The organism is Mesorhizobium sp. M7A.F.Ca.MR.148.00.0.0 (genome assembly GCF_003997735.1).
Classification (GTDB): Bacteria; Pseudomonadota; Alphaproteobacteria; order Rhizobiales; family Rhizobiaceae; genus Mesorhizobium.
On record NZ_RZTB01000053.1, the window covers coordinates 1 to 41,137 of the forward strand.

At 63.3% G+C, this 41,137-nt stretch carries 28 protein-coding genes and 1 riboswitch; of the genes, 14 read left to right on the plus strand and 14 right to left on the minus strand.

Translation table 11 applies throughout. The features are described from left to right. The 4 genes from EOB49_RS19495 to EOB49_RS19510 form a co-directional block, all read left to right on the plus strand. The coding region (locus tag EOB49_RS19495) for a glycine cleavage T C-terminal barrel domain-containing protein (RefSeq protein ID WP_127381935.1) at positions 1–2,165 on the plus strand (2,165 nt) is incomplete at its 5' end. Further along, positions 2,158–2,784, plus strand: a complete 627-nt coding sequence (locus EOB49_RS19500; RefSeq protein ID WP_127381936.1) for a sarcosine oxidase subunit gamma family protein — start codon at positions 2,158–2,160, stop codon at positions 2,782–2,784. The genes EOB49_RS19495 and EOB49_RS19500, both read left to right, overlap by 8 nt. A 347-nt stretch (positions 2,785–3,131) precedes the next feature. After that, positions 3,132–5,501: an aminomethyltransferase family protein gene (locus EOB49_RS19505; protein ID WP_127381937.1), complete on the plus strand. Its 2,370-nt coding sequence runs from the start codon at positions 3,132–3,134 to the stop codon at positions 5,499–5,501. A gap of 386 nt (positions 5,502–5,887) precedes the next feature. Then, a complete protein-coding gene (locus tag EOB49_RS19510; protein ID WP_127381938.1) occupies positions 5,888–7,597 on the plus strand; it encodes an APC family permease in 1,710 nt (569 codons plus the stop codon). A 66-nt stretch (positions 7,598–7,663) separates the two neighbouring features. Here EOB49_RS19510 and EOB49_RS19515 read toward each other — a convergent pair whose 3' ends face one another. The 4 genes from EOB49_RS19515 to EOB49_RS19530 form a co-directional block, all read right to left on the minus strand. Next, a complete protein-coding gene (locus EOB49_RS19515) occupies positions 7,664–10,810 on the minus strand; it encodes an efflux RND transporter permease subunit (RefSeq protein ID WP_127381939.1) in 3,147 nt (1,048 codons plus the stop codon). Positions 10,811–11,009: 199 nt separating this feature from the next. Next, positions 11,010–12,152, minus strand: a complete 1,143-nt coding sequence (locus EOB49_RS19520) for an efflux RND transporter periplasmic adaptor subunit (RefSeq protein WP_127381940.1) — start codon at positions 12,150–12,152, stop codon at positions 11,010–11,012. Positions 12,153–12,203: 51 nt separating this feature from the next. Beyond that, complete coding sequence (locus EOB49_RS19525; protein WP_027036073.1) at positions 12,204–12,809, minus strand: TetR family transcriptional regulator; 606 nt, start codon at positions 12,807–12,809, stop codon at positions 12,204–12,206. A 187-nt stretch (positions 12,810–12,996) separates the two neighbouring features. Then, the gene (locus EOB49_RS19530) at positions 12,997–14,637 is read right to left on the minus strand and encodes an acyl-CoA synthetase (RefSeq protein ID WP_127381941.1); all 1,641 of its coding nucleotides are present in this window, start codon (positions 14,635–14,637) and stop codon (positions 12,997–12,999) included. Between the two features lie 187 nt (positions 14,638–14,824). Here EOB49_RS19530 and EOB49_RS19535 point away from each other — a divergent pair, with 187 nt between their 5' ends. Continuing rightward, positions 14,825–15,790, plus strand: a complete 966-nt coding sequence (locus EOB49_RS19535; protein ID WP_127381942.1) for a sugar-binding transcriptional regulator — start codon at positions 14,825–14,827, stop codon at positions 15,788–15,790. Positions 15,791–15,881: 91 nt separating this feature from the next. Beyond that, the gene (locus tag EOB49_RS19540) at positions 15,882–17,936 is read left to right on the plus strand and encodes a bifunctional aldolase/short-chain dehydrogenase (RefSeq protein WP_127381943.1); all 2,055 of its coding nucleotides are present in this window, start codon (positions 15,882–15,884) and stop codon (positions 17,934–17,936) included. Between the two features lie 469 nt (positions 17,937–18,405). Here the strand turns inward: EOB49_RS19540 and EOB49_RS19555 are convergent, their stop codons facing one another. The 3 genes from EOB49_RS19555 to EOB49_RS19565 form a co-directional block, all read right to left on the minus strand. Next, complete coding sequence (locus EOB49_RS19555) at positions 18,406–19,458, minus strand: substrate-binding domain-containing protein (RefSeq protein ID WP_023808755.1); 1,053 nt, start codon at positions 19,456–19,458, stop codon at positions 18,406–18,408. A 50-nt stretch (positions 19,459–19,508) separates the two neighbouring features. After that, positions 19,509–20,504 carry an ABC transporter permease gene (locus EOB49_RS19560; RefSeq protein WP_127270087.1) on the minus strand — a complete coding sequence of 332 codons (996 nt, stop codon included), beginning with the start codon at positions 20,502–20,504 and terminating at the stop codon, positions 19,509–19,511. 79 nt (positions 20,505–20,583) lie between these two features. Further along, positions 20,584–22,095, minus strand: coding sequence for a sugar ABC transporter ATP-binding protein (locus tag EOB49_RS19565; RefSeq protein ID WP_127381944.1), 1,512 nt, complete (start codon positions 22,093–22,095; stop codon positions 20,584–20,586). Between the two features lie 135 nt (positions 22,096–22,230). Here EOB49_RS19565 and mtnK point away from each other — a divergent pair, with 135 nt between their 5' ends. Both mtnK and mtnA read left to right on the plus strand, forming a co-directional pair. Further along, positions 22,231–23,505, plus strand: a complete 1,275-nt coding sequence (gene mtnK / locus EOB49_RS19570) for an S-methyl-5-thioribose kinase (RefSeq protein WP_127381945.1) — start codon at positions 22,231–22,233, stop codon at positions 23,503–23,505. After that, positions 23,502–24,596 (plus strand): S-methyl-5-thioribose-1-phosphate isomerase, encoded by a 1,095-nt coding sequence (gene mtnA / locus EOB49_RS19575; RefSeq protein WP_127381946.1) that lies wholly within the window; start codon positions 23,502–23,504, stop codon positions 24,594–24,596. Before mtnK ends, mtnA begins: the two co-directional genes overlap by 4 nt. 9 nt (positions 24,597–24,605) lie before the next feature. Here the strand turns inward: mtnA and EOB49_RS19580 are convergent, their stop codons facing one another. Then, positions 24,606–25,145, minus strand: a complete 540-nt coding sequence (locus EOB49_RS19580; protein ID WP_127320961.1) for an Lrp/AsnC family transcriptional regulator — start codon at positions 25,143–25,145, stop codon at positions 24,606–24,608. 49 nt (positions 25,146–25,194) lie between these two features. Here EOB49_RS19580 and EOB49_RS19585 point away from each other — a divergent pair, with 49 nt between their 5' ends. The 3 genes from EOB49_RS19585 (at position 25,195) to fba (ending at position 28,660) form a co-directional block, all read left to right on the plus strand. After that, positions 25,195–26,358, plus strand: coding sequence for an MFS transporter (locus EOB49_RS19585; RefSeq protein ID WP_127381947.1), 1,164 nt, complete (start codon positions 25,195–25,197; stop codon positions 26,356–26,358). A gap of 379 nt (positions 26,359–26,737) precedes the next feature. Then, positions 26,738–26,882, plus strand: a riboswitch (FMN riboswitch). A 77-nt stretch (positions 26,883–26,959) separates the two neighbouring features. Further along, positions 26,960–27,433: a 6,7-dimethyl-8-ribityllumazine synthase gene (locus tag EOB49_RS19595; RefSeq protein WP_127381948.1), complete on the plus strand. Its 474-nt coding sequence runs from the start codon at positions 26,960–26,962 to the stop codon at positions 27,431–27,433. A 162-nt stretch (positions 27,434–27,595) separates the two neighbouring features. Next, positions 27,596–28,660, plus strand: a complete 1,065-nt coding sequence (gene fba, locus EOB49_RS19600; protein ID WP_127381949.1) for a class II fructose-bisphosphate aldolase — start codon at positions 27,596–27,598, stop codon at positions 28,658–28,660. Positions 28,661–28,720: 60 nt separating this feature from the next. On the opposite strand, the gene EOB49_RS19605 is transcribed toward fba, so the two are convergent. The 6 genes from EOB49_RS19605 to ftsZ all read right to left on the minus strand — a co-directional run bounded on the left by EOB49_RS19605 (position 28,721) and on the right by ftsZ (position 37,367). Continuing rightward, on the minus strand, positions 28,721–29,947 hold the full coding sequence (locus tag EOB49_RS19605; protein ID WP_127381950.1) for a VWA domain-containing protein: 1,227 nt from the start codon (positions 29,945–29,947) through the stop codon (positions 28,721–28,723). Beyond that, the gene (locus tag EOB49_RS19610) at positions 29,940–32,189 is read right to left on the minus strand and encodes a DUF5682 family protein (protein WP_127381951.1); all 2,250 of its coding nucleotides are present in this window, start codon (positions 32,187–32,189) and stop codon (positions 29,940–29,942) included. Before EOB49_RS19610 ends, EOB49_RS19605 begins: the two co-directional genes overlap by 8 nt. A 4-nt stretch (positions 32,190–32,193) precedes the next feature. After that, entirely contained in the window at positions 32,194–33,273 is a 1,080-nt protein-coding gene (locus tag EOB49_RS19615) for an AAA family ATPase (RefSeq protein WP_027036087.1), read from the minus strand. A 31-nt stretch (positions 33,274–33,304) separates the two neighbouring features. Continuing rightward, positions 33,305–34,732, minus strand: a complete 1,428-nt coding sequence (locus tag EOB49_RS19620) for a DUF5691 domain-containing protein (RefSeq protein WP_127381952.1) — start codon at positions 34,730–34,732, stop codon at positions 33,305–33,307. Continuing rightward, the gene (locus EOB49_RS19625) at positions 34,729–36,114 is read right to left on the minus strand and encodes an SWIM zinc finger family protein (protein WP_245472760.1); all 1,386 of its coding nucleotides are present in this window, start codon (positions 36,112–36,114) and stop codon (positions 34,729–34,731) included. The genes EOB49_RS19620 and EOB49_RS19625 overlap by 4 nt, the downstream gene beginning before the upstream one ends. Before the next feature lie 218 nt (positions 36,115–36,332). Further along, entirely contained in the window at positions 36,333–37,367 is a 1,035-nt protein-coding gene (ftsZ, locus tag EOB49_RS19630) for a cell division protein FtsZ (protein WP_127270104.1), read from the minus strand. A gap of 385 nt (positions 37,368–37,752) precedes the next feature. On the opposite strand from ftsZ, the gene EOB49_RS19635 reads away from it, so the two are divergent. The 3 genes from EOB49_RS19635 (at position 37,753) to EOB49_RS19645 (ending at position 41,060) form a co-directional block, all read left to right on the plus strand. Next, on the plus strand, positions 37,753–38,451 hold the full coding sequence (locus EOB49_RS19635; protein WP_127381954.1) for a GntR family transcriptional regulator: 699 nt from the start codon (positions 37,753–37,755) through the stop codon (positions 38,449–38,451). 245 nt (positions 38,452–38,696) lie between these two features. Continuing rightward, positions 38,697–40,052: a glutamine synthetase family protein gene (locus EOB49_RS19640; RefSeq protein WP_127381955.1), complete on the plus strand. Its 1,356-nt coding sequence runs from the start codon at positions 38,697–38,699 to the stop codon at positions 40,050–40,052. A gap of 123 nt (positions 40,053–40,175) precedes the next feature. Then, complete coding sequence (locus tag EOB49_RS19645; RefSeq protein WP_164781741.1) at positions 40,176–41,060, plus strand: AraC family transcriptional regulator; 885 nt, start codon at positions 40,176–40,178, stop codon at positions 41,058–41,060. Positions 41,061–41,137: the final 77 nt, after the last annotated feature.

Sequence of the window (41,137 nt, forward strand, 5' to 3'; positions counted from 1 at the left end):
TCGTCTTTGCCGGCAACGACACGCCCGGTGTTATGATGGCGTCCGCCATGCGCACCTATGTCGCGCGCTATGCGGCGACACCGGCAAAGCGCCTTGCGCTGTTCACCAACAATGAGGATGGCTGGCGTACGGTCGAGACTGCACTCGGGGCCGGCCTGCAGATCGCGGCGGTCATCGATGCACGGTCCGAAGTGTCGCCGGCGCATCGTTCGCTGGCCTCCAAGGGTGGCTTCCCGGTGCTGCATGGTTCCGTCAGTGGCGTCGATGGCGGCAAGGATGGCGTCAGGAAAATCGCGGTCTCGCTGACCGGTGGCGCGCGCGCCGAGGTCGAAGCGGACGGCCTCGCGGTCTCCGGCGGCTGGAACCCGGCTGTCGGGCTGACTTCCTACCATCGTGGCCGGCCGAAATGGCAGAACGACATATCTGCCTTCGTGCCGGACGGCGCGCCTCCAGGCATGGTCGCCGCGGGTGCCGCCAATGGCGATTTCGGCCTCGGCGCCTGCCTGAGCCAGGGATTTGCCGCCGGCGCGGCAGCGGCGCGTGACACGGGACATAGCGGCACAGTGGGTATCGCGCCTGCCGCCGACGACGAGGCATTCTCGCTGACGCCGCTATGGCACGTCGCCGGCAAGGGCAAGGCTTTTGTCGATTACCAGCACGACGTCACCGCCTCCGACATCGAGCTGGCGCAGCGCGAAGGCTTTGAATCGGTCGAGCACCTGAAGCGCTACACGACCCTCGGCATGGCGACCGACCAGGGCAAGACCTCGAATGTCGCCGGCCTTGCCATCATGGCCGCGGTCAGCGGCCGTTCGATCCCCGAGACCGGCACGACAATCTACCGGCCGCCTTACGTGCCGGTCGCCATCGGCGCCTTCGCCGGCCATCACCGCGAAGAGACGTTCCATGCGACACGGCTGACGCCGTCGCATCACTGGGCGGCCGAACAGGGCGCCGTCTTCGTCGACACCGGCCTGTGGAAGCGTGCGCAATGGTACCCTCGCGCCGGCGAGAAGGACTGGCTGGAATCGGTGACCCGCGAGGTCAAGGCGGTGCGCGGCGGCGTCGGCTTCTGCGATGTCTCGACGCTCGGCAAGATCGACGTGCACGGCCCCGATGCCGGCGCTTTCCTGGATCGCGTCTACATCAACACCTTCTCCAATCTTGCGGTGGGAAAAGCGCGTTACGGGCTCATGCTGCGCGAGGACGGCATCGTCTATGACGATGTCTCCAGCCTCGCCGTTGGCAAGGCGCGCTATGGGCTGATGCTGCGCGAGGACGGCATCGTCTATGACGATGGCACGACATCGCGGCTGGCCGAGGACCACTATTTTCTGACCACCACCACGGCCAAGGCCGGGCTGGTGATGCAGCATCTCGAATTCTGCCGCCAGGTGCTGTTCCCGGAGCTCGACGTGCAGCTCACTTCCGTCTCGGACCAGTGGGCGCAATTCTCGATCGCCGGGCCGAAGACACGCGACCTGCTCAGGGAAATCGTCGACCCGGCCGAAGACCTTTCCAACGAAGGCTTTCCATTCATGGGCGCGCGCGAAGTCGCACTTCGCGGGGGCCTGAGGGCACGGCTGTTCCGTATCTCGTTCTCAGGCGAGATGGCTTTCGAGATTTCAGTGCCGGCGCGCTTCGGCGATGCCATGGCGCGCAATTTGATGCTGGCCGGCGCGCCATTCGGCGTGACGCCCTACGGCACCGAGGCGCTCGGCGTCATGCGCGTCGAAAAGGGCCACATCGCCGGACCGGAACTGAGCGGCACGACGACGGCGGCCGATCTTGGCCTGGGCAAGATGATGTCGACCAAGAAAGACTATATCGGCCGCGTCATGGCCGGACGCGAGGCGCTGGTAGCCCCGGACCGGCAGGTCGTCGTCGGCATCAAGCCGACGGACAAGGCACGCCGGCTGCGCTCCGGTGCGCACATCATCCCGAAGGGACAGACACCCGGCCCCGGCAACGACCAGGGCTATGTCACCTCGGTCTGCTTCTCGCCGACGTCGGATCAGTGGATCGGGCTCGCGCTTGTCGAACGCGGCCGCGAACGCATCGGCGAGATCGTGCATGGGCATGACCCGTTGCGCGGCGAAGACTACGATGTCGAACTCTGCAATCCCGTCTTCTACGATCCGGATGGAGGGCGCCAGCGTGGTTGATTTTTCCTGGGCTCCCCGCAGTCCCCTTGAAAAGGCGCTTGTTGCCGGCGTGCATGGTGCACGCGGTATCGAGGCCGGCGTCTCGCTGACCGAGATCCGCAATTTTGATCTGATCCAGATCATGGCGAGGCGCGGCCAAGGGGCTGATCTGGCGAAAGCGGCCAAGGCCCGTTTCGGCGCGGTGCCACCGGATGCGCCGAAGGCGGTACAGACTCCGGATGCCACGCTGATCTGGTCGGGGCCGGATCAGTTCTTCGTTCTGTCAAACGGCGGCAAGCACACGACGCAGACGTTGACGCCGGCATTCTCCGGCTCCGCCTCGCTGTCGGATCAGTCGCATGCACGGGTCTTGATCAGCATTTCGGGCGTCAAGGCACGCACCATGCTGGCGAAACTGTCTTCGATCGACTTGCACCCAACGACGTTCCCGGTCGGCGCCGCCGCCGCGACATCGATGGATCACACCAGCGTCACGCTCTGGCGCGGCGGCGATCGGCCGGATGGCCTGGCGGTGTTCAACCTCCTGGTGTTCGCGACTTTTGCCGAGAGCCTGTGGCACACGATGCTGGACTCGGCCGCGGAGTATGGTGTGGTTATCGGCCATTCCGAGGAATTCTAGCCCGCCAATTGTGGACCTCGGCGCCGCCCCTCATTGCCCTGCCGGGCATTTCTCCCCGTGAACGGGGAGAAAGAAGCTGTTCGGAGTGCCGCGCTATTTCTGCAATGTTGGCGATTGGCGAAACCGGCGACGACAGCGTCCTTCGCCCCGTTTACGGGGAGAAGATGGCAGCAGCCAGATGAGGGGCAGCACCGACGTTTGGAAGATAGACTGGGAGGCCAATTCAATCTCAATTGACTGGGTTCGAAGCATCACCTTCACCTTGCCAAACGCACGCGCACTGCTATTCTTACCGCTAAAATAATTTCACACACAGGCAAACTTGTTTCTCGAACCGCAAGGCTGAAATGAGCCAGTCGCCCTACCCCGCAATTGCTGCCGGACCGCCGCGGCCGAGCCTCATCCTGAGGCCCGGCCAGATCGCGCTGCCGCCGGGCATGGAGCGTTATACGATCCATGGCAATGGCGCGGTGCTCATCGACATCGAGGCCGGCGACACGATCACCGTGCGCAATGTCGAGGGTGCCCAGGCCTGCGAGTTGCTGGCCTGGGACAGGACCGGCGCGACCGATCCCGGCATTTTTGGTGAAGCATCGAACAGCAACGCTGCCGGCATCAAGGCGCTATTGGCCGAGGACGACGACAGCCTCGCATCGCTACGGAGCGGGCTCGCGCGCCGGCAGGTGCAGCTTGACCATGCCAAGGCGGTTCGCGTGTTCGGCGGCGCGACACCCGCCGGCACCGAGCAGGCTTTCACGGTCGCGCGCGACGGCGCGATGCTGATTGCGGCCCCCGGCGGGCCGATGCTGGTCGATGGCCACGACACGGCGACGCCGCTGACTGCCATCGTTCGCCGCGCCACGATCCGCCCGGCGGCGAAATCGCTACTGGCCGATCCGCTGGCCGACCCGGTTCTCGATTTGCGCGTCCATTCGGCGACGGCGGAATCCTATTTCGTCAAGGCTGGCGACTATCTCCAGATCATCGATGTCGACGGGCGCCAGTGCACCGATTTCCAGTGCTTTTCGGCGCGCAAGCTGGACAGGGGATTGGATCATCCGCTCGACGTGACGACGACTCGCACGCTGATGGGTGCGAGCTACCCGATGCCCGGCCTGCATTCCAAATACTTTGACCAGGACATGGAGCCACTGGTCGAGGTGGTGCAGGACACATGCGGCCGGCACGACGCCTTCGCGCTCGCCTGCGCCGCCAAATATTACGACGACATCGGCTATCCCGGCCACACCAACTGCTCGGAGAATTTCAACGGCGCTCTGGCCGGCAAGGGCGTCAATCCCCGCGCGGGCTGGATGGCGATCAACTTCTTCTTCAACACGGCGATCGACGCGCATGGCGTCATGGTGTCCGACGAGCCGTGGTCGCGGGCGGGTGACTATGTGCTGCTCAGGGCGCTCACCGACATCGTCTGCGTGTCCTCCGCCTGCCCCGACGACACGACGCCGGCCAATGGCTGGAACCCGACCGACATCCATGTGCGGACCTATTCCGGCCAGCACAAATTCTCGCGAGCGATCGCCAGACGCATGACGCCCGATTCGGAACAGAAAATGACCCGCGAGACAGCTTTTCATTCGAGCTTTGCCAAGCACACCCGCAACTTCGGCGAGTACAGGGGCTATTGGCTCGCCAATTCCTTCGCCAAGGACGGGCCGATCGCGGAATACTGGGCGTGCCGCCAGGACGCGGTGATCATGGACCTGTCGCCGCTGCGCAAGTTCGAGGTCACCGGCCCGGATTCCGAGGCGCTGCTGCAATACACGCTGACCCGCGACGTCAAGAAGCTCGGTGTCGGCCAGGTGGTCTATTCGGCCATGTGCTACGAGCATGGCGGCATGATCGACGACGGCACCCTGCTGCGGCTCGGCAAGGACAATTTCCGCTGGGTCGGCGGTGACGATCTGTCCGGCGAATGGCTGCGCGAGACGGCGACGAAGCTCGGCCTCAACGTGCTGGTGCGCTCGTCGACCGACCAGATGCACAACGTCGCCGTCCAGGGTCCGAAGAGCCGCGACATCCTGCGAGAAGTGATCTGGACTTCGCCATTGCAGCCGTCGATCGACGAGCTCGAATGGTTCCGCTTCGCCGTCGCCCGCATTGGTGGCGGCAACGGCATTCCGGTCGTCGTCTCGCGCACCGGCTATACCGGCGAACTCGGCTACGAGATCTGGTGCCATCCGCGCGACGCCGAAAAGGTGTTCGACGCCATCTGGGAAGCCGGCCAGCCGCATGGGCTGAAGCCGATGGGGCTGCAGGCGCTGGACATGGTGCGCATCGAAGCCGGGCTGATCTTCGCCGGCTACGAATTCTCCGACCAGACCGATCCGTTCGAGGCCGGCATCGGCTTCACCGTGCCGCTGAAGAGCAAGACCGACGATTTCATCGGCCGCGAGGCGCTGATCCGCCGCAAGGAGCACCCGCAGACGAAGCTGGTCGGCCTCGACATCGACGCCAATGTCGACGTCGGCCATGGCGATTGCGTGCATGTCGGCCGCGCCCAGATCGGCGTGGTCACGTCGGGTATGCGCTCGCCGGTGTTGAACAAGATCATCGCGCTGGCCAGGCTCGACGTCACCCATTCGGCTGTCGGTACCGAGGTCGAGATCGGCAAGCTCGACGGCCATGCCAAACGGCTGCCGGCGCGCGTCGTCGCCTTCGCCCACTACGATCCGCAAAAGACCAAACCACGCTCCTGACGGCCTTCCTCCCAAGGCAGTGAGGCCGTGCTGGCAGCCTGATAGGAATTTTTTCTTGACCTGCTGAGGGCAGCTATGCTACATATTCGTCCATGGTGCTGATTTGCGCCGCGACCCGCCTGCGGCGGGTTTTTCGTTTCCAGACCCCTGGTCCTTTTCCGAACAATCCTGCCCGCCAGTGTGAAGCTGACATGTTTCGCAAGCGTGATGTGCACGGCGCGACAATTCGCTTGACGTGAAAGCGCGCCGGATCAATCTTCACTCCTAAGAAAAAAATACGACTGAGTGGAAACACCGGCAGTCGATCAATGCATGCGTCGATGGTGAAGCCTCGCGCAGCCGCGGCGGTCACGAACGGGGAACATCAAAATGGGGAACAAAGACATATGAGCACCATAACGACTGTCCTGGAGCCGCTTGCCGAAGGCAAGTTGCACCGAAATATCGACTGGCGCGGCGCCTTCTGGGTGGCGAGCGGCGTGCCTGCCCTCGTCCTGTTCTCGATCGGCGGCATTGCCGGCACGACCGGCACGCTGGCCTTCGCGATCTGGATCTTCTCCATGATCATGGGCTTCCTGCAATCCTTCACCTATGCCGAAATCGCCGGCCTGTTTCCAAACAAGTCGGGCGGCGCGTCGATCTACGGCGCCACCGCTTGGCTGCGCTATTCCAAGTTCATCGCGCCGCTGTCGGTCTGGTGCAACTGGTTCGCCTGGTCGCCGGTGCTGTCGCTCGGCTGCTCGATCGCCGCAGCTTATATCCTCAACGCGTTGGCGCCGGTGCCGCTGTTCACCGATGCCTCGCCCGAAGTCGTCGCCTATATCGCCGCGCATGCCGGGACGAGTGCCGCCGACGCCATCACGGCGGTGACCACCGCCGCAACGCCGGTGATCCGCAACTGGACGCTCTACAGCCACACGCTGGGGCCGGTCTCGTTCACCTTCAACGCGACCTTCTTCATCGGCGCGGTGCTGATGCTGATCATCTTCGCCATCCAGCATCGCGGCATCCTCGGCACTGCCAACGTGCAGAAATATATCGGCCTGCTGGTCATCATCCCGATGCTGATCGTCGGCGTCGTGCCGATCGTCACCGGCCAGATCAACTGGGCGAATTTTTCGCCGCTGGTGCCGCTGGCGGCAGCCTACGCGCCCGAACCCGGCGCCTGGAACATCGCCGGCTGGACGCTGGTGCTTGGCGGCATGTTCATCGCCGCCTGGTCGACCTACGGTTTCGAGACCGCCGTCTGCTACACCTCGGAGTTCAAGAACCCGGGCACCGACACGTTCAAGGCGATCTTCTATTCCGGCCTTTTGTGCATGCTGCTGTTCATCCTGGTGCCGTTCACCTTCCAGGGCGTGCTTGGCCTCAACGGCATGCTGGCGACACCGATCGTCGACGGCTCCGGTGTCGCCGACGCGCTGGCCGGCATGGTCGGCGGCGGCGCACTGATCCACAGCCTTTTGGTGATGCTGATGATCCTGGCTCTGGTTCTGTGCATCATGACGGCCATGGCCGGCTCTTCACGCACGCTCTACCAGGGCTCGGTCGATGGCTGGCTGCCGCGCTATCTCAGCCATGTCAACGAACATGGCGCGCCGACGCGGGCAATGTGGACCGATCTCGTCTTCAACCTGATCGTGCTGGCCATCGCCTCTGCCGACGCGACGAGCTTCTTCTTCATTCTCGCCGTGTCGAACTGCGGCTATATCATCTTCAACTTCCTCAACCTCAATGCCGGCTGGATCCACCGCATCGACAACGGCCATATCGCCCGGCCTTGGAAAGCACCGAGCTGGTTGCTCGGCGTCGGCGCGATCTTCGCCTATGTCAACATGATCTTCATGGGCGCGGGCGCCAAAGTTTGGAATCCGATGGCGCTGTGGGCCGGCCTGATCACTGCGGCTCTGATCATCCCGGTGTTCTGCTTCCGCCATTACATCCAGGACAAGGGCAAGTTCCCCGACCACATGCTGGCCGATCTCGGCATGACGGGGGCCGACCTCTCGGTCAAAAAGGCGGGCATACTGCCTTATCTGACGCTGGTCGCCGGCGTGGTGGTGATGCTGCTCGCCAACTGGTTCTTCGTCATCTGACCTCGTAAAAGTGAAAAGGATCGGGCGCGCTTCGGCGCCCGATCCTTTTCGACTGGCGTGATCGATCTATTCGGCAGCCAGTGCCAGTTGCGGCTTTTCGGTTTCCTGGCTCAGTTCCAGATCGTCGGTCCGCCCCTCCGCCCCGCGCTTCTTCGGTTCCCGGCCGAAGAACAGGGCGTACCCGGCAGGCAGGACCAGGATGGTCAGCACCGTGGCAACGAGGATGCCGCCCATCATGGCGTAGGCGAGCGGACCCCAGAAGACGCCGCGCGAGATCGGGATCAGCGCCAGCACCGCCGTCAGCGCCGTCAGCGTGATCGGCCGGAAACGACGAACGGCCGAACCGATGATCGCCTCGTAGCGGTCCATGCCCGCGGCGATGTCCTGGTCGATCTGGTCGACCAGGATGATCGAGTTGCGCATGATGATGCCGAGCAGCGCGATGACGCCGAGAATGGCGACAAAGCCGAACGGCGCGCCGCTGATCAAGAGTGCCGCGGCAGCACCGATAATGCCAAGCGGACCGGTCGCCAGCACCAGCATCGCCTTGCCGAAGTTCTGCAGCTGGATCATCAAAAGCACGACGATGACGGCCAACATGATCGGCGCCTTGGCGGCGATCGAAGCCTGGCTTTCCGCCGAATCCTCCGCACCGCCCTGGATCTCGACCTTGTAACCTGGCGCCAATCCGTCACGCAGGCCCTGCATATCCTTGTACAGTTTGGTGACGACGTCATTGGACTGCACGCCGTCGGGCAGCGTTGCCCGCACACTGATCGTCGGCAGACGGTCGCGGCGCCACTCGATGCCTTGCTCCAGCACCGGCACCACCTTGGCAACCTGCGACAGCGGCACGAAGCCACCGAAGTCGGTCGGGATATAGACCGAGTCGACCGAGGACAGGAGGCTGCGGCTGGCATCCGGCTCGCGGGCAACGATGGACACCGTCTCCTCGCCGTCGCGGAAGTCGTCGAGCGGCGCGCCGGACATTGCCGCCTGCAGCATCTGGCGGATGCGCTGCGAGGTGACGCCGAGTGCGCGGGCACGATCCTGGTCGATGACCAGCTTCATCGCCGGAACCGGCTCCAGCCAGTCATCATGCACGGCGCCAAGCAGCGGATCCTCACGGAACTTCGCCTTCACCTGGTCGGCGATGCGGCGCACCTCCTGGCGATCCGGCCCCATGACGCGCATCTGCACCGGCCAGCCGGTCGGCGGGCCGAGGAACAGACGATCGACCTTGGCACGGATGGATGGGAAGTCTTCAGCCAGAACAGTGCGCAACTTGACGATCAACCGTTCGCGGGCCGGTTCGTCATTGGCCATGACGAGCAGCTGGGCGAAGTTGGGGTTGCTCAGCTGCTGGTCGAGCGGCAGGAAGAAGCGCGGCGCGCCTTCGCCGATATAGGTGGCGATGAAACGCTTGTCCTTGTCGTCCATCATCTTGGTTTCGAGCGCCTTGGCCTGCGCCTCGACTTCCTTGATGCTGGTGCCTTCCGGCAGCCAAAGGTCGACGAGGATTTCCGGCCGCGACGATTGCGGGAAGAAGTTCTGCGGAATGAACTGGAAAGCCCACAGGCTGGTGCCGAAGGTGACCAGCGTCATCACCAGGACGATGATGCGATGGCGCACGGCCCAGCTGACGGTAGCACGAAGCCGGCGATAGAAACGCGTGTCGAAGACATCGTGATGGCTGCCGGCATGCTTGCGCTGCTTGAGGATCATATTGCCGAGCCATGGCGTGAAATAGACCGCGACGAACCAGGAGACGATCAGCGCGATGCCGACGACATAGAACAGGGTCCGGACATATTCGCCGGCTGTCGAGGCCGCGAAGCCGACCGGAATGAAGCCGGCCGTGGTGATCAGCGTGCCGGTCAGCATTGGGAAGGCGGTCGAGGAATAGGCGAAACTCGCCGCCTCGACTTTGACCATCCCCTCCTCCAGCTTGCGCTCCATCATCTCGACGACGATCATAGCGTCGTCGACCAGAAGACCGAGCGCGATGATCAGCGCGCCGAGCGAGATGCGCTGCAGGTCGATGCCGAGTTCGTACATGATGGCGAAGGTCGCAGCCAGCACCAGCGGGATGGCGATGGCGATGACCAGGCCGGAACGCCAGCCTATCGACAGGAACGAGACGACGAGCACGATCAGCAGCGCTTCGCCAAGCGCATGCATGAACTCGGCCACCGCATCGGTGACGACGCCCGGCTGGTCGGAGATCTGGTCGACCGCAACCCCGTAGGGCAGCGCCTCTTCGAAGCGCTTGTAGGTGGCCTCGACATCCTTGCCGACGTCGGTAACCTTGAAGCCCTTGGCCATGACGACGCCCAACTGCACGCTGTCGTGACCGTTGAAGCGGTATTTGCGCTGGAACGGATCTTCCAGCCCCGAGGTCACCGTGGCGATGTCGCCCAGCCTTGTGACCTGGCCGCCGGCGCGCAGGCGCAGGTTCCGGATATCCTCGACCTTGCCGACATCGCCCTCGACGGAGATGCGCACCGAGTTGGTGCCGGTATCGACGGAGCCGGCCGGGTCGACATTGTTCTGTCCCTTGATCGCATTCTGCAGATCGGTCAGCGTCAGGCCGCGTTCGGCCAAGGCCTTGGACGAGACGTCGATATAGAGCTTTTCCGGCTGGTCGCCGATGATGACGGCCTTCTCGACGCCGGGCGTCGTCAAAAGCATGTCGCGCGCCTGGATGGCGAACTTCTTCAGTTCGGGATAGCTAAAGCCGTCGCCGCTGATCGAATGCAAGGTGATGAAGGTGTCGCCGAACTCGTCGTTGAAATACGGGCCGAGCAGGCCCTGCGGCAGGTCGCCCTGGATATCGCCCACCTTCTTGCGCACCTGGTAGAATGCGTCCGTCACCTCGGCGGTGTTGGTGTCGCCCTTGATCTGCACGGTGATGATGGCGCTGCCGGCGCGGGTAAAGGAGCGCACGAAATCGAGATGCGGCGTTTCCTGCAGCTTGCGTTCGATCTTGTTGACGACCTGGTCTTCCATCTCCTTGATCGAGGAGCCGGGCCAGATCGCCTGGACGACCATGATCCGGAAGGTGAAATCGGGATCTTCCTTCTGGCCCATACGCATCAGGCCGAGCGCGCCGGAAATGATGATCAGGCCGAACAGGAACCGCGCAATGGCGGGATGGCCGATTGCCCAGCGCGACAGGTTGAAGGGCCGCTTCTCTTCCGTGGAATTGGTCATCGACGCTGGTCCATCTATCTAGCGCAACAAAATCGAGGTTTCATAGTGGCTTCCGGGCGGCAAGGCTCTCCGAGCGGAGAAGCACTCATCGCGGTGGGACGCGAGATCGATGTGGGGGTTACATCAATCGAGCGTCTCGGTCGGGCGCCTGCCGCCCGGAAACCAACGACTGCGGGAACGCGCAGCCGGTTGTCTGTCGTCAGCGCACCTGCTTGGCGTCGCCGTCTGCCGCGGATGCCGATTGCAGCGCCGCATCACCGGCGAGCTTCACCTTCAGGTTTTCGGTCATGAATTGCGTGCCGGCGGCGACCACGACATCGCCGGGTTTCAAACCCTCTGCGACACGCACGCCATCGGCGGCGAACTCGGCAACCTTGATCGGACGGGCATGAACGGTGTCGGCGCCACGATCGACGGTCCAGACGATCGATTGGGTGCCTTGCTCGGCCAATGCGCTCAGCGGGATCGAGACCAGCTGCCGCTCATTGGCCGCCGAGGCTTCGATGCTGGCGGTCATGCCGAGCAGCACACGCGGATCGTTTGGCAGGCTGACGCGGACGGCAAAGGTGCGTGACTGCGGATCGGCGCTGCCGGCGACTTCGCGGACCTTGCCATCGAGCGCCAGCGCATCGTCGGACCAGAAGCCCGCCTTGACTGCCTTGCCCGGCCTGAATTCGGCGATTTCCATTTCGGGGACGGCGATCAGCACTTCCTTCTCGCCGTCGACGGCGACAGTGACAACCGGCGTACCGGAACCGACGACCTGACCAACGTCGGCACTGACCGTGGTTACGATGCCATCCCTGTCGGCCTTGAGATCGGTATAGCCGGCCTGGTTCTTCGCCTGTGCAAGTGTCGAAAGGGCGGAATCGCGCGTGGCGACCGCTTGGTCATAGGTCAAGGTCGCCTGTTCGAGCTGTGATTTCGGGGCAAAATTCTTGGCAAAAAGCTGCTCGGCTCGCTTGCGGGCAAGCTCCACGGTCTCGACCTGCCGCTCGGCGGCATCGAGCGCTGCCTGCGCGCTCTTGACCGAGAGGTCGTAGTCAATGGGATCGATGCGGGCGAGCACATCGCCCGCGGCCACATGCTGGCCGATATCGACGAGGCGCTCGGTGATCTTGCCATTGACGCGGAACGCCAAAGCGCTCTCGGTGCGGGCTCGTACCGAGCCGGAATAGGAGAGCGTGCGGGTGTCGTGCACCTTCGCGATCTCGACAACCTTGACGGGACGGATGATATCCTTGACTTCGGCTTTTTCCTGGCTGCAGCCGGCAAGCCCGAGAGTGGCGACGATCACGCCGGCAACTGGCAGCTTGCGAAGGATGAAATTGGACAAAGACATCTTGGTACTCCGACTGGAGATGAATGGTCGACAACCGGCTGGCGGGGGCTATTACTTCAGAGCTCTGATCGCATAGTCGATCAGATCGTCGGGCATCGCCCGGTTGGTCTTGGCAAGGCACTGCGCAACCATTTGCGGATGGCACAGGATGACCGTTGCGGCACCGAAGCAGCGCGACGCGGTCACCGGGTCCTGTTGTCTGAACTCACCGGCCTCGATGCCGTCGCGGATCACCTCCGCAAACAGGTCGTGGATGCTGTCGACATGCTTGTCGATCACACCCCAGTCCCGTTCGAGGGCGACGATGACCATCTCGTGGACCTTCTGGTCGTCGAGCATGACCTCCATCGTCATCTTGTATTGCGCATGCACGTAACGCCTAAGCCGCTCCTCGGCGCTGATCGGCAGGCGCGAAATCTCGTAGGCCATCTTGTAGCTGGCGCCGAGCATACGGCCGCAGACGGCCTGGTGGATTTCGACCTTGGAGGCGAAGAAACGGTAGATGTTGGCGGGCGACATGCCGAGCTCACGCGCGATGTCGGCGACATTGGTCTTGCCGTAGCCATAGTGCCGGAACAGGCGCTCGGCGCAATCGAGAATGCGCGTTACATTTTCCTGTCGGGCGGCTTCGGCGACTATGGTGGCGGCTTCGGACATGATCCTCTATCGATTTACGAGTGATGAATTTCGATTTTCGTCACTCGTAAATCGAAAAGAGCGACCTGTCAATGCGGATTCGGTGTACACGTACGAATGGTGACAGATGGTGACAGGGAACCGACGAAAGTCGCGGAGGCTTTGCCCAATCGCAAAGGTCGTAACTGCAGGAGAGCAGCGACGAGGCTTAGGTCCCCCTCGCCATCTCGCGCAACCGGAATTTCTGGATCTTGCCGGTCGAGGTCTTCGGGATTTCGGCGAAGATGACCGCCTTCGGCATCTTGAACCGGGCAAGCAGCGCGCGGCAGTGATCGATGATCTCGGCTTCGGTCGCGGCCTTGCCGGGCTTCAGCTCGACATAGGCAACAGGCACCTCGCCCCATTTATCGTCGGGCCTGGCGACGACGCCGCAAGAGGCAACCGACGGGTGCTTGTAGAGCGCGTCCTCGACCTCGATAGAGGAAATGTTCTCGCCACCGGAGATGATGATGTCCTTGGAGCGGTCCTTCAATTGGATGTAGCCATCGGGGTGCATGACGCCAAGATCGCCGGAATGGAACCAGCCCCCAGCGAAGGCCTCGTCGCTCGCCTTGCGGTTCTTCAAATAGCCTTTCATGACGATGTTGCCGCGGAACATGACCTCGCCGATGGTCTCACCATCGGCCGGTGTGGTCCGCATCGTCTCGGGGTCCATGACGGTCAGGCCTTCGAGCGCCGCATAGCGCACGCCCTGCCGCGCCTTCCTGGCACTGCGCTCGCCCTTTTCGAGATCGTCCCAGGCGCCATGCCATTCGTTGACGACCGCCGGACCATAGGTCTCGGTCAGGCCGTAGAGATGGGTGACGGCAAAGCCGGCATCGGCCATCCCCGACAGCACCGCTTCCGGTGGCGGAGCTGCCGCGGTGTTGAAGGTGACAGTCTGCGGGAATTCGCGCTTGTCCTCCTCCCTGGCATTGATCAGCACCGACATGACGACCGGGGCGCCGCACAGATGGGTGACGCCGTGATCGGCGATCGCATCGTAGATCGGCTTCGGCCGCACCCAGCGCAGGCAGACATGGGTGCCGGCCTGGACGGCAAGCGTCCAGGGAAAGCACCAGCCATTGCAGTGGAACATCGGCAGCGTCCAGAGATAGACGGCGTGCTTGGCCATGCCCGCATGAATGGTGTTGGTGTAGGCCATCAGCGCGGCACCGCGATGGTGGTAGACGACGCCCTTCGGATTGCCTGTCGTTCCGGAAGTGTAGTTGAGCGAGATGGCGTCCCACTCGTCGTCGGGCATCGACCAGGCGAAATCCTCGGCGCCGCCTGCGACAAACGCCTCATAGTCCAGCGTGCCAACCCGCTCGCCCTTCGGATACGGCGCGTCGTCGGCGTATTCGGGATCATCATAGTCGATGACCAGCGGCTTGACCCTGGCCAGTTCCAGGGCCTGCCTGACAACGCCGGAGAATTCGCGGTCGACGATCAGCACCTTGGTCTCGGCATGATCAAGCTGAAAGGCGACGACCGCCGCGTCAAGGCGGGTGTTGAGCGAATGCAGCACCGCCTTGGTCATCGGCACACCGAAATGCGCCTCCAGCATCGGCGGCGTGTTTGACAGCATGACGGTGACGGTGTCGCCCTTCCCGATGCCGCGCCTGTCGAGCGCCGAGGCAAGCTTCAGCGACCGCTGCCAGAAAGTGCGATAGTCGATGCGCTGGCGGCCATAAATGATGGCGATCTGGTCGGGATAGGTCTTGGCCGCGCGCTCAAGATAGGTGAGCGGTGTCAGCGGTTGATGGTTGGCCGCGTTCTTGTCGAGATCCTGTTCGTAAGGACTGCCCATCCCATGCTCCCCGATTTCTTTCAGACGTTCTAGTCACAGGCTCGGTCCGCGTCACCACAAACGATGCCACGACAGAGCGCATTCGGCGCAATGATGAACCAGATTCAGCGTAAGCGGGAGTATCGCATACCTCTGCCCAGTTTGACTTTTGTCGAAAGCCGTGAATAATGTCAGCCGAGGAGACGGCATGGCGATCCGACCGGCAGAACAACTCATCCACAAGGCCGCCTGGCTCTACTATGCCCATGGCCTGCGGCAGGACCAGGTGGCGAGCCAGCTTAACATTTCCCGTGCCTCGGTCGCCATGTATCTGCGCAAGGCGCGCGAGACCGGCATCGTCAACATCTCGACTTCGACCCAGCTTTTCACCGACGACGTGCTGGCGCGCAAGCTCGAGGATGCGTTGAGCCTCGACGCCGTCTGGATCGCACCGGAGAATGATCATATTGCCGACCCGTCGACGGAAATCGCCGTGCTGGCGGCAAGCGTCTTTCTCGAACTGGTCAAGAAGGGCGACCGCATCGGCGTCGCCTGGGGCCGCACCGTCTATATGATCGCCGACGTGATGTCCTATGCCGATCTACAGGATGTCACGGTGGTGCAGCTCTGCGGCAATCTCGGCGCACCCTATTCCTATCGGCCCGACCAATGCACCATGGAGATCGCGCGGCGGCTCAACGCCAAGGGGCTCAATTTCTACGCGCCGCTGGTGCTGTCGACGGAAGAACTCGCGCGGGCGCTGCGTGCCGAGCCGGTGATCCGGGAACAATTGTCGGGTGTCAGCGAATGCGACCTGGCGTTATACTCGGTCGGCGCGGTCGACGCCGACAGCCATCTGGTCAAATGCGGCGCGCTGACGCCAAGCGAAATGGCGGATCTGCGCAGCCAAGGCGCTGCCGGCGTGATTGCCGGGCAGATCATAGACGCCGAAGGCAAGGTGCTCGGCTGCAGTTATAACCGCCGGGTGATCTCCGCCGAGCTTGCCTCGCTGCGCGCCATCGCCAGGCGTTTGGTGGTGGTGCAGGAGGACAGCAAGTTCGAACCGCTGCTCGCGGCGATCGCCGGCGGCCTTTGCACGCATCTGGTGGTCGGCGCGCACATGGCGCAGCGGCTCCTGGACCATGCGGCTGCCACGACAGAAAAGGCCTCCTAGAAATCCTCCTCTCCGCCGCCGGCGCATTGTCATCAAAGCGTCGCGGCAATCCTGTTTCACCAACAAAGACAAACAACCGGACGAAGCGAACATGAAGAATTTGTGGAATGACGAAGCAGCCGAAAATCTCGTCGCAGACTACGCGAAAAAGGGTGTCGGCCGCGACCTGGCGCTGCGCGTCTACACGACCCGGCTGCTCGGCGGCGAACCACGGCTGGTCCTGCATGGCGGCGGCAACACCTCTTGCAAGACGACGGCAACCGACCTCGTCGGCGATCAGTGGGACGTGCTGTGCGTCAAGGGCAGCGGCTGGGATATGGGCGTCATCGAGCCGCAGGGCCTGCCGGCGGTCAAGCTCAAGCCGTTGCTCAAGGCGCGCGCGCTGAACAGGCTGGCCGACGAGGACATGGTTGCCCTGCAACGCATCAACCTCATCGATCCGTCCTCGCCCAACCCGTCGGTCGAGACGCTGCTGCATGCCTTCTTGCCGCACAAATTCGTCGACCACACGCACTCGACTGCCATTCTCGCCATCGTCGACCAGGAGGACTCCAAGCCGCTGGTGAAGACGGTTTTCGGCAGCAGGATGGGTTATGTGCCTTACATCATGCCCGGTTTCGACCTCGCCAAGGCGGCCGCCGACATCTTCGACGCCGACCCTGATGTCGAAGGCCTGATCCTCGACAAGCACGGCATTTTCACCTTCGGCGACGACGCCAAACAGGCCTACGACCGGATGATCCACTATGTGAATGTCGCCGAGGACTTCATTGCCGCAAGCGGCAAGCCGAAGGCGGCAAAGGCGGCCTTGCCGGCAAGCCTCGCGACACCGGCGTCCATCGCGCCGATGCTGCGTGGTGCGGTGGCGGTGGCGCGCGGCGAAGGCCGCTTCGACCGCATGATCAGCGATTTCCGCACTTCGCCGGCAATTGTCGATTTCATCAATTCGGCTGAGATCGCCGACTATGCCGGACGCGGTGTGTCGACACCGGATCTGTCGATCCGCATCAAGACCGGCCCAATGGCGCTGCCGGCGCCCGATGCTGACAAGGCCGGTGACTACAAGGCGGTGATCAAGAGCCATGTCGACGCGTTCGCCAAGGATTATCGCGCCTATTTCGAAACCAATGATGCGCTCGACAACGTCAAGCGCACCATGCTCGACCAGATGCCGCGGCTGACGCTGGTGCCGGGCCTCGGCATGTTCGGCCATGGCCGCACGCTGAAGGACGCGAAGATCGCCTCGGATGTCGGCGAGATGTGGATCGAGGCGGTGCGCGGCGCCGAGGCGGTCGGCCGTTTCCACCCGCTCTCCAAGGCCGATCTGTTCCCGCTGGAATACTGGTCGCTGGAACAGGCCAAGCTCGCCTCCAACAAGCCGAAGCCGCTGACGGGCCAGGTGGTGCTGATTACCGGCGGCGCCGGCGCGATCGGTGCAGCGACAGCCAAATTGTTCGCCGACAATGGCGCCCATGCCGTCGTCGTCGATCTCGACGCCGAAAAGGCTGCCGATGCGGCGAAGAAAGCCGTCAACAATTCGATCGGCGTCGCCGCAGACATCACCGACCCGGCACAGGTGCGTGCCGCCTTCGACAAAGCGGTTGCCGTGTTCGGCGGTGTCGACATCCTGGTTTCCAATGCCGGCGCCGCCTGGGAAGGCCGCATCGGCGAGCTCGACGACGCGCTCCTGCGCAAGAGTTTCGAGCTCAATTTCTTCGCCCACCAATCGGTGGCGCAGAATGCCGTGCGCATCATGCTCGAGCAGGGCACAGGCGGCGTGCTTTTGTTCAACACCTCCAAACAGGCGGTCAACCCCGGCCCGAAGTTCGGCGCCTATGGCGTGCCGAAGGCGGCGACACTGTTCCTGTCCAGGCAATACGCGCTCGACTATGGCGCGCATGGCATCCGCTCCAACGCCGTCAACGCCGACCGCATCCGCTCGGGGCTTCTGACCGACGCCATGATTGCCAGCCGTTCGGGCGCGCGGGGCGTGTCGGAGAAGGACTACATGTCCGGCAATCTGCTCGGCCAGGAAGTGACGGCGCAGGACGTGGCGCAGGCCTTCCTGCATCACGCGCTGGCCGACCGCACCACCGCCGATGTGACGACGGTCGACGGCGGGAATATCGCGGCAGCGCTGCGCTGACGTAGAGATCCGTCCAGACGAAAAGGTGCGGTGCAACTCCGAAGCTTGCTCGAGAAGGGGCGGTTGGGAACTTTCGACCCGACCGGCCATTGAGATCGAGCAAGATCAAGCAGCTAATTGTTGCCGGCGACGGCCCGCCGGCGGTCTTGCTTCGCGGCGCTCTACGCTCACTGGGAGCTGGAGTGGCCCGACATCGTGGCGCATGACTTCGGCGGCTCCGTCGCGTTGCGCGGCCGTGCGCGCCCGACATCGATGCGGCCACTCGACCCACCCAACACCACGACACCGGTGGTGGCCTGCGGGCATCGAAACAAGGTTCCGGCGACGGCGCCGGACAGGTCTTCCTCGATTACCGCCTGGGCTTCCATATACGCACCGTACCTTGGGCCGGAGCCTGGCGCCGGCTGCAGATATTCGGCAAAAAGGCCGCCTGCAGCAAGCGGCTGCAGGCGGCCTTCGATAGCGAAAGTTACTTGGCGTTCGGGTTCGGCATCCAGGCCGGCATCGCGACATCGGCATGGGCGAACTGCGGCAGCTTGGCCGACAGGTCTTCCATGTTCTTGATGTCCTTGTCGATGAGGTCCTTCTGGGTGATCAGCGTCGGCGGCACGACGACGTTGTGGCCGGGATCTTCGCCGGCCAGCAGCTGCGCCAGCGCACGCACCGAGACCTGGCCGACGACGGCCGGATTGGTCGCGGCGGTCGCGGCCCAGGCGCTGTCGGGCTCACGCATCGCAGCGATATCGGACGTCGAGATATCGGCCGAATAGATCTTGATGCCCTTGTTCAAGCCCGCTTCGTCGACGGCGATCTTCACGCCCTTGGCGAATTCGTCATAGGGAGCGAACATCACCTTGATGTCGGGATGCGCCGTCAGCACCGAACGCGCCTGGTTGGCGACGGAGTTGGCAATCGGATTGTCGAGCGTGCCGAACATCGCGACTTCCTTGATGCCGGCATATTTCTTCTTGACGTCGACCCAGGTCTCGTTGCGGCGGTCGAGCGGCGCGATGCCGGCGACATAGACATAGCCGGCATTCCAGCTCTCGCCATTGTCCTTGACAGCCTGCTCGAGCGCGAGGCGCGCCAGGTCGCGGTCGGACTGTTCGATCTGCGGGATTTTGGGATTTTCGACATTGACGTCGAAGGCCACCACCTTGATGCCGGCGTCGACCGCACGCTGTGCGGCGTCCTTCATCGATTCCGTCAGGCCGTGCTGGATGATGATGCCCTGCACGCCAAGCGCGATGGCCTGATCGACCATGTCGGACTGAAGGGCGGCATCCTGGCGGCTGTCGAGGACACGCAAGTCGATGCCGAGCGCCTTCGACTGTGCCTCGACGCCCGAGAGATAGGCCTGGAAGAAGTCGCCGGTCGAGAGATAACGCACCAGCGCGATCTTGACGCCGGGCTTGTCGAAAGGCGCCGGCTTGTCCGCGGCAAAAGCCGGGACCTGCATCAGCATGGTTGCGCCGGCCAATCCGAGCGCCACCTTCCCCAGAAGTCTTCTTGTAATGCTCACTTTGTTTTCCTCCACTCTTGTTGAACCCAAAATCCTGTTCCGGTCGAAAGCTACCTCCGGCCTCTGCCAGAAAGCGCAAAGGTGAAGACAAGGGCGACGACCAGAACCACGCCCTTGACGAAATCCTGCGTATAGTAAGGCGCGTTCATCATCGTCAGGCCTTGCAGCAAGATGCCGACGAACAGCGCACCGATGGCAGTGCCGAAGGCGTTCGGCTTGGCGGCACCTAGCACCGCGTAGCCGATCAGTGCCGCGGCGACCGCATCGAGCAGCAGATTATTACCCGAGGCGATGTCGCCGCGTCCAAGCCGGGCAGCGAGCAAAATACCGCCGATCGAGGCAAAAACTCCTGAAATAACGTAGGCCCAGATCTTGTATGCCTTGACAGGCGCACCGGCGAGTTCGGCGGCGCGCTCATTGCTGCCGACGGCATACATCATGCGGCCGAAACGTGTGTATTCGAGGAAGAACCAGATCAGCACGGCGAGCACGAGCAGCACGACCACCGACACCGGAATCAGGTTCGGGATGAAGAAGTCGAAGCGGTGGCGGCCGAGCGCCAGGAAGGCGTCGGAGAATTTGCCGCTGGCGACCGAACCGTCGGGCATGGTCATGCCGGTGGCGATCGAGCGGCCTTCTGTCGGAATGCGCTGCAGGCCGACGAGCAGGAACATCATGCCGAGCGTCGCCAGCAGATCGGGCACACGCATGTAGACGATCAACCAGCCATTGATCAGGCCGACAATGGCGCCGATGAGCAGGCAGACGACGACCGCGACAAGGGCGTTCTGCTCCAGCACCACCATCACATAGGCGGCCGCCATCATGGCTGATGTAGCGACCGAGCCGATCGAGAGATCGAAGCCGCCGACGACGAGCGTGGCGGTGACGCCGAGCGCCAGCACGCCGGTGATGGCGACTGACTGGAAGATGAAAACGGCACTTTGCGGCGAAACGAAACCGTCGGCAGCGATCGAGAAATAGGCGACGAGCCCGAACAAGAGCACGATGAACCCGTAGCGGATGGCGTGGTCGCGCAATGTCATCCGGCGCTCCCGCGCGCTGCTGCCGTCTTTACCCAACCCGAACCCATGCTCTCTCCATTCCAATTCCTATAGCCCGCGCTCAGGCCGCACTGTGCAGCGGCCCGCCGGCGACCTCGGCCAGCAGGCGGTCGAGATCGACATCGGCATTGCGGTGTTCGCCGACGATGGTCTGTTCCGACATGACCAGGATGCGATCGGCGGTTTCCAAGGCCTCGTCGAGTTCGGTGACGAACAGCAGCGTGGCGCGTCCGTTTGCACTCGCCCTGAGCTTGGCGGCAATGTCGCGCCGGGCCGAGATATCGACGCCCTGAAACGGCTCATCCAGAATGAACAATCTCGCATCCTGCGCCATCCAGCGCGCGACCATCACCTTCTGCTGATTGCCGCCGGACAGCTCCGACATGTCGTCCTTCTCGGACCGACAGACGATGCCCAGTTCTTCGATCTGCCGGCGCGCGGTGGCGCGTTCCAGACGGCGCCTGAGAACAGCGAAGCGCGACATGCGCTTGTGAAACGGCAGGCTGATGTTTTCCTGGATGTTGAAGCCTTGGACGATGCCATTCTCGCCGCGGTCCTTGGCGACCAGGAACACGCCGGCAGCGATCGCTTCGCCAGCTGTTTCAGGTGCATAAGGCCTGCCGTTCAGCGTCATTGTACCGGCGAGCGGCCGGCGCACGCCAAACAGCGTCTCGGCAAGCGCCGTCTTGCCGACGCCGACAAGGCCGGTGATGGCAACAACCTCGCCGTCGCCGAGTGTCAGCGAGATCGGCCGGGCGCCCGGCGCAATGCGTAGACCCTCGATCGTCAGGACTGCCTTGGCCGAATTCCTGACGACGATCTGGTCGAGATGGATCTTGCGGCCGAGCATGGCGTTGACCGCGCCTTCATAGTCGAGCGGTTTCCTGTCGAAAATGCCTGAGATGATCCCGTCACGCATCGAGACGATGCGATCGGCCAGCCGCCTGATGTCCGACATGCGATGCGAGATGTAGAGGATCGCCACGCCCTGCTCGCGCAGCCTGTCGATCAGCGCGAACAGCCGGTCGGCCTCAGCGCTGGACAGCGATGAGGTCGGCTCGTCGAGGATCAGCACTTTCGGCTTGTGCGCCAGCGCGCGGGCAATCGCCACCATCTGGCGATCGGCCAGCGAAAGATCGCTCACCCGCGCCTTCAAATCGATGGCCAGCCCCATGCGGTCGGCAACCGCCTTGGCCTCCCGCCGCACACGGGCCGGATTGAACAGGGTCGGCGCGCCGCTGCCGCTCAGCCGGTCGAGGGTCAGGTTGGTGGCGACGTCGAGGTCGGCGACGACACCGTCGTTGATATTCTGGTGCACGGTGACGACGCCGGCGCGGATCGCTTCGGCCGGGGTTTTCGGTGCGAAATCCTGGTCGGCGAGCGCCATCGTGCCGCCACCGCGTTCGTAGACACCGGAGATGATCTTGACGAGGGTGGATTTGCCGGCGCCGTTGGCGCCCATCAGCACGGTGACTTCGCCGGCATGCAATTCGACCGAGACGCCGCCTAGCACCTCGTTATGGCCAAAGGATTTCCTCAGTCCCTCTACGCGGAACACGGCATTACCGACCATACGTTCCTCCCTGACATGACGCTATGGGCTGCATCGGCAATTGTCAACACGATTGACAATTGCCAGATCGCTTCCTAGCTTGGCCCAGCCGCCACGCCTCCGTTATGTTCGGAGCGCATAAGCGGGAGGATGACGATGACTGAAAAATTGCCGTTCGAAGCACTATCGGTCGAAACCCTGGCTGCACGCCTTGGCGGCAACGAGGCGCTATGCGCGAAGATCGGCAAGGACACTGGCGCCTGGAAGGTTCGCGAGGTCGGCGACGGCAATCTCAACCTGGTGTTCATTGTCGAGGGCGCCAGCGGTGCAGCCGTGGTCAAGCAGGCCCTGCCCTATGTTCGCCTGGTCGGCGACAGCTGGCCGCTGCCGTTGAAGCGCTCCTTCTTCGAATATCACGCGCTGACCAGGCAAGAGGCGCGCGCGCCAGGCTCGGTGCCGGCGATCCATTATTTCGATGAAGGCCAGGCGCTGATCATCATGGAATATCTTGCGCCGCCGCACATCATCCTGCGCCGCGCCCTGATCGACGGCCGCCAGCTGCCGAACATTGCCCGGGACATCGGCCTGTTCATGGCCCGGACGCTGTTTCGCGGCTCCGACCTGCACATGGCCGCCAAGGACCGCAAGGCCGATCTGGCGCTGTTCGCCGACAATGTCGAGCTCTGCGACATCACCGAGAGCCTGGTGTTTTCCGACCCCTATTTCGACGCCAAGATGAACCGGCACACCTCGCCGCAGCTCGACGGCCTGGTCGCCGAACTGCGCGCCGACCGTGACCTCAAGGTCGAGGCGCAGCGGCTGAAGCACATCTTCGCCGCCAATGCCGAAACGCTGCTGCATGGCGATCTGCATTCCGGCTCGATCATGGTCACCGACAGCGAAACCCGGATGATCGATCCGGAGTTCGCCTTCTACGGTCCGATGGCTTTCGATGTCGGCATGCTGCTCGCCAATTTCTGGATGTCGTTCTTCTCGCAACGCGGCCACGAGGAGGAGGGAAAGCGCGACGCCATGCGCGCCTATCTGCTCGGTGTGACGGTCGAGACATGGTCAGTGTTCCGCGCCGAATTCTCGCATCTATGGCGAACCGAGCGCACCGGCATGCTCTACCAGAGGAGCCTGTTCGAGGATCAGGGCGACAAGCTCGGTGCCGAGCAGGCGCTCGACCATGTTCTGCACCAGATGTGGACCGATCTGCTCGGCTTTGCCGGCATCGAGGTGCACAGGCGCATCCTCGGCCTCGCCCACAATGCCGATTTCGAGACCATTGCCGATGAGGGTTTGCGCGCCAGTTGTGAGGCAAAGGCGCTGAAATTCGGCCGTCACCTCGCCGTCAACCGGCGCCAGATCCACAGCATCGACGAGGTCAACCAACTGGCCGCGCTGATCGAACAGGAGAGCAGCATTTGAACGTCGGCGACCGCCACTATCGCACCATCTGGCTGAGCGACGACGGCCGTTCGGTCGATATCATCGACCAGCGCTGGCTGCCGCATGATTTCCGCATCGAAACGATCGGCACGGTCGACGGCATCGCCACCGCCATCCGCGACATGTGGGTACGCGGCGCGCCGCTGATCGGCGTCACCGCTGCCTATGGCGTTGCCATGCAGATGGCTGACGATCCGTCGGATGAAGCGCTCGATGCCGTGTGGGAGACCCTGCACGAAACACGGCCGACGGCGATCAATCTGCGCTGGGCGCTCGACGAGATGCGGCGCTTCCTGCGGCCTTTGCCTCCCGAACAACGCGCGGCAGCCGCCTATCGGCGGGCCAGTGAGATCGCCGACGAGGATGTCGGCCTCAACCGCGCCATCGGCGAGAACGGTCTTGCCATCATCAAGGCGATCGCGGCGCGCAAGCAGAAGGGCGAACCGGTCAACATCCTGACCCACTGCAATGCCGGCTGGCTGGCCACGGTCGACTACGGCACCGCCACGGCGCCGATCTCCCTGGCCACAGAAGCCGGCATTCCGGTCCATGTCTATGTCGATGAAACGCGGCCGCGCAACCAGGGCGCACAGCTGACCGCCTGGGAGATGGCCGGGCACGGCGTGCCGCACACGCTGATCGTCGACAATGCCGGCGGCCATCTGATGCAGCGCGGCGCAATCGACATGGTCATCGTCGGCACCGACCGCACAACGGCCGACGGCGATGTCTGCAACAAGATCGGCACCTATCTGAAGGCGCTCGCCGCCGCCGACAATGACGTGCCGTTCTATGTCGCACTGCCGTCGCCGACCATCGACTGGACCGTGCATGACGGACTGGCCGAGATCCCGATCGAGCAGCGCTCGGCCGACGAGGTCTCGCTGGTCTGGGGCAAGACCGCTGCCGGCGAGATTGCCCAGGTGCGCATTTCGCCGGAGACGACGCCTGCGGCCAACCCGGCCTTCGATGTGACGCCGGCGCGGCTGGTCACCGGCTTGATCACCGAGCGCGGCGTTGCCAAGGCATCGCGCGAGGGATTGAAGGCGATGTTCCCCGAGCGGGCGTAGCCCACGTCCCTAGTACAGAGGCTCCGCCATATGCTTTGGGGTCGGCCACGTCTCGGTAATACCCGGCTGTACCGGCCGCTCCAGATAGGTCGACAAAACCACATAGCTGCGCGTCGAGGTGACCCCCGGCGTTTCATACAGGCGCGCCAAAAGGCCTTCGAGTGCCCTGGTGTCTTCCGTGCGGACCTTCAGCAGCATGCAGGTATCACCGGCGACGGTATGGATCTCCTCGACTTCGGGATATTGCGAGACTGCCATCAGCTCCGGCGTCTTTCCCCAGCCCCTAGTGTCGATATGGACAAAGGCAAGCAAAGGCTTTTTCACCGCCCGGGGATCGATGATGGCGACCGTGTTGCGGATGGCGCCGCTGCGACGGAGCCGTTTGACCCGCTCATGCGCCGCGGGTGGCGACAAGCCGACGCGATCGCCGAGTTCGGCGTAGCTGATCGTGGCGTCATCGACCAGGACACCTAATATTCTTCGGTCTATCGCGTCGAGATCGCGGGCCGCGGGCCTGTTCTGCAGAATGCCATCTGTTTCTTCATCCATGGCGAAATTCCTGGTTCTCCGCTGAATAGAATACGGCCATTATGCTGATATGTCGAACATTGATCAAGTTGCGCCATTGACTGCCCGAGCCCCGATCCCGGCGCTTGCCTATCTGCTGACCGGATGCATCGCTGTCATTGGCTCGAACTCGCTTGTGCTGGGTCCGATCGCACCGGCTGTCGCCTCGTCGTTCGGAACCAGCGTGCCGGCCGTGATGATTGCGGCGGCAGCGTTCGGCCTTGGCACCTCCGCAAGCGCCCTGTTCCTTGCGCGCTACATCGACCGGCTCGGTGCTCGCAGGATGCTGCAGAGCGCACTGTTGCTGTTGGCATTGGCGCTGGTCGCAAGTGCCGCTGCACCCACGGTGACCATGCTGGTCTCCGCACAGCTGCTGGCCGGCATCGCTGCCGGCATCGCCATGCCCGCGATCTATGCCAGCGCCGCAGCCATTGCCCCACCGGGCAGGGAGAGCGGCACGATCGGCGTCGTCCTGACTGGATGGACGCTCAGCATGGTCGCCGGCGTTTCGCTTTCGGCCGTGCTTGCCGATCTTGTGCATTGGCGCGCCGTTTTCGCAGCGGTCGCGGTGCTTGCGGCCCTTGCATGGATGGGGCTGACAGTGACGTCGCTCAGCGACATCAGGAAGGCCGGACCGGCGCCCGCCCCGCTGGAAGCGCTCGGCATTCCCGGAATCCTGCCGCTGCTGGTCGCGTGCGCGGCCTTCATGACTTCGTTCTACGGCGTCTATGGCTATCTCGGCGACCATCTTCATGTCGGGCTTGGACAGCCGGTGAGCGCCAATGGCCTGGCGGCGCTTGCCTACGGCATAGGCTTCGGGACGGCTGCTCTGCTCGACGGCGTCATCGACAGACTGGGTGCCCGGCGCGTAATGCCGTTCGCCTATCTTCTGGTCGCAGTCGTCTATGTCGCGATGGCGGCGACGAGCGGCAGTTTCGGGCTGACCTTGACCATGGTGGCAATCTGGGGACTGGCCAATCATTTCGGCCTGAATGTCCTGGTAATGCGCCTGTCTGCGCTCGATCCCTCGCGGCGCGGCACGATCATGGGCCTGAACAGTGCGGTGACTTACCTCGCGGTCTTCGTCGGCACCACCAGCTTCGGGCCGCTCTACTCCAGCTTTGGTTTTGCCACTTGCGCAACGGTCGCAGCATCGCTGATGCTGATCGCCGCATCGGCGGCGGCGTGGCGCTAGTCGACAGAACGGGATTGGCTATCCGTCTTCCAGAGCAGTCGCTTCAGGTTTCAAATTCGCCCGTCACCCTTTACGGGCGCTGGCGCCGCCCCTCACCTGCCTGCCGGCATCCTCTCCCCGTATAGTGACGGGGAGAGGGGTTCTCTCATCGGCGATTTCGCCAATCGCCAGCGTCGCAAGAAGGCGCCGAGGTTGCGGCCAGCCTCTTTCTCCCCGTCACTATACGGGGAGAAATGCCCGGCAGGGCAATGAGGGGCGGCGCCGACTCGGCAATTGGTGGTCTCCGCCACAAGTCGGAACCTCTCATTGGTTCTGGAGCGATTGCCCTGATAGGTCTCCCCGGTTGACAGCAGCGCCCTGCCCTTTCATACAAAGCCGTTAATGTTCTCAGGGCGGGGTGAAAGTCCCCACCGGCGGTAAAGGTTTCGACCCAAGCCCGCGAGCGCTTTCCGGTTTCGGAAAGGTCAGCAGATCCGGTGTGATTCCGGAGCCGACGGTTAGAGTCCGGATGGAAGAGAACGAAACGGAAGCCGGCCCGCTCTTCGCGGGCTTAATCCGTATCGTGCGTCCTGATTCTGGTTCGAAACGGAAGGATGGACCCATGAATCAGCATTCCCATAAAGACTACGAAAAGACTCGCATCGCCGTTATCCGCGCGCGCTGGCATGCCGATATCGTCGACCAGTGCGTGCAGGCCTTCGAAGCGGAACTGGCCTCTCTCGCAGGCGAACGCTTCACTGTCGATGTCTTCGACGTGCCGGGAGCCTATGAAATTCCCCTGCATGCCAAGACCCTGGCCGGGACCGGCCGCTATGCCGCGATCCTCGGCACCGCCTTTGTCGTCAATGGCGGCATCTACCGGCATGAGTTCGTCGCAAGTGCTGTCATCGACGGCATGATGAACGTGCAGCTGTCGACTGGCGTGCCGGTGCTGTCGGCGGTGCTCACCCCACATAACTACCACGACAGCGCCGAGCACCACCGCTTCTTCTTCGAGCACTTCACGGTCAAGGGCAAGGAAGCGGCGAACGCCTGCGTGCAACTCCTGGCGGCGCGGGAGTTGATGGCGGCTTAAGTCACCAAAACGGCCGGATTTCAGCCCTGCAACAAGAATTGCGATCGAGAAGAGCGCTGAAGGTTGCGGTTCGGTTGAAATCCCGCCAGAAGCATCAAGGGCCGGCCGGCAACCGGCCGGCCCGCGACGTTGCGCTTGAAACCAGATACGGGAGACTATTGGGTGGCTCGCATAACACTGAGACAATTGCTCGACCACGCCGCCGAATACGGCTACGGCGTGCCCGCTTTCAACATGAACAATATGGAACAGGGCCTCGCCATCATGGAGGCCGCCGAGGAGACCAAGTCGCCGGTCATCCTGCAGGCAAGCCGCGGCGCGCGCGCCTATGCCAATGACGTGGTGCTGGCCAAGCTGATCGACGCGCTGGTCGAAATCCATCCCGACATTCCGGTCTGCATGCATCTCGACCATGGCAACAACGAAGCCACCTGCGTCACCGCTATCCAGTACGGCTTCACCTCGGTCATGATGGACGGGTCGCTGAAGGAAGACGGCAAGACGCCGGCCGACTACGCCTACAATTCCGGCATCACCAAGCGCGTCGTCGACATGGCGCATTGGGGCGGCGTGTCCGTCGAAGGCGAGATCGGCGTGCTCGGCTCGCTGGAGAGCGGCGGCGGCGAGCAGGAAGACGGCCACGGCGTCGAAGGCGCCATCAGCCACGACCAGCTTTTGACCGATCCGGAACAGGCGGTCGAGTTCGTCAAGGACACCCATGTCGATGCGCTGGCGGTTGCCATGGGCACCAGCCATGGCGCCTACAAATTCTCGCGCAAGCCCGACGGCGCGGTGCTGGCCATGAACGTCATCGAGGAGATCCACCGCCGGCTGCCGAACATGCATCTGGTCATGCACGGCTCGTCCTCGGTGCCCGAGGACCTGCAGGAGATCATCAACAAATATGGCGGCCAGATGAAGCCGACCTGGGGCGTGCCGGTCGAGGAAATCCAGCGCGGCATCAAGCACGGCGTGCGCAAGATCAACATCGACACTGACAACCGCATGGCGTTGACCGGCGCGATCCGCAAGGTGCTGACCGAGAACCCGAGCGAGTTCGATCCGCGCAAATATTTGACACCAGCCATGGCCGCCATGCGCAAGCTCTGCAAGGAGCGCTTCGAACAGTTCGGCACCGCCGGCAACGCGCAGAAGATCAAGTCGCTGCCGGTCGCCGAAATGGCCAAGCGCTATAAGTCGGGCAGCCTCGACCCGAAGTTCGGCTGAGCTCCAGCGATTTATCCCAGAGCTGCCAGAAGCATCCTGGCAGCTCTGGCGACGGCTGTTTTACTCCGGAGTCTCGGCCTCGGCACGAACCAGCTTGATATCGGCGCCAGCCGCCCATGCGCCGATATCTTCCCGACGCAATGCCGCCGCCATCATGTCTGGAAACAAATCCGGCGTGCAGGCAAAGACCGGAATGCCGAGGGCGGCCACCGAGCCTGCCATCTTCGGGTCATAACCTGGCCTGCCCTGGTCGGTCAGCGCCAGGAGCACCACGACGTTGACGCCGGAGCGAACGAGTGCAGCAAGCCGCTGCAGCAATTCCTGCCCGTTGCCGCCCTCATAAAGGTCGGTGATCAGCACCATATGCGACTTGGTCGGCCGTTCGATGCGGTCCGCACAATAGGCCACGGCCTGGTTGATGTCGGTGCCGCCGCCCAGTTGCACGCCGAACAGGACTTCAACCGGATCGCTAAGCTCCTCGGTCATATCGACGATCGCCGTGTCGAAGCAGACCAGCTTGGTCCGCACGACCGGCAGGGAAGCCATCACCGCGGCGAAGATGGAGGCGTAGATCACCGAGCTTGCCATCGAGCCCGACTGGTCGACGCACAGCACCACCTCATCCAGGTCGACCAGCCTTCGCTGTTTGCGCATGAAGCCGACCAGCTTCTCCGGCACGATGGTTTTGTGCTCGGGCTGGTAATGGCCAAGGTTGGCTGAGATCGTACGTGGCCAGTCGATGTCGCGCTGGCGTGGGCGGTTGGTGCGCTGCGACCGGTCGACCGCGCCGCGTATCGCCTCGGCTGTCTTCTGCTCCAGCCGCTGCATCAGCTTGGCGACGATATCGGCGATGATGGTACGCGCAATGTCCTTGGTCTTGGCCGGCATGACCGAGCGCAGCGAAATCAGGTCGGCGACGAGATTGACGTCGGCCTCGATCGCCTTGAGAAATTCCGGCTCCATCAGCATCTGCTTCAGGTTGAGCCGTTCGAAGGCATCCTTCTGGACGATCTGGACGACCTGTGCGGGAAAGAACGATCTGATATCGCCCATCCACTGTGCCACCCTTGGCGCCGAGCGGCCGAGGCCGCCGCGCCGCTTGCGCGGATCGGCAGCCGCATCGCCAGCACCATCGCCGTAAAGCGCATCGAGCGCCGCCGAAAGCCGCTTGTCGGTGTCGGACAGCGCTGACGAGGTTTCATCATCGGCCCCGATCGCCATGCGCCAGCGGCGCTCCCGTCCGTCGCCAGCCTGGATTGGCTCGCTCATTTCGGCCTCGTCATCCATTGCGGGCCTCGCTCATCAGCAGGGGTCCAAGCCGTTCCAGGTGCCGGCGCCACGCTTCGCCGCCATCCGGAGTCGGCGTCAGTCCGGCCGGCAGGCATGCGGCGCGGCCGAGCACCGCTTCGATCAACCGCCGCCGCTCCATCGAGTCCAGATGCGAAAAGACCCGGCGCAGCAACGGCAGATGGGCAATGAAGGCGTCTTCGTCGAGGGATGCGAGCCAGGCATCCACCGCACCGCGCAGGCCCTCGTCGTAGATCAGCCGTTGGCCGGCAGTGCTGAAGAAACCCTCGAAGAACCCTGCAGCCTCGGTGACCGGCGTTCCTGGAGACAGACGTCGTGCGATCAGACCGGTTGCCGCGTCGGCTGACAGATGGCCGGCTTCGTAGAGCAGATGCGCGGCACAGCCTGCCACCAGCGCCGTCGAGCGCGATCCATCGAGCACCGCAGCCAGCCCATTGCGCCAGGCGTCCAGCACGTCCTGTTCAGGCTCGACCAGACTGATCGATTCGTCGGCCTTGCGCATGGCGCCGACCAGCGTCGTGGATGCCTGGGCATCGAGGTCGCGGGCGGCATAGGCGAGCGCGATCCCGCCTTCGACGATCAGCCGCTCCAGCAGACCGGACAGACGGGCGGTTTCCGTCTTGCGAGCCTCGCCATAGCGGATGATGTCGGCGAGCGGCGGCACCGATGTCAGGATTTCCAGGCATTCGCTGCTGCGGGCTGCCCGGTCCTCCAAGGCCGCGAGACCGGCGATCGACGCTTCCGACAGGTTTGCCGTGATGGCGCCCTGGACCAATGCGGCCATCGCATCAAGAGACGTTGCCGCGCCGATCATCTGGATCAGCCGGCCATTGGCCGCCTTTTCGATGGTTGGTCCGTAGACCAGGTTCTCCACCAGTCGAACGGCATATTCAGGTTCCCACGACAGCGTCCAACGCTCGCGAAAGGTGCCGCGGCTGCGGCCGCTGTCGGTGAGTTTGCCCCAATGCACGCCAAGCACGGACAGCCGGTGCAGCAAGGTCGACCGAAACAGACCGCTCTCGCTGCGCAGATCGACCGATAATTCGCGCTCCAGCGCCTCGGGCTTCAGCCGCGCTGCTTTCTGGTTGCGCTGCAGGTCCTCGATTAGCGGCGCCAGCGGCGTGTCTGGCGGAATTTCACCGACATCGGCGCCCAGCAGCAATTCGGCTTCGACCAGCGCCCACAGCAGCGCTTCCCCGTTGAACAGGGCGGCGATGGCGGCGTCACGCAATTCCTCGAAACCGGGCTTTGGCCGCTCACGGATCACAGCCAGCGTGCGGGCCAGCCGTTCGGCTTCGATCAGCGAGGCGGTCGAGACCATGTGCCCCTTCGCCCTCAGGACCGCCGCGATCTTCGCCAGCCACAGGACCGAGGAGTCGCCTTGCCCGCGCGTCTGCCACAGATGCTTGCACCAGCCGGGCGCGACAACGCCGGCGCCATAACCGAAGCCCAGCGCCAGACGCGGCCCCGTCCACGGCGCCCAGGTCATCATGCTTTTGCGGCGGGCGAGCCCTCTGAGTAGCGCCTGGTCCTCCTTCAGCGGTCGCGTCGCCTGCAGTGCCGGCACATGGAAGGCACCGCAAACGATAGCGATCGGCCCATCGAATTCCTTTCGCGCGGCGGCGATTTCAAGCCGCATATGCGCTTCGCGTTTCGCCTCAAACGCCGCAAGCGGACCTTCGCCGTCCCGCAGCGTCGTCATCGCGTCGGCTATTGCCGCGAAGATGGGACCCGGCTGCGGGTTCTGCTCGATGATATCAGACCACCAGCTTTCGCCATCCTCATAGCCGGCAGCTTGTGCCAGCGTTCCGATCGGGTCCCGCAGATGCGGCGCCAAGTCAGCCTCGACGTTGGCTTCCGTTCCATCGCTCTCGGTTTCCCCCACGGCCTCAATCGGCGCAGTGCGGGCTGACGACGGCAAATCGATGAAGCGCACTGCCGCATTGTTGGTGACGGCCCAGAGCGTCGCCTGATACTCCGGCGAGAATTCGGCGAAGGGCCAGAAGCTTGTCGAGGCCGGATCGTCTTCGGGATAGCAGAGCAGCGCCACCGGCGGCTGCATTTCGGGGCGGGCGAGCAACGGCAACAGCGGGCTGGCGTCGGCCGGTCCTTCGATCAGCACGGCGACCGGTTTCAACTCCTGCAACGCCTGCACCAGGCTGTCGGCGGAGCCGGGCCCGTGATGACGTATGCCGAAATAGGAAACGTCGCTGAGCGCCATGGCGTCAGATTGCCGCGTTCAAGGCCGCGTAGTAGCCGGCATAGTCTGGCCGCTTCTTGAGCACGGTTTCCAGATATTCTTCCAGCACCAATTTGTCCTGCACGGGATCCTTGACGATCGCGCCGACGAGGCTGGCGGCAAGACCTTCGGCGCCGAGCTTGCCGCTGTCGAACCAGGCCGCCTGGCTGAGGCCGCCGACCATGGTGGCAATGGCTTCGGCCGTGGACAGCGAACCGGACGGCGTCTTCAACGTCACCTTGCCGTCGGCTGTAGCACCGGAGCGCAACTCGCGAAAAATGGTCAGCACTCGCGCGATCTCCTCACCGACATTCTTCGGCACCGGAAGGTCAAGACCGCCGGCCATCTCGCCGACCCGCTTGGAGACGATCGCCACTTCCTCCGCCATGTCTTCGGGCAAGGGCAGTACGACGACATTGAAGCGGCGCTTCAACGCTGACGACAACTCGTTGACGCCCTTGTCGCGGTTGTTGGCGGTGGCAATGATGTTGAAGCCGCGCTGCGCGTAGATCGAGGTGTTAAGTTCCGGGATCGGCATCATCTTTTCGGACAGCACGGTGATCAGCGTGTCCTGCACATCGGAGCCCATGCGCGTCAGCTCCTCGAGGCGGCAAAGCTTGCCGTCCTGCATGGCACGGTAGAGCGGCGTCGGCACCAGCGCATCCTGGCTTGGGCCCTTTGCCAGAAGCTGTGCGTAGTTCCAGCCATAGCGGATCTGGTTCTCGTCGGTGCCGGCCGTGCACTGCACGATCAATGTCGAGTCGCCCATAATGGCGGCGGCGAGATGTTCCGACACCCAGGATTTGGCCGTGCCGGGCACACCCAGCAGCAACAGCGCGCGGTCGGTGGCGAGCGTCGCGACCGCGGTTTCCATCAGCCGGCGGCGGCCGACATATTTGGGCGTTATCACTGTCCCGTCGTCAGCCTTTCCGCCAAGCAGGTAGGTAAGGACCGCCTTTGGTGAAAGGCTCCATCCGGCAGGCCTTTGCCGGTCGTCATTGCGCGAGAGCGCCTGCAATTCGGCGGCATAGGCCTGCTCGACCGGAAGACGGATGGCTGCGTTCATTTGCTGTTCTCCGGATTGATCATATGTTGGTTCAATGCTCGGCCAGTGACGCGTTGAGCCGCAGAAGACCCAGAGACGGCGCCGCCGGCGCCATACCGGCCGCAACCACGTCTCCGATCAATTTCTCCGCCGTCGCCGCCGTGGCGAGAAAGCCCATAGTTTCCAGAAGCTGGTCGACGCCTCGCCTCACAGCGTCATCGTTTGCTGCAACAGCGGAGCGAAGCGCCGCGAGCGTCTGGCCGTTTGTCAGGTCGGCCCATTCCAACCAGCTTGCTTCGAGGCCCTCGGCCAGATTGAGCGCGCCAAGATGTTGCGTGTCCTTCAGGATCGACCTGACCAGGACACGCTTCCTGCGGCTGTCCAGACGCGCCATGAGGTGGAGGACGAAGAGTGCGGGCTTGTCACGTTCGGCGACAAGCGTATCCGCCATGTGCGTCACCGCGGCGTCGCTGCCCGATGCGGCGACCATTCGGGCAACAAGGATATCGGCATTGCTCTCGGCGCCGAATTGCCACGCCCCGATAAACTCGGATTCGGTGGTGCCGAAGCGCGTGGCGAGGTCGACCAGGTTACAGGTCTCGAACAGTTCGGCGCGACGTCTTTCCTGCGCCGGCGATTTGAGTTTTGCCGGCGTGTAGGTGGTGCGGCGGCGGATGAAGCCGGATTTGCCTTCAGCGATGAAGGCAGCGAGTTCGGCCGTCGGATCTTCCGGCCCGCCATCGCCTGGCGAGCCGTGCTCTCCCAATCTTGCCAGCAACCGGCCAGCGAGCTCGCGCAGCTTGCCGGAACGATCGGCGGAGAGGCTCTTCAGGAATGGCACGTCATCGGCGCCCAGGCCGAAGCGCAACAGGTCGACGAGTGCAATCCTGATCTCCGCCGGCTCTCCGGAGGCCTTGGTTTCGATCAGTTGCCGAGCCGAAGCCGGTGCGGTGCGGCGCATATCGGCGAGCGCGGTGCGGCGTGCGGCGGGATAGAAGTCATCCCAGTTTTCCACCGTCAGTTGCTCCTGGCTTGCAGGTTTTTCGCCGTCCGCGCCTGCCTGCCAGTCGACCCAGGGTGCATAAACGTCCGGACTGCTCTGATCCGACGCGGCTGGCATCCAGTCCATCGGATGCAGCACGAAGCCGCGGCTGGCGACGAGCGTGACCACACGCGACTTGCTTCTTGTGTCGGCGGCATGCTTTAGCGCGGCTCGCAATAGCGGCCGCAGCCTTTCCGGCAGCATCGGCAAGGCGAGTTCGGGCAATTGCGGGCGGCGTTTCAGCGTCTTTGGCGCGGCTGGCCGCAAGGCGATGTCGAGAGCTTGTGCGGCGATCGCCAGCAGCCGGCGTTCGCGCTCGTCCGGGCTGGCACCGCCGGCGATCTCCTTCCACGCGCCCGGAGCCAGGTCGAAGGTGGTCCCGCCGGTGATCCAGCAGTCGCGCATGGCCGCCAGGCCGGTCTGCTCGATCTCGTTCACGACAAGTCAAGCCTCCCGAAACCGCTTTGCGCCGCCAGCAGGTCAAGCCGGCTGCCATTCCAAAGTGCTGCCGTTGCCATAAGGTCCAGCCCAAGCAGCGTTGGATTGACGGTGTCGGCAATCGGCAAGGCGATACCATGCGGATCGCCGGCGGCTTGCCACCAGGCAGCGCCCCGATCGTCCAGCAGGATCGTGCCGGGCGGCAGCATGACAGGACAATCGGTGAGCCAAGGGGCTGTGTTCTGGTGAACAGCATGCGCCGCGAGCGGATCGGCTGTGTGAAAGCCGAAATCGGGCCACTCACCTGTCGGGACGTCGCCCTTGCGGTCCGCCACCAAGGCCCGCAGCGGCTGGCGTGCCGGGTAAAAGACCAGCCTGGCATCGAACCGGTCGCCCGGTGTGAAGGCGTTCGACCGGCGACCGGCCGAGGCCGGAAAATAGTCGAGCAAGAGAGCAAATTGCGGGCTCGCGCTCTTCAGGTCGAGCAGCCAGGTCGAATGGCTGACAAGACCGTCACGGCGCGACTCGATCTTCTCGCCAAGCACCTCCCAGACGCTTTCGACCTGTTTGGCATCGGGATTGGCCAGAACCTGCTCACGGCTTTCGGACGTCGATACGAGCCGCCTCAGTTCGGCGTCGCCTGGCGTCGATCGCCAGGCCTTGGCCACCAGCACAAGCTTGCCTAGTTCGCGGATCGCCGCGTCCGGGCGCTCCTCGCTGCGCAGCCCCATCAGCCGTGACGGAATCTCGTCGATGCGGCCGGCAAGCGCTGTCGCCTTCATGTCGACCAGCCGTGCCGCAATCCGGCGGCAACGATCACTGCTGTTGTCGACAAAACCGGCCAGGCCAAGCCGCAACTGGTCAGCGATCCATTGATCCAGCTCATCCAACGCCGCCGACACCGCGGATTGCGTATCCAGCGTCCGCTTGCGCTGCGCTGCCTCGCGGCGCTCGACCGCAGCGGCGTCCTCGACATCAGCGCTTTCGTCGTCGCGCGAGGCCTCGCCAATGCTCTTGCCTCCCGCACCGGGCGCTGGCGCCGCCGGCTGCGACGAGGCCTTCCTGCGGCGGCCGAGCCAATCATTCACCCATCCCGGGGCCGAGCCTGCGGCGGTAAAACTGGCCGGCGTGGTGGCTGCAATCCACATCAGCGCCAAAGTGTGCTTGCAGGGAAATTTCCGCGACGGACAGGTGCATTTGTAGCCATGGTCGCCGGTGTCGACGACCACACGATAGGGATTGGAGCCGGAACCCTGGCATTCCCCCCAGAGGAGCCCCAGTTGATCGCTCTTTTCGAGCCGTGGCCAGTTCGATTGCCTGGTCAACCTGGACGCTGCGCTCAACGACGCCTGATCGGGCGCAAGCGCTTCGATGGTTTTCAAGTCGAATTCCAAGCCGCGCCTCTCGTCGCTCGAACGATACGGGTAGCCAGTATAGATGGCCGTCTATGACGGATTCTTGTAGCAGCAGCGGTACCGAGATCGATACAGCTGAACACAATAGTTGCGCCAGTCAATCTGATCCGTCGGCAATGCAATTGCTATTCAGCGATGTCTCCCCGAGAAATTATCTCTTGGCGAGGATAAACGCGCGGTATGACTTATTGAAGCGTCCGCGCCGGCTGACCGGCGTGGTCGCGGGCGATGCCGGCTTCGGCATCCTCCACACCAAACGCACGGTCGAGACCCGTCGCCACCACCGAGACCCTGAAGCGGCCTTCCATGCCTTTGTCGAAGATGGCGCCAACGATGATGTCGGCATCCTCGTAGACCTCTTCGCGGATGCGGGTGGCGGCCTCGTCGACCTCGAACAGGGTCATGTCCCTGCCGCCCGATATCGAGACCAGCACGCCCTTGGCGCCTTTCATCGACACTTCGTCGAGCAGCGGGTTGGCGATCGCGGCTTCGGCCGCCTTCATCGCCCGGCCCTCACCGGAGGCCTCGCCGGTGCCCATCATGGCGCGGCCCATGTCGCGCATCACCGATTTGACGTCGGCAAAGTCGAGATTGATCAAGCCTTCCTTGACGATGAGATCGGTGATGCAGCTGACGCCGGCGTAGAGCACCCGGTCGGCAATGACGAACGCATCGGCGAAGGTGGTCTTGGCATCGGCGATCCGAAACAGGTTCTGGTTCGGGATGACGATCACCGTGTCGGCGCTCTCGCGCAGCCGCTCGATGCCCTCTTCGGCCATCTGCATTCGGCGCCTGCCCTCGAAGGCGAAAGGCTTGGTGACGACGCCCACCGTCAGGATGCCGGCCTTGCGCGCCGCCTGGGCGATGATTGGAGCCGCACCGGTTCCCGTGCCGCCGCCCATGCCGGCGGTGACGAAACACATATGCGTGCCGGCCAGATGGTCCATGATCTCGTCGAGCGATTCCTCGGCCGCGGCTCGGCCGATCTCGGGAAGCGATCCGGCGCCCAATCCTTCGGTGACGTGGGCGCCAAGCTGGATCAGCCGCGTCGCCTTCGACATGGTCAGCGCCTGGGCGTCGGTGTTGGCGGCGATGAATTCAGTGCCCTGAAGCTGCTCGGCGATCATGTTGTTGACGGCATTGCCACCGCCGCCGCCAACGCCGATCACGGTGATCTTGGGTCTCATCTCGGAGATTTCGGGCTTCTTGAACTCGGCCATGCCTGTGTCTCCTTCGCCAATTGCGCGCGCTTCACGACCCACCCGCAGACTGCCTTGAAACCTTGCAATCGAGTGGCATGATGCGAATCACTCCGTTGCGATGGGTAGCCCAAAAAGCCAGACAGCGGCCAGAGGTGCAAGTGCATGCGAGGTCAAGATTTGTGATGACCGTTTTGCACAGCGTGGCAGAGACGCCGTGTGCCTGACAATCAAGCCGTGAGCCTTGGCGCGACGCGTCGCTTGCCGCGCAACGATCGAAGCGTCTATCATGTGCTTGATAAGTCGCTGACTTCGGCGTTCTCGCCGGGCTCGGCCACGCAGAATCCCCAGCGGCGAAACCAGCCGGCCGCACAGATTTCTGAACCGATGAAGCAGCGCCCCGCCGATGGCCGACAAAACACAATTCGGGTTGACCGCCGTCGACACCGTTCCCTTGCATGAAAAAGTCTATCTTGAGCTTGTGCGGGCGCTGATGTCCGGCCAGTTCACGCCGGGCCAGAAGCTGACATCGCGAAAACTCGCAAGGGAACTCGGCACCAGCGACATGCCGGTGCGCAGCGCCTTCATGCGGCTGCAAGCGCTGCGGGCGCTCAGCCCAATGCCGAACGGCAGCGTCGAAGTGCCGGCAATATCGGCCGACCGGTTTTCGCAATTGACCGCGGTGCGGACTATCCTCGAAGGCTCGGCGACCGAGCTGGCGGCAACACGCATCAACGGCAACAATCTGCGCACGATCCGACGCCACGCCACCGAACTGACATTGGCGGCCCGCAAGGGCGATATCGACGATTATCTGCGCAAGAACCACGACTTCAAATTCTCGATCTATCGCCATTGCGGCAACGAGCAGATGATCTTCCTGATCGAGACCGTATGGATGCAGGTCGGCCCGTTTCTCAGGAATCTCGCCACGGGGTTCGAGGATGACCTCGCCTCCATTCTCGACATTGACTTTCACGAGGAAGTCGTAGCGGCGATCGAGGCTCAGGATGGCGAGCGCGCCCGCGCCGCCATCGTGCGCGACATCGACGAAGGCGCCTCGCACATCCTGCAGCAGGCGAGATTTCCGCAGGCGAGAAACTGATGTGTGTCGCGTTTGTGCGGATTCGGGCGACGCCCCTTGGCTTTCCGGCCCCTTGCCTCTATGTTGCGATCGCAGATCGCGCAATTGGTTTTGAAATGCCTCCCGACATCCCAGATGGTGACTTGAAAAAATAAGGAAAAGCGCTTGGCGACAGCCAAGTTTGTTTCCTAAAACTCACAAGCTATTTTTATAGGGACAGTGCAGCCGGTCAGGTTGCGGCACCTTCGAAAACCAGAGGTCATAAATTGAGCGATGCAATTGCGGACGTTTTGAACTGGCTTGATAGCAGGGCCGACATCCAGAGCCTGAGAGCCGCGGTGTGCGACCTCAACGGCATCATGCGCGGCAAGCGCATTCCCGTCGAGCAGGCAAGAAAGGCGCTGGAAGGCAAGCTGCGCATGCCTTTTTCCCTGATCGGACTCGATGTGTGGGGCGAGGACATCGAAGGCAACACACTGGTATTCTCGACCGGCGATGCCGACGGACTGTGCCAGTGGACGGGGCGCGGCATTCTGCCGGTGGCCTGGACGGCGCATCCGACAGCGCTTGTCCCGCTCTGGCTGGCCGACGAAAGCGGCGCGCCCTATCTCGGCGACCCGCGACGGGCGCTGGCCCGCATCCTCGATCGCTACAAGGCCTTGGGCCTGACCCCGGTCGCGGCAACGGAACTCGAATTCTACCTCGTCGATCCGCAATCGCAACGGCCGGTCGGACCGGTCTCGCCGGTGACCGGACGCCGTCTCGATTCCGACGCGGCGCTGTCGATCGACGAGATCGACGACTTCGAATCCTTCATCCATGACGTCTACGAGGCCTGCCGGACGCAAGGCATTCCCGTCGACACGGCCATCGCCGAAAACGGCGTCGGTCAGTTCGAAATCAATCTGAACCATGTCGCGGACGCCTTGCGGGCGGCTGACGATGCGGTGCTGTTCAAGCGCACGGTGAAGGGCATTGCCCGCAAGCACGGCTTTGCCGCCTGCTTCATGGCTAAGCCCTATGGCGACCGGGCAGGCAACGGCTTTCACGTTCATTTCAGCCTGCTCGACGGCGAAGGGCGCAACATCTTCGATGACGGCACCGACCAGGGTTCTGAGACCATGCGCCATGCGGTCGGCGGCCTGCTTGCGGCAATGGCCGAAAGCACGCTGGTGTTCGCGCCGCACTTCAACTCCTACCGCAGGCTGCGCCCGAGATCCTATGCGCCGACCGCAGTTGCCTGGGGTTATGAGAACCGTATGGTGGCGATCCGCATTCCCGGCGGGCCAACCGGTGCGCGCCGCATCGAGCATCGCGTTTCGGGAGCCGACGCCAATCCCTATCTGGTGCTAGCGGCCATATTGGGCGCCGCACTGACGGGCATTGAAAGACAAATATCGCCAGGCGATCCGATCGGCACCGACGGTCAGGGACTCCCGCCGGCAAAGCTGCCGCCGGACTGGGCATCCGCGATCGCCGCCTTCGAGAGCGGGACGCATGTGGCGGAGATTTTTCCAGCCATCCTGCGCGACTCCTTCGTTGCCTGCAAACGCCAGGAATTGAACACGTTCGCGCTCAATGTCAGCGATTTCGAAATCGAGACATACCTCGAAAGTGTTTGAGGCCGACGGCCCCAGCGGTATTGGTTCCGGCCGATTTTCGAGCAGCCGCAAAGCACTTGCGGTGGGGTCGCTAACCGGGCATAAACATGATGGTTTTTATCATGTTGGTTGGGATCACAGGACTTGACCTTCGTTGCGCGCATGGAAAGCCGGATTGAGGGCTTTTCAGTCATTGGCGATCTGAAATGGCATGTCTGGGACGGCGTGGTCGCCGACCTCTGGGATGTCTCATGCGGTGACAAGGCCGAAGGCTATTACGTCTCTCCCGACCCCCGGCTGTTCGTCGCGCTCGATGTGGATGGCGACGGCGCTTTCTTCGTCGAAGGCGCCAAGGGCGAATTGCGCCGCCACGACCAGGCTTTTTCCATGGCCTACATACCGGCCGGCGTGCCGATCCGCGGCCGGGTCGAGGGGCTGCGGCGGATCCGGCATCTCGACCTGCATTTCGACGCCGCAGCGCTGACGCGCCGCTTCGGCCGCAGCCTTGACCACGAGGCCTTGCGGATGTCGCGCTTCCAGTTTCGCGACGACCGGATCGCCATGCTTGCCGGCATGATTGCCGCCGAATGCGGCAACGACCGGCCTCTGCATGATCTCTATGGCGAGGGCTTGCTCAATGCCTTGTTCGCAAGCCTGTTCCAGATAGACCAGCCTGATACCGCCAGGCGACGGTCGCCACTCTCGCGCCGCAAGCTGCGCCTCGTCACCGACTACATCGACGCGCATTGCCTGGACAGGATCCGGCTTGCCGATCTCGCCGCGCTGACCGGCCTGTCCGAAACCGCGATGAGTCATGCCTTCAAGGCGGCGACGGGCGTGCCGCCGCATCGCTGGCAGATACAGGCGCGGGTCGACAGGGCCAAGGCGATGATGGCGCGCGACGCCGCTTCACTTGGCGACATCGCCGAGGCAACGGGTTTTTTCGACCAGGCGCATCTGACGCGTGTGTTCAAGTCGATTGTCGGATTGACGCCCGGCGCCTGGATGAGGAGCACCAGTCGCCAGTGACATTTCCGCAACATCACACCGTGATGTCCCTCGTTTGGACAAGAATGGACAAACTGCCCAATTCCGTCCAATGACCC

Bases quoted from the DNA above. Each gene is read 5' to 3' on its own strand.
- EOB49_RS19535 (WP_127381942.1), top strand. From the start codon at position 14,825: ATGGCGATCCGACCGGCAGAACAACTCATCCACAAGGCCGCCTGGCTC.
- EOB49_RS19520 (WP_127381940.1), bottom strand. From the start codon at position 12,152: ATGTCTTTGTCCAATTTCATCCTTCGCAAGCTGCCAGTTGCCGGCGTG.
- EOB49_RS19635 (WP_127381954.1), top strand. From the start codon at position 37,753: ATGGCCGACAAAACACAATTCGGGTTGACCGCCGTCGACACCGTTCCC.
- EOB49_RS19595 (WP_127381948.1), top strand. From the start codon at position 26,960: ATGAATCAGCATTCCCATAAAGACTACGAAAAGACTCGCATCGCCGTT.
- EOB49_RS19515 (WP_127381939.1), bottom strand. From the start codon at position 10,810: ATGACCAATTCCACGGAAGAGAAGCGGCCCTTCAACCTGTCGCGCTGG.
- EOB49_RS19505 (WP_127381937.1), top strand. From the start codon at position 3,132: ATGAGCCAGTCGCCCTACCCCGCAATTGCTGCCGGACCGCCGCGGCCG.
- EOB49_RS19525 (WP_027036073.1), bottom strand. From the start codon at position 12,809: ATGTCCGAAGCCGCCACCATAGTCGCCGAAGCCGCCCGACAGGAAAAT.
- EOB49_RS19560 (WP_127270087.1), bottom strand. From the start codon at position 20,504: ATGACATTGCGCGACCACGCCATCCGCTACGGGTTCATCGTGCTCTTG.
- EOB49_RS19530 (WP_127381941.1), bottom strand. From the start codon at position 14,637: ATGGGCAGTCCTTACGAACAGGATCTCGACAAGAACGCGGCCAACCAT.
- EOB49_RS19615 (WP_027036087.1), bottom strand. From the start codon at position 33,273: ATGAACGCAGCCATCCGTCTTCCGGTCGAGCAGGCCTATGCCGCCGAA.
- ftsZ (WP_127270104.1), bottom strand. From the start codon at position 37,367: ATGGCCGAGTTCAAGAAGCCCGAAATCTCCGAGATGAGACCCAAGATC.
- EOB49_RS19540 (WP_127381943.1), top strand. From the start codon at position 15,882: ATGAAGAATTTGTGGAATGACGAAGCAGCCGAAAATCTCGTCGCAGAC.
- mtnK (WP_127381945.1), top strand. From the start codon at position 22,231: ATGACTGAAAAATTGCCGTTCGAAGCACTATCGGTCGAAACCCTGGCT.
- EOB49_RS19510 (WP_127381938.1), top strand. From the start codon at position 5,888: ATGAGCACCATAACGACTGTCCTGGAGCCGCTTGCCGAAGGCAAGTTG.
- EOB49_RS19605 (WP_127381950.1), bottom strand. From the start codon at position 29,947: ATGGATGACGAGGCCGAAATGAGCGAGCCAATCCAGGCTGGCGACGGA.
- EOB49_RS19585 (WP_127381947.1), top strand. From the start codon at position 25,195: ATGTCGAACATTGATCAAGTTGCGCCATTGACTGCCCGAGCCCCGATC.
- EOB49_RS19565 (WP_127381944.1), bottom strand. From the start codon at position 22,095: ATGGTCGGTAATGCCGTGTTCCGCGTAGAGGGACTGAGGAAATCCTTT.
- EOB49_RS19610 (WP_127381951.1), bottom strand. From the start codon at position 32,189: ATGGCGCTCAGCGACGTTTCCTATTTCGGCATACGTCATCACGGGCCC.
- EOB49_RS19580 (WP_127320961.1), bottom strand. From the start codon at position 25,145: ATGGATGAAGAAACAGATGGCATTCTGCAGAACAGGCCCGCGGCCCGC.